At 71.2% G+C, this 56,389-nt stretch carries 55 protein-coding genes (2 of these 55 cut by a window edge); 26 read left to right on the top strand and 29 right to left on the bottom strand.

Features of this window, described 5'->3' with window-relative positions; all coding sequences use genetic code 11:
* Positions 1-16 carry the start of a BMP family protein gene (locus DIZ27_RS09160; RefSeq protein ID WP_109377821.1) on the bottom strand. 1,043 nt of this gene lie to the left of the window's left edge, so the window shows 16 of its 1,059 coding nt (coding positions 1-16); it begins with the start codon at positions 14-16; its stop codon lies beyond the left edge, outside the window.
* Between the two features lie 205 nt (positions 17-221).
* Positions 222-1,493, bottom strand: a complete 1,272-nt coding sequence (locus tag DIZ27_RS09155) for a M20 family metallopeptidase (RefSeq protein WP_109377820.1) — start codon at positions 1,491-1,493, stop codon at positions 222-224.
* 472 nt (positions 1,494-1,965) lie between these two features.
* Here DIZ27_RS09155 and DIZ27_RS09150 point away from each other — a divergent pair, with 472 nt between their 5' ends.
* Together DIZ27_RS09150 and DIZ27_RS09145 are read left to right on the top strand one after the other, a co-directional pair.
* Positions 1,966-2,184 (top strand): type II toxin-antitoxin system HicB family antitoxin, encoded by a 219-nt coding sequence (locus DIZ27_RS09150; RefSeq protein WP_109377819.1) that lies wholly within the window; start codon positions 1,966-1,968, stop codon positions 2,182-2,184.
* Positions 2,181-2,405: a type II toxin-antitoxin system HicA family toxin gene (locus DIZ27_RS09145; protein ID WP_109377818.1), complete on the top strand. Its 225-nt coding sequence runs from the start codon at positions 2,181-2,183 to the stop codon at positions 2,403-2,405. Before DIZ27_RS09150 ends, DIZ27_RS09145 begins: the two co-directional genes overlap by 4 nt.
* A 305-nt stretch (positions 2,406-2,710) precedes the next feature.
* Here DIZ27_RS09145 and DIZ27_RS09140 read toward each other — a convergent pair whose 3' ends face one another.
* Positions 2,711-3,340, bottom strand: coding sequence for an MBL fold metallo-hydrolase (locus tag DIZ27_RS09140; protein ID WP_109377817.1), 630 nt, complete (start codon positions 3,338-3,340; stop codon positions 2,711-2,713).
* Positions 3,337-4,422 (bottom strand): S-(hydroxymethyl)mycothiol dehydrogenase, encoded by a 1,086-nt coding sequence (locus DIZ27_RS09135; protein WP_109377816.1) that lies wholly within the window; start codon positions 4,420-4,422, stop codon positions 3,337-3,339. The genes DIZ27_RS09140 and DIZ27_RS09135 overlap by 4 nt, the downstream gene beginning before the upstream one ends.
* A gap of 164 nt (positions 4,423-4,586) precedes the next feature.
* On the opposite strand from DIZ27_RS09135, the gene DIZ27_RS48405 reads away from it, so the two are divergent.
* On the top strand, positions 4,587-5,876 hold the full coding sequence (locus DIZ27_RS48405) for a helix-turn-helix transcriptional regulator (protein ID WP_109377815.1): 1,290 nt from the start codon (positions 4,587-4,589) through the stop codon (positions 5,874-5,876).
* Positions 5,877-5,972: 96 nt separating this feature from the next.
* Here DIZ27_RS48405 and DIZ27_RS09125 read toward each other — a convergent pair whose 3' ends face one another.
* Genes DIZ27_RS09125 through DIZ27_RS09110 form a run of 4 tightly spaced genes read right to left on the bottom strand, consistent with a single transcriptional unit; the run spans position 5,973 to position 10,670 of the window.
* Entirely contained in the window at positions 5,973-7,037 is a 1,065-nt protein-coding gene (locus tag DIZ27_RS09125; protein WP_109377814.1) for a hypothetical protein, read from the bottom strand.
* A gap of 49 nt (positions 7,038-7,086) precedes the next feature.
* Positions 7,087-8,025 carry an N-acetylneuraminate synthase family protein gene (locus tag DIZ27_RS09120; protein ID WP_109377868.1) on the bottom strand — a complete coding sequence of 313 codons (939 nt, stop codon included), beginning with the start codon at positions 8,023-8,025 and terminating at the stop codon, positions 7,087-7,089.
* Positions 8,026-8,046: 21 nt separating this feature from the next.
* Positions 8,047-9,306 (bottom strand): acylneuraminate cytidylyltransferase, encoded by a 1,260-nt coding sequence (locus DIZ27_RS09115; RefSeq protein ID WP_109377813.1) that lies wholly within the window; start codon positions 9,304-9,306, stop codon positions 8,047-8,049.
* A gap of 32 nt (positions 9,307-9,338) precedes the next feature.
* Positions 9,339-10,670, bottom strand: a complete 1,332-nt coding sequence (locus DIZ27_RS09110) for a DUF6716 putative glycosyltransferase (protein WP_109377812.1) — start codon at positions 10,668-10,670, stop codon at positions 9,339-9,341.
* Between the two features lie 198 nt (positions 10,671-10,868).
* Here DIZ27_RS09110 and DIZ27_RS09105 point away from each other — a divergent pair, with 198 nt between their 5' ends.
* From DIZ27_RS09105 to DIZ27_RS09065, 9 genes are all read left to right on the top strand, one after another.
* Positions 10,869-11,849: a glycosyltransferase family 2 protein gene (locus DIZ27_RS09105; protein ID WP_109377811.1), complete on the top strand. Its 981-nt coding sequence runs from the start codon at positions 10,869-10,871 to the stop codon at positions 11,847-11,849.
* On the top strand, positions 11,846-13,180 hold the full coding sequence (locus DIZ27_RS09100; RefSeq protein ID WP_109377810.1) for an alpha-2,8-polysialyltransferase family protein: 1,335 nt from the start codon (positions 11,846-11,848) through the stop codon (positions 13,178-13,180). The genes DIZ27_RS09105 and DIZ27_RS09100 overlap by 4 nt, the downstream gene beginning before the upstream one ends.
* Positions 13,181-13,316: 136 nt before the next feature.
* The gene (locus tag DIZ27_RS09095) at positions 13,317-14,579 is read left to right on the top strand and encodes a glycosyltransferase family 29 protein (protein WP_109377809.1); all 1,263 of its coding nucleotides are present in this window, start codon (positions 13,317-13,319) and stop codon (positions 14,577-14,579) included.
* On the top strand, positions 14,576-16,798 hold the full coding sequence (locus DIZ27_RS09090; protein WP_109377808.1) for a polysaccharide pyruvyl transferase family protein: 2,223 nt from the start codon (positions 14,576-14,578) through the stop codon (positions 16,796-16,798). The genes DIZ27_RS09095 and DIZ27_RS09090 overlap by 4 nt, the downstream gene beginning before the upstream one ends.
* 130 nt (positions 16,799-16,928) lie before the next feature.
* Positions 16,929-17,894, top strand: a complete 966-nt coding sequence (locus tag DIZ27_RS09085; protein WP_109377807.1) for a glycosyltransferase family 2 protein — start codon at positions 16,929-16,931, stop codon at positions 17,892-17,894.
* A 3-nt stretch (positions 17,895-17,897) separates the two neighbouring features.
* Entirely contained in the window at positions 17,898-19,253 is a 1,356-nt protein-coding gene (locus tag DIZ27_RS09080; protein ID WP_109377806.1) for a polysialyltransferase family glycosyltransferase, read from the top strand.
* 125 nt (positions 19,254-19,378) lie between these two features.
* Positions 19,379-20,464, top strand: coding sequence for an acyltransferase (locus DIZ27_RS09075; protein WP_109377805.1), 1,086 nt, complete (start codon positions 19,379-19,381; stop codon positions 20,462-20,464).
* A gap of 262 nt (positions 20,465-20,726) precedes the next feature.
* Complete coding sequence (locus DIZ27_RS09070; RefSeq protein ID WP_109377804.1) at positions 20,727-21,653, top strand: class I SAM-dependent methyltransferase; 927 nt, start codon at positions 20,727-20,729, stop codon at positions 21,651-21,653.
* Between the two features lie 63 nt (positions 21,654-21,716).
* Positions 21,717-22,904: an acyltransferase gene (locus tag DIZ27_RS09065; protein WP_109377803.1), complete on the top strand. Its 1,188-nt coding sequence runs from the start codon at positions 21,717-21,719 to the stop codon at positions 22,902-22,904.
* Positions 22,905-22,947: 43 nt separating this feature from the next.
* Here DIZ27_RS09065 and leuE read toward each other — a convergent pair whose 3' ends face one another.
* The 3 genes from leuE to DIZ27_RS09050 form a co-directional block, all read right to left on the bottom strand.
* Positions 22,948-23,598 carry a leucine efflux protein LeuE gene (gene leuE, locus DIZ27_RS09060; RefSeq protein ID WP_109377802.1) on the bottom strand — a complete coding sequence of 217 codons (651 nt, stop codon included), beginning with the start codon at positions 23,596-23,598 and terminating at the stop codon, positions 22,948-22,950.
* A 43-nt stretch (positions 23,599-23,641) separates the two neighbouring features.
* Positions 23,642-24,217 carry a Uma2 family endonuclease gene (locus DIZ27_RS09055; RefSeq protein ID WP_109377801.1) on the bottom strand — a complete coding sequence of 192 codons (576 nt, stop codon included), beginning with the start codon at positions 24,215-24,217 and terminating at the stop codon, positions 23,642-23,644.
* 92 nt (positions 24,218-24,309) lie between these two features.
* Positions 24,310-25,908 carry a methylmalonyl-CoA mutase gene (locus DIZ27_RS09050; protein WP_109377800.1) on the bottom strand — a complete coding sequence of 533 codons (1,599 nt, stop codon included), beginning with the start codon at positions 25,906-25,908 and terminating at the stop codon, positions 24,310-24,312.
* Between the two features lie 322 nt (positions 25,909-26,230).
* Between DIZ27_RS09050 and DIZ27_RS09045 the strand changes: the two genes are divergently transcribed.
* The gene (locus tag DIZ27_RS09045) at positions 26,231-27,100 is read left to right on the top strand and encodes a L,D-transpeptidase family protein (protein WP_109377799.1); all 870 of its coding nucleotides are present in this window, start codon (positions 26,231-26,233) and stop codon (positions 27,098-27,100) included.
* 213 nt (positions 27,101-27,313) lie between these two features.
* Here the strand turns inward: DIZ27_RS09045 and DIZ27_RS09040 are convergent, their stop codons facing one another.
* The 4 genes from DIZ27_RS09040 to DIZ27_RS09025 all read right to left on the bottom strand — a co-directional run bounded on the left by DIZ27_RS09040 (position 27,314) and on the right by DIZ27_RS09025 (position 31,331).
* Complete coding sequence (locus tag DIZ27_RS09040) at positions 27,314-28,435, bottom strand: hypothetical protein (protein ID WP_109377798.1); 1,122 nt, start codon at positions 28,433-28,435, stop codon at positions 27,314-27,316.
* Positions 28,435-29,109, bottom strand: coding sequence for an RNA polymerase sigma factor (locus DIZ27_RS09035; protein ID WP_109377797.1), 675 nt, complete (start codon positions 29,107-29,109; stop codon positions 28,435-28,437). Before DIZ27_RS09035 ends, DIZ27_RS09040 begins: the two co-directional genes overlap by 1 nt.
* Positions 29,110-29,543: 434 nt before the next feature.
* Positions 29,544-30,476: a hypothetical protein gene (locus DIZ27_RS09030; RefSeq protein ID WP_109377796.1), complete on the bottom strand. Its 933-nt coding sequence runs from the start codon at positions 30,474-30,476 to the stop codon at positions 29,544-29,546.
* A 237-nt stretch (positions 30,477-30,713) separates the two neighbouring features.
* Entirely contained in the window at positions 30,714-31,331 is a 618-nt protein-coding gene (locus DIZ27_RS09025; protein WP_109377795.1) for an RNA polymerase sigma factor, read from the bottom strand.
* A gap of 385 nt (positions 31,332-31,716) precedes the next feature.
* Between DIZ27_RS09025 and DIZ27_RS09020 the strand changes: the two genes are divergently transcribed.
* The gene (locus DIZ27_RS09020) at positions 31,717-34,332 is read left to right on the top strand and encodes an FG-GAP-like repeat-containing protein (RefSeq protein ID WP_181383454.1); all 2,616 of its coding nucleotides are present in this window, start codon (positions 31,717-31,719) and stop codon (positions 34,330-34,332) included.
* Positions 34,333-34,402: 70 nt separating this feature from the next.
* On the opposite strand, the gene DIZ27_RS09015 is transcribed toward DIZ27_RS09020, so the two are convergent.
* A complete protein-coding gene (locus tag DIZ27_RS09015; protein WP_181383453.1) occupies positions 34,403-34,786 on the bottom strand; it encodes a hypothetical protein in 384 nt (127 codons plus the stop codon).
* Positions 34,787-34,976: 190 nt separating this feature from the next.
* On the opposite strand from DIZ27_RS09015, the gene DIZ27_RS09010 reads away from it, so the two are divergent.
* The gene (locus tag DIZ27_RS09010; RefSeq protein ID WP_109377793.1) at positions 34,977-35,471 is read left to right on the top strand and encodes a DUF1877 family protein; all 495 of its coding nucleotides are present in this window, start codon (positions 34,977-34,979) and stop codon (positions 35,469-35,471) included.
* 57 nt (positions 35,472-35,528) lie between these two features.
* On the opposite strand, the gene DIZ27_RS09005 is transcribed toward DIZ27_RS09010, so the two are convergent.
* From DIZ27_RS09005 to DIZ27_RS08995, 3 genes are all read right to left on the bottom strand, one after another.
* Positions 35,529-36,101, bottom strand: coding sequence for a hypothetical protein (locus tag DIZ27_RS09005; RefSeq protein WP_109377792.1), 573 nt, complete (start codon positions 36,099-36,101; stop codon positions 35,529-35,531).
* A 108-nt stretch (positions 36,102-36,209) separates the two neighbouring features.
* Positions 36,210-36,749, bottom strand: coding sequence for a hypothetical protein (locus tag DIZ27_RS09000; RefSeq protein WP_109377791.1), 540 nt, complete (start codon positions 36,747-36,749; stop codon positions 36,210-36,212).
* Positions 36,750-36,865: 116 nt separating this feature from the next.
* A complete protein-coding gene (locus DIZ27_RS08995; RefSeq protein WP_109377790.1) occupies positions 36,866-38,446 on the bottom strand; it encodes a glycoside hydrolase family 20 protein in 1,581 nt (526 codons plus the stop codon).
* Between the two features lie 307 nt (positions 38,447-38,753).
* On the opposite strand from DIZ27_RS08995, the gene DIZ27_RS08990 reads away from it, so the two are divergent.
* The 5 genes from DIZ27_RS08990 to DIZ27_RS08970 all read left to right on the top strand — a co-directional run bounded on the left by DIZ27_RS08990 (position 38,754) and on the right by DIZ27_RS08970 (position 42,986).
* A complete protein-coding gene (locus DIZ27_RS08990) occupies positions 38,754-39,326 on the top strand; it encodes a 2-oxo-4-hydroxy-4-carboxy-5-ureidoimidazoline decarboxylase (RefSeq protein ID WP_375231945.1) in 573 nt (190 codons plus the stop codon).
* 238 nt (positions 39,327-39,564) lie between these two features.
* Positions 39,565-39,945, top strand: a complete 381-nt coding sequence (gene sdhC / locus DIZ27_RS08985) for a succinate dehydrogenase, cytochrome b556 subunit (RefSeq protein ID WP_109377789.1) — start codon at positions 39,565-39,567, stop codon at positions 39,943-39,945.
* 5 nt (positions 39,946-39,950) lie between these two features.
* Entirely contained in the window at positions 39,951-40,433 is a 483-nt protein-coding gene (locus DIZ27_RS08980) for a succinate dehydrogenase hydrophobic membrane anchor subunit (RefSeq protein ID WP_109377788.1), read from the top strand.
* A 19-nt stretch (positions 40,434-40,452) separates the two neighbouring features.
* A complete protein-coding gene (gene sdhA / locus DIZ27_RS08975; protein WP_109377787.1) occupies positions 40,453-42,207 on the top strand; it encodes a succinate dehydrogenase flavoprotein subunit in 1,755 nt (584 codons plus the stop codon).
* Positions 42,207-42,986 carry a succinate dehydrogenase iron-sulfur subunit gene (locus DIZ27_RS08970; protein WP_109377786.1) on the top strand — a complete coding sequence of 260 codons (780 nt, stop codon included), beginning with the start codon at positions 42,207-42,209 and terminating at the stop codon, positions 42,984-42,986. The genes sdhA and DIZ27_RS08970 overlap by 1 nt, the downstream gene beginning before the upstream one ends.
* A gap of 119 nt (positions 42,987-43,105) precedes the next feature.
* On the opposite strand, the gene DIZ27_RS08965 is transcribed toward DIZ27_RS08970, so the two are convergent.
* From DIZ27_RS08965 to DIZ27_RS08955, 3 genes are all read right to left on the bottom strand, one after another.
* A complete protein-coding gene (locus DIZ27_RS08965; protein WP_109377785.1) occupies positions 43,106-43,372 on the bottom strand; it encodes a TM2 domain-containing protein in 267 nt (88 codons plus the stop codon).
* A gap of 218 nt (positions 43,373-43,590) precedes the next feature.
* Positions 43,591-44,010, bottom strand: a complete 420-nt coding sequence (locus DIZ27_RS08960; RefSeq protein WP_109377784.1) for a DUF2752 domain-containing protein — start codon at positions 44,008-44,010, stop codon at positions 43,591-43,593.
* On the bottom strand, positions 44,003-44,464 hold the full coding sequence (locus tag DIZ27_RS08955; protein ID WP_109377783.1) for a TM2 domain-containing protein: 462 nt from the start codon (positions 44,462-44,464) through the stop codon (positions 44,003-44,005). Before DIZ27_RS08955 ends, DIZ27_RS08960 begins: the two co-directional genes overlap by 8 nt.
* Before the next feature lie 166 nt (positions 44,465-44,630).
* On the opposite strand from DIZ27_RS08955, the gene DIZ27_RS08950 reads away from it, so the two are divergent.
* Positions 44,631-45,041: a VOC family protein gene (locus DIZ27_RS08950; protein WP_109377782.1), complete on the top strand. Its 411-nt coding sequence runs from the start codon at positions 44,631-44,633 to the stop codon at positions 45,039-45,041.
* 104 nt (positions 45,042-45,145) lie between these two features.
* The gene (locus DIZ27_RS08945; protein ID WP_109377781.1) at positions 45,146-45,919 is read left to right on the top strand and encodes a TetR/AcrR family transcriptional regulator; all 774 of its coding nucleotides are present in this window, start codon (positions 45,146-45,148) and stop codon (positions 45,917-45,919) included.
* Between the two features lie 33 nt (positions 45,920-45,952).
* On the opposite strand, the gene DIZ27_RS08940 is transcribed toward DIZ27_RS08945, so the two are convergent.
* Both DIZ27_RS08940 and DIZ27_RS46480 read right to left on the bottom strand, forming a co-directional pair.
* Complete coding sequence (locus DIZ27_RS08940) at positions 45,953-47,260, bottom strand: metallophosphoesterase (RefSeq protein WP_109377780.1); 1,308 nt, start codon at positions 47,258-47,260, stop codon at positions 45,953-45,955.
* 24 nt (positions 47,261-47,284) lie between these two features.
* Positions 47,285-47,533 carry an SCO4848 family membrane protein gene (locus DIZ27_RS46480; RefSeq protein ID WP_219933601.1) on the bottom strand — a complete coding sequence of 83 codons (249 nt, stop codon included), beginning with the start codon at positions 47,531-47,533 and terminating at the stop codon, positions 47,285-47,287.
* Positions 47,534-47,705: 172 nt separating this feature from the next.
* On the opposite strand from DIZ27_RS46480, the gene DIZ27_RS08935 reads away from it, so the two are divergent.
* Entirely contained in the window at positions 47,706-48,998 is a 1,293-nt protein-coding gene (locus DIZ27_RS08935) for a D-alanyl-D-alanine carboxypeptidase (protein WP_219933600.1), read from the top strand.
* On the opposite strand, the gene DIZ27_RS08930 is transcribed toward DIZ27_RS08935, so the two are convergent.
* From DIZ27_RS08930 to trpS, 3 genes are all read right to left on the bottom strand, one after another.
* Positions 48,946-49,857, bottom strand: coding sequence for a YihY/virulence factor BrkB family protein (locus DIZ27_RS08930; RefSeq protein WP_109377778.1), 912 nt, complete (start codon positions 49,855-49,857; stop codon positions 48,946-48,948). The two genes, DIZ27_RS08935 and DIZ27_RS08930, sit on opposite strands and share 53 nt — an antisense overlap.
* 40 nt (positions 49,858-49,897) lie before the next feature.
* The gene (locus DIZ27_RS08925) at positions 49,898-50,476 is read right to left on the bottom strand and encodes a 2'-5' RNA ligase family protein (protein ID WP_109377777.1); all 579 of its coding nucleotides are present in this window, start codon (positions 50,474-50,476) and stop codon (positions 49,898-49,900) included.
* Positions 50,477-50,663: 187 nt separating this feature from the next.
* Positions 50,664-51,671: a tryptophan--tRNA ligase gene (gene trpS, locus DIZ27_RS08920; protein ID WP_109377776.1), complete on the bottom strand. Its 1,008-nt coding sequence runs from the start codon at positions 51,669-51,671 to the stop codon at positions 50,664-50,666.
* A gap of 131 nt (positions 51,672-51,802) precedes the next feature.
* Between trpS and DIZ27_RS08915 the strand changes: the two genes are divergently transcribed.
* The 3 genes from DIZ27_RS08915 (at position 51,803) to DIZ27_RS08905 (ending at position 54,122) form a co-directional block, all read left to right on the top strand.
* Positions 51,803-52,360 carry an RNA polymerase sigma factor gene (locus DIZ27_RS08915; protein WP_109377775.1) on the top strand — a complete coding sequence of 186 codons (558 nt, stop codon included), beginning with the start codon at positions 51,803-51,805 and terminating at the stop codon, positions 52,358-52,360.
* Entirely contained in the window at positions 52,357-53,232 is an 876-nt protein-coding gene (locus tag DIZ27_RS08910) for a hypothetical protein (protein ID WP_109377774.1), read from the top strand. Before DIZ27_RS08915 ends, DIZ27_RS08910 begins: the two co-directional genes overlap by 4 nt.
* Positions 53,233-53,366: 134 nt before the next feature.
* A complete protein-coding gene (locus DIZ27_RS08905) occupies positions 53,367-54,122 on the top strand; it encodes a hypothetical protein (RefSeq protein ID WP_109377865.1) in 756 nt (251 codons plus the stop codon).
* Positions 54,123-54,195: 73 nt separating this feature from the next.
* Here DIZ27_RS08905 and DIZ27_RS08900 read toward each other — a convergent pair whose 3' ends face one another.
* Both DIZ27_RS08900 and DIZ27_RS08895 read right to left on the bottom strand, forming a co-directional pair.
* On the bottom strand, positions 54,196-55,644 hold the full coding sequence (locus DIZ27_RS08900; RefSeq protein WP_109377773.1) for a glycine hydroxymethyltransferase: 1,449 nt from the start codon (positions 55,642-55,644) through the stop codon (positions 54,196-54,198).
* A gap of 298 nt (positions 55,645-55,942) precedes the next feature.
* Positions 55,943-56,389, bottom strand: partial view of a glutathionylspermidine synthase family protein gene (locus DIZ27_RS08895; RefSeq protein ID WP_109377772.1) — the final stretch only. It continues 777 nt past the right edge of the window; the window shows 447 of its 1,224 coding nt (coding positions 778-1,224); the start codon falls outside the window, past its right edge; its stop codon occupies positions 55,943-55,945.

Here is a 56,389-nt window from a genome sequence, read left to right as displayed (position 1 = left end):
TGGATATCCGACGCATCTGAAGTTCCCCATTCCGCAAAGCCCCCCATCGGGTGCTCGGTTCGGCGCAGATTAACGCGCGTAGACACTCCTGGGAACGGGGGACCGCGGGGCTGTTATCCATTCGTGCCGCCAATGCGACAAGCGCACCACGCCGCCCCTCCCCCGACGCACGCACGAGCGGAGCGCAAGGGGGAGCTCAAGTGGAGGGAAAACAGGGGCAGTTACCGCAGGGCGTCCAGCAGGGCGGCGGCGGTGAAGAGTTCGACGCCGACGGTGATGGCGTGCTCGTCGACATCGAAGTCGCCCTGGTGCAGATCGCGCACGGTGCGCTCGCCCGGGGGACGGACCCCGAGACGGGCCATGGCACCGGGGACCCGCTCCAGGTACCAGGAGAAGTCCTCGCCGCCGAGGCTCTGTTCGGTGTTCTCCACGGACTCCGAGCCGCGCCGGGCGATCATGGCGTCCCGCAGGAGCTCGGTGACGCCGTCCTCGTTGACCACCGGGGGGACCCCGCGCACGTAGTTGATCTCCGACTTGGCGCCGTGCAGGTTGGCCACCTCGTCGATCGCGGCGACCACGAGGTCGGGGGCCAGTCGCCAGGTGTCCAGGTCGAGGCAGCGCACGGTGCCGGAGAGTTCGGCGTGCTGCGGGATGACGTTGGGCGCGTGGCCCGACTCGATCCTGCCCCAGGTCACGGCGAGCCCGCTGCGGCTGTCGACCCGTCGGCCCACCAGGGCGGGCACGTCGGTGACGACCCGGGCGGCGGCGGTGACCAGGTCGGTGGTCAGATGCGGCCGTGCGGTGTGGCCGCCGGGGCCGTCGAGGGCGATCTCCAGACGGTCGCAGGCGGAGGTGATGGGGCCCTGGCGCAGCCCGACCCGCCCGGCGTCGACCCGGGGGTCGCAGTGCACGGCGATGATCCGCCCGACCCCGTCGAGCGCGCCGTCCACGATGGCCTCGGAGGCGCCGCCGGGCAGCACCTCCTCCGCGGGCTGGAAGATCAGCCGCACCGGCCGGGGCAGCAGGCCCTGACGGTGCAGTTCGGCGAGGACCAGCCCGGCGCCCAGCACCACGGTGGTGTGCACGTCGTGGCCGCAGGCGTGCGCGCGGTCGGGCACGGTGGAGCGGTACGGGCACTCGGTCTTCGTGTCGGGGATGGGCAAGCCGTCGATGTCGGCGCGCATGGCGAGTATGCCCGTGTCCGTACCGATGTCCGTGCCGATGTCCGCGGGCGCGTCGGCGGCGATGCCGGTGTCGTCCGTCACCCCGATGTCACAGATGACACCGGTTCCGCTGGAAAGTACGCGGGGTGCGAGGCCGGCCCGCTCGAGCCGCTCCTTGATCGCCGCGGTGGTGCGGAACTCCTGGTTGCCGAGCTCGGGGTGCATGTGCAGGTCGCGCCGGAACGCGATGAGCTCGGTGCGCAGCATCTCGGGGAGGGCGCCCGGGAGCACCGCCCCTCCGGGCAGATCGACCTCGGACTCCAGTGACATCAGTTGCTTCACCCTTTGAAGGGTAGGACGCCGGGACGGTCCGCTGCTCCCCGATCAAGAAAAATCAGCCCGTCAGGGGAAGAAAAACTGGCGGCCCTGCGCATAACCGTGCGTCGGGACGGGTAAACTCGCCGCTCTTTCAGGGGAGTGCGAGGCTGCCCGGCCACCGGTGCGTGATGTCTGTCACAGCGGCTGTTCCGCTGTGGTCCCGTCCGCGTTCCGCCGTTCTCCGGCACCCGTTTCACCGCACTTCACCTCTCCTCGGTGTACCACGCATCGCCCGACGTACGCGGGCCGGTTCAGGTGACGGACACGGAGCCCGCGTCACCGCCGTCGTCCACGCGTACGGGTGAAAGCGTCTTCGGGGCCCCCGGTTCCGCCGATAGGGTGCGGGACCATGCGTGTCGACCCGGTGGGTGATGTCGCGCGAAAGCCGCCGGTTTCACCGGGCGGTGCGTGCCAGACTGGCGACATGACCACTGAAGCACTGCACCTGACCGCAGCGATCACCCACGAGGGCGAGTGGTACGTGGCACGTTGCCTCCAGGTCGAGGTCACCTCGCAGGGAGAGACCATCGAGGAGTCCCTGGAGAACCTCCGCGAGGCACTGGAGCTGTACTTCGAGGACGCACCTGCCCCCGAGGTCACCGACGTGATCACCGCCCCCGTCGAAGTCCGGCGTGTCGCGTGAGCCCAGCCGTCCCCACCGGCCTCTCCGGCACTGCTGTCGCGAAGGCCTTCGAGCGAGGCGGGTTCGAGCACATCTCCACCCGTGGCAGCCACGCCAAATATCGCAGCGGCGAGCGGACCGTCATCGTCCCCCTCCACCGCTGCCTCGCACCCGGTACCCTCCGCTCCGTCCTCCGCCAGGCCGACTGGACCGTCGAAGATCTTGAGGAGCACCTGAAGTAGTTCACTCACCGGGCCTGAGCAGCCGCGCTGAGCTGATCGAGGATCACGAGATCGTGGCCGAGTGCGTCCAGGTTCGGGGCCTGCTCCGGGCCTCCGCCATTCACCGCACCGGGTACGGGTTCTGACTCAGCAGGAAGCAACCAAGTACGAGAAGCACAGGCAGCGTTGGGGGCCCGCACAGGCGCCCCACACCTGTTTCCATGCCGAGCGGCTTCCGCTCGGCGGTATGCCGGACGATGCTGCCGGGCGGGCCGGGGAAGCAGGCGAAAGCACTGTCGCCGGTCGTTCCCCGGCCCGGGGTCGGCTCAGTGGCCGCGTGCGATCCATTCGGCCAGGTACGGCGCCTCGGCGCCGATCGTGGTGCCGTCGCCGTGTCCGGTGTGGACCCGGGTTTCTTCCGGCAGTGTGAACAGCCTGTCGCGGATGGACCCGATGATGGTGGGGAAGTCGGAGAACGAACGACCCGTGGCTCCGGGGCCGCCCGAGAACAGCGTGTCCCCGGTGAACAGCACCTTGGCTTCGGGCAGGTGCAGGCAGACGGACCCGGGAGAGTGTCCCGGAGTGTGGATCACCTCGAGTGCCGTGCCCGCCACGTCGACGCGTTGCGTGTCGCTCGCGTGCCCGAAGGCCTGGCCGGGGTGGGTCATCTCCCACAACTCCCGGTCGCCGGGATGCAGCAGGACCGGCGCCTGGAGCTCACGGGACAGTTGCGGCGCGACGGTGACGTGGTCGTTGTGGCCGTGCGTGCACACGACGGCCACCACGTTCCGGTCTCCCACCGCCTTGATGATCGCTTGCTCGTCGTGCGCCGCGTCGATGATCACCACCTCGTCGTCGTCGCCGACGAGCCAGACGTTGTTGTCGACGTCCCATGTGCCGCCGTCGAGGGCGAAGACACCGGAGGTGACCACGCGTTCGACACGCAGGCCGCTCACAGGACCACCACCGAACGCAGCACCTCGCCGGCGTGCATGGTGTGAAAGGCCTTCTCGACCTCGTCGAGCGCGATGCGCTCGGAGACGAACTTCTCCAGCGGCAGCCTGCCTTGCAGGTGCAGGTCGACGAGCATCGGAAAGTCGCGCTCCGGCAGGCAGTCGCCGTACCAGGACGACTTCAGGGAGCCGCCGCGGCCGAACACGTCGAGCAGGGGCAGTTCGAGCTTCATCTCCGGGGTGGGCACGCCGACGAGGACGACCGTGCCGGCCAGGTCGCGGGCGTAGAACGCCTGCTTCCACGTCTCGGGTCGGCCGACCGCGTCGATGACGACATCGGCGCCGAACCCACCCGTCAGTTCGGCGATCGCGGTGACGACGTCGGTCTCGCCGGCGTTGACCGTGTGGGTGGCGCCCAGGTCGGCCGCCCAGGTCAGCTTCTTCTCGTCCCGGTCCACCGCGATGATCTTCGATGCGCCCGCCAGCCGCGCCCCGACGACGGCTGCGTCGCCCACGCCGCCGCAGCCGATGACGGCCACCGAGTCCCCGCGGCTCACCCCGCCGGTGTTGACGGCGGCGCCCAGGCCGGCCATGACACCGCAGCCGAGCAGGCCCGCGACGGCGGGGTCCGCGGACGGGTCCACCTTGGTGCACTGTCCGGCGTGGACCAGGGTCTTGTCCGCGAAAGCGCCGATGCCGAGCGCCGGGGTGAGTTCCGTCCCGTCGGTCAGAGTCATCTTCTGGCTCGCGTTGAACGTGTCGAAGCAGTACTGGGAGCGCCCGCGCTTGCAGGCCCGGCACCGCCCGCACACGGCACGCCAGTTCAGGACGACGAAGTCGCCGGGCTGCACCGACTCGACACCTTCGCCGACACTCTCCACGGTGCCGGCGGCCTCGTGTCCGAGGAGGAACGGGAAATCGTCGTTGATACCGCCTTCGCGGTAGGTCAGATCGGTGTGGCACACGCCGCACGCGGCGACCGCGACGACGACCTCACCCGGTCCCGGATCGGGAATCACGATGTCGGTGAGCTCGACCGGAGCTCCCTTGGAACGGGCGATCACACCGCGGACCTGCTGGGGCATCTGAGCTGGTTCCTTCGTCAGTCGGTTGTCAGTCGTCAGAAACGCATGCGCACCGGCGCATGTCCTCCACGACGTTAGCTCCGGGCCGAGGACGGGCGACCTGTGCGACGGACCAGTAGAACCTCGACCTCCGGCCAGCGGCCGGACCGGCTATGGTGCGTGGAATGCTCGACACGAAGGCACCGCCGGAGACGGACCTTCTCGCACTGCGAGAGGTCATCGAGGGCCCGCTGCACGAGATCGCGCGCCGGTTCTCCCGCTTCCTGTCGGACCGGTGGCCGCACACCGCGCTCATCATCTTCACCAGGGAGTGCACCGGCCGGCCACGAAAGGTCACCGGCGCGACCGAAATGACCGACAAGGTCACGATCGACGAACTCGAGCAGCTGAAGGCCCTCCTCGAGCCCGGCCGACCGCTCAGCACCACGGCGGCGATCGGCGGAGCCACCCGCACCGTCTGGGCCGTCCGTGACCCGGTCGGCACGCTGCTCGTCCTCGTGCCGCGCGCCTCCCGCAAGGGGCTCCCGCAGCCCGCCGCGCTGTCGGCCCTCTTCGGGATCGTCGCAACCTCGATCAGCCAACAGGTCGCGCAGGCGAGCCCGGACTACCTCGCCGAGTCGCGCGCGGCCTCCAGTGAGCGGGCCCGCACCATCACCGAGATGGCGACGGCGCATGAGAGTGCGCTGGTGGCCATCCTGAACACGCTGCGCGCCACCGCACTCGACGATCACCGTGCCCGTGTGGCCGCGACCGAGTCCGCTTCCCTCGCGCTGGTGGCGTTGCGCTCCGCCCAGAAGTCCGATCTGGCCCTGAGCGAGGAACCGGCCCCGGCCGCGTTCACGAAGCTGCGCAGGGACATCCGGCACATGCTCAAGCATCACGAAGTACGCGTCGAATTCGTGCCGCCGACCAAGGCGGCGCGGCCGTTGCCCGGAGAAGTCGCCTACGCCGCCCGCGCGATGACGCGGACCGCGGTGCTGGCCTTCACCGCGCAACCGGGTCCGTCGCGCCTGCGCATCGCTTGGACCTGTGACGGCACGTCACTGCGGATCGACGTGCGGGAGCAGGAATCCGGGAGCGTGGACGTGCGCGCGCTGTCACTCCAGCTCGAGGGCCGCGCACGCACGCTCGGCGCCACGGTCAGCCTCGACGCCGTGCCGGGCTGGGGAAGCCGGGCCGGCATCACCCTTCCCTTCGACCCACCGGCCGTTCGAACAGGGGAGACCAGGCTGTCGAGCCTCAACGCACGGGAACAGGAGGTTCTGCACCTTCTTGCGCAAGGCAAGCGGAACAAGGCCATCGCGGACGAACTCGGAATCACCGAGAGCACTGTCAAGTTCCACGTCACCGGAGTGCTGAGGAAACTCGAAGTCAGCTCACGGGGTGAGGCCGCGGCACTGGCCCTGAACGGGTACGAGCAAGGTTCGGTGGCCGGGGGCCGGGAGGGGCAGTGACCGTTGCCGGTCGGCCGGGCTCCCGGAGAGTCACCGTGCGCTCCGCGGGCGGTGGCGCCGTCGCCCACTTCCAGGTGGGCGGTCACCGGCATCCGTTCACGCCGTCGCCACCGCCGACAGGCGGTGGACGTCGCGGGCGGTGCCGGTGACGCCGGAGAGGAAGCCCTGGGCGCGGGGGGAGGCGTTCTCGGTGAGCCAGGCGGGGTTGATGTCGCAGACCGCGATGCGCACCTCCGTGCCGGACAGGGCGAGGGGGAGGGTGTGGACGACGGTCGACGGGAAGCTGAGGACGGTGCCGCCGATGGGGCCCCGGCGGGCGATCAGCTCCAGGGGGAGTTCGGGGCGGACGATCTCGAGGCCCGTCTCTACCGCGAGCCGGTGGAGTTTCTCGGTGCTCTCGCGGCGGTGGGCGAAGTAGCGGGTCGCGCCGTGGGTCTTGGCGAGGGAGCGGACGGCCTCCAGGTAGGCGTCGGCGTCCACCACGCCGGTCTCCACCAGGGATGTGCCCACCATGTCGGCGGTCCTGGTGATGCGGGGCGGGCCGAACCGGGCCCGGGTCCAGGCGAAGGCGTTGGCGCTGACGGTGACTCCGGGCGGGATGTCCGTCACCGGCATCGAGGAGAAGACCTCCACCCGGCGCCGGCCGCCCGGGGTGAGCCTGCGCCGGGCGACGCCGGACACCGGGGCGAGGAGCAGGTCCCGGGGGCCGCGCCGGCCGCCCTTGCGGTGCCAGCGCACCAGGCGTTCGCCGCGCGCGAGTTGACCGACGAACTCCATGGTCGCCGTGCCGTCGTCGACGACGACGAGGTCGCGGGCCCGGGTGATCGTCAGCAGGAGCTGTACGTACCGGGAGAAGGGGTCCCCGAGGAGGACGCGGTCGGCCCGGCGCAGCGGGCCGGCCAGTCCGGCGATGGTCTGGAAGGGTGCGGCGGCTCCGCCGCGCGCCTCCTCCCAGCGGACCTCGTGGCCCTCCTCGCGGGCCAGTTCGGACATGCGGCGCAACTGGCCGCGGGTCATGGGGTCGACGGGGGACAGCACCACGAGGGTGAGCCCCGCGCCGGGCGCATGCGCGTGCGCCCACTCCAGCACGTTCAGCAGCTGTACCGGGCTCTCGACGAAGGCGAGAGTGTGGGAGCCGGCGTTCCCGGCGCGGGGGCTCATCGACGTACGACCGTTCCCGTCGTCAAGGGGATGGTGGGTGGAGGGAAGGTCAGACGGTCAGCGGCTCGCCCGCGGCCGCGGCGATCTCCGCCTCGGCGACGACGCCGGGGACCCGGCGGAGCTTCTTCATCGGGCCCAGCTCGGACTCGTAGACCTTCTTGACGCCGTCGCCGAGGGAGGCCTCGATGGTGCGGATGTCGCGGACGAGGCGGCTCAGGCCCTGCGGCTCGACGGACGCGGCCTGGTCGGAGCCCCACATGGCGCGGTCCAGGGTGATGTGGCGCTCGACGAAGGTGGCGCCGAGGGCGACCGCGGCCAGGGTGGTCTGCAGGCCGGTCTCGTGGCCGGAGTAGCCGATCGGGACGTTCGGGAACTCCTGCTGGAGGGTGTTGATCATCCGCAGGTTCAGCTCCTCCGCCTTCGCCGGGTAGGTGGAGGTGGCGTGGCAGAGCAGGATGTTCTCGCTGCCCAGGACCTCGACCGCGTGGCGGATCTGCTTCGGGGTGGACATGCCGGTGGAGAGGATGACCGTGCGGCCGGTGGCGCGCAGGGCGCGCAGCAGCTCGTCGTCGGTGAGGGAGGCCGAGGCGACCTTGTGGGCGGGGACGTCGAACTTCTCCAGGAAGGCGACGGCCTCGGTGTCCCACGGGGAGGCGAACCAGTCGATGCCCTTCTTCTTGCAGTAGGCGTCGATCTGGCCGTACTCCTCCTCGCCGAACTCCACGCGGTGGCGGTAGTCGATGTACGTCATCCGGCCCCAGGGGGTGTCGCGCTCGATGTCCCACTGGTCGCGCGGGGTGCAGATCTCGGGCGTGCGCTTCTGGAACTTGACGGCGTCGCAGCCGGCTTCGGCGGCGGCGTCGATCAGCTTGAACGCGTTCTCGATGTCGCCGTTGTGGTTGATGCCGATCTCACCGGTGACGTACACGGGGCGGCCGGGACCGGCCTCGCGGGTACCGAAGCGGCGGATGCGGGAGCTGGGGTTCACGGTGCTCATGACGGTGTTTCCTTACTTGGGGAGGGAATCGAGAGAGGGGCCGAGGATCCAGCTGGCGATCTCCCGGATCGCGCCGTCGCCACCGGGGAGGGTGGTGACCGCGCGTGCGGCGCCGCGCACGACGTCGTGGGCGCTCGCGACCGCCACGGGCCAGCCCACGAGGGCGAAGCACGGGAGGTCATTGACGTCGTTGCCGACGTAGAGCACGCGCTCGGGCGCGATGCCCTGTTCCTCGCACCACTGCTTCAGTGCGAGGTCCTTGCGGTCGATGCCGTGCAGCACGGGGAGCTTGAGCTTGCGTGCGCGGGCGGCGACGACCGGGTTCTGTTCCGTGGACAGGATCAGCATCTTCAGGCCCGACCTGCGCAGGGCTCCGATGCCGAGTCCGTCGCCGCGGTGCACGGCGACGAATTCCTGTCCGCCGGCGTCGATCAGCACCCTGTCGTCGGTCTGGGTGCCGTCGAAGTCGAGGACGACCGCGTCGATGTCTTCCGCGGTCGGGAGGGCGTCCGGCCGGCCCGCGTCGAAGAGCGGGGCGAGGGCGCGGGCGCGGGCGAGGTCGTGCGGGTCGTCGATCTCCAGGACCCGCGCGGGGTCGGTGCGGACGAGTTCGGTCCGGCCGAAGAAGCGGTGCTTGTGCTCGCGGAAGCCCACCGCGTCCATCGCGTAGGCGGCGCCGGTCTCCAGGAGGTCCTGGGGCCGGTCCTGGCGGCGGGGGCGGAACGACTTGTCGTGGTTGACGCCGAAGCCTCCGCTGCCACCGTCCGGCTGAGTGTCCGCCGTCGTCGCATCCGTCGCGTCCCGCCAGACGAAGCCGTGGAAGGGAGCCACGGTCACCGCCGTGTCGGCGCCCTGCTCGGCGACCGCGCCGGCCACCCCGTCGATGTCCTCGCGGACCAGGAAGGGGCTGGTGCACTGGACGAGCAGGACGACGTCCACCGGGGCGCCGTGCAGGGCCTCGTGGACGTCCATGGCGTGCAGGACGGCGGCCTCGGAGGTGGCGAGGTCGCCCGCGATGGCGGCGGGGCGCAGCACGATCTCGGCGCCGGCCTGCCGGGCGGCGGCGGCGATGGCCTGGTCGTCGGTGGAGACGACGACGTCCGTGACGTGGCGCGCGGCCCGGCACTCGCGGACGGCGCGGGTCACCAGGGGTACGCCGCCGACCGGCGCGAGGTTCTTCGCGGGCACGCCCTTGGAGCCGCCGCGTGCGGGGATCACGGCGAGTACTCGTCTCACCGGCGCACCGCCCCGGTCCACTTGCGGTTCGGTCATGGGATCAGCTCCTCGAGCAGGAAGGGAGGCGGTCACAGTTCGCCCATCCGACGGACCACCGGGGCCACCCGCTGGACGCCGTGCCGGTAGGCACCGCGCGCCGCGCGGCGCACGATCTGCCGGACCGGTCCGGGCTCCTTGTCGGCGGCGGGGGCGCCGGGCAGCGGGGTGCCGTCCGGGCCGAGGTGGTGGCGGGCGAGCAGGCCGGGCAGGTAGCCGGGCGCGGTGACGGGCGTGTAGTACGGGGCCAGCGGCGGCAGGCCGCCGGGGCGGTCGAGCAGCTCGGCGACGCGTGCGCGGGCGGCGTCGAAGGCGGTGGCATACGAACCGTCCGTGGCCACGCCCTGCCGGGACACCCACTCCTCGTCCGGCACGGGCCGGTGCCCGGCGTCGAGCTGGTCCCAGGAGGCCAGGCAGCCGGAGCCGACGAAGTGGTGGTTGCCGAGCGCCTCGCGCACCCCGAGGTCGGTGAGGACGACGGTCGGGATGCGCCGGTGCAGGGACTCCAGGGCGGCCGTGGAGCTGATCGTGACCAGCAGGTCGGTGCGGTCCAGCACCTCGCCCATGTGCCCGTACACCAGACGGAAGTTGGACGGCGGGTCGAACCGCTGGACCAGCTTCTGGTACGGCAGTTCCTCGATGTGCGTGGTGTGCTCGCCCGGCTTGGAGCGCAGCTTGAGCAGCACCTCGCGCTCGGGGTGCCGGCGGGCGTGCTCGATCAGCCGGTTCAGCAGGTAGGTGCGGTCCTTGCGGCTCTCCGGGACGGAGGGCTGGGCGGCGAAGACGACCGTGTAGGGGTCGCGCTCCCCCTCCCCGGTGTGGGCGGCGCCGCCGAGGAAGGGCAGCGCGACCTCGGTCACCGAGCCGGCGTCGGCGCCCACTCCTTCGTACACGGCGCGGAAACGGTCCGCGTCCTGACGGGAGTTGGCGAGGACGAGGTCGGCGCCGTGGCGCAGCAGCAGGCCGTCGGCGAGCTTCTCGTAGACGACGCCCACGTATCCGGTGACCACGACGGGCCGCTTCGGCCGGCCGGCGGGGCCGTCCCCCCAGACGCGCCCGAGTCCGTGCAGCATCGCCTGGACCCCGCCGCCGACCAGGGCGAGGACCAGGACGTCGTACGGCTCCTCCCGCATGGCACGCAGGAACTGGACCGCGGTCACCTCGTGGAGGGCGTCCGCCTGGACGCCGACCTCTTCGAGCTGACGGGCGGTGGGAGTCGCACGGCCCCGCAGGAGATAACCGTCCAGCCGGATGTCCGAATCCTCCGGGGCGATGCGGTTCGCGGTGAGCGCGCCCCATTTCCACCGGGTGTCGGAATCCGCGAGGACGGCGACTCGCAGGGTCTTCGTTGCACTTACTGGCACGGCGGAGACGCTAGGAAGCAATTTCTAGTAGCGGCCCAACCCGAATCCAACAAATGGTTAACAGAAGATCGCCGAATGCCGAATCGGCCCGTCCGGCGTCCGGAAAAACGTTCGCTTCACTGCTTCGACACGCGTCGTTCATCACGTATCAAGGTGTGGGTAAAGACGGATGACGGGCCGCCGCCTAGCGTCGCCGACGTGCCCAAGCTCTCCGTCATCGTGCCGTTCTACAACGTGCTCCCCTACGTCCCCGATGCCCTGCGGAGTCTGCGCGCCAACGCGCGGGACGACTTCGAATTCATTCTCGTCGACGACTGCTCGACCGACGGGACCGCGGATCTCCTCGCGCGCGCGGAGCGTGAACTGCCGGGGGCGGTGCTGGTGAGACATGAACGGAACGGCGGGCTCGCGACCGCCCGCAACACCGGCATCGACCGGGCCCGCGGCGAGTACCTGACCTTCCTGGACGGGGACGACTGGCTGGCGCCGGGCCACTACGCCCGGCTGGTCTCCGCGATCGAGAAGCTGGACTGCGACTTCGTCCGCACCGACCATGTGCAGTGCACGGCGCGGGCCCGTACCGTGCACCGCGTCCCGCACGGCCGGCGCAACGTGCCTCTCGATCCGCGCGACGCGATCCTCCCCGCCCACCGGACCACCTCCGTCGACTACGCCTACGCCTGGGCGGGCGTCTACCACCGCAGGCTCGTCGAACGGGGCCTGCTGCACTTCACCGACGGACTGCGCACCGCCGAGGACCGGCCCTGGATCTGGAAGCTGCACCGGGAGGCGGAGTCCTTCGCGGTGACCAGCCTGCTCGGGGTGTTCTACCGGCGCGGTGTCTCCTCGTCGCTGACCCAGATCGGCGACGCCCGGCAGCTCGATTTCATTCGCGCGTTCGACCAGGTGGTCGAGGAGACCGCGCGGGATTCCGAGGCGGCGACGCTGCTGCCGAAGGCCGTGCGCACCTACTGCGCCATCATTTCCCACCATCTGGGATCCATCGAAAGGTTCGAGCCGTCCGTGGCCCGGAAACTGAAGGACATGGGCACCGCCGCGCTGCGGCGCATGCCGCAGGACGTGCTCGACGACGCACTCGACTCGATGGACACCGAGCGCGCCACCCGGCTGCGCCGGCTGCGCCGCCGTCCGGTGCCGGCCGCGGAGGTCGCCGCGTGACCACCCAGATCTTCATGGCGTCGACCCTCTACGGAGCGGCCACCCTCGCCGCCGCCCTGGACTCGGGCTGCCTCGCCCCGGCCGGCCGGCGGATCCTGCTGGTCTCCAACAACGCGACGACGCCCGAGACGACGCCCGCCGTGGACGAGATGCCCGGGTTCGAGCGCCTGCGGTCCCGGTTCGACGACGTGCTGTCGTGGAACGAGACCGTCTTCCCGTTCCACCCCGGCAGCTGGGCGCCGCGCCTCGAGGACGTGCCCCTGTGGGAGCGCCATCTGCGGCTGCTGTGGAACCTGGGGGACGACGACGTGGCGCTCGTCGTGGAGTCCATCCAGGTCAACCCGGCGCTCGGGGTGGCGCAGATCTTCATCGACGCGCCCGTCACCGTCTACGCGGACGGTCTGATGAGCTACGGCCCCACCCGCAACAAGATCGACCCGCTGGTCGGCACCCGGGTGGAGCGGTTGCTCCACCTCGACCTGGTGCCGGGGCTCGAGCCGCTGCTGCTCACCGAGTTCGGGGTGGCGCCAGAGGTGGTGGCGACCCCGGCGTTCACCAAGGTGCTGGCCGAACTGTCCGACACCGACGCCGAGTTGCCCGACGTGGCGGAGCCCGCGCTACTCCTGGGCCAGTACCTCTCCGCGCTGGACATCCTCTCCGCCGAGGAGGAGGAGAACCTGCATGTGCGGATGCTGAAGGGCGCGGTGCACCTCGGTCACGGCCGGGTGGTGTTCAAGCCGCACCCCACGGCCCCGGCGCGCTTCACCCGCACCCTGGAGGAGGAGGCCGAGCGGCTCGGCGTCGACCTCACGGTGGTGGACACCCCGGTCCTGGCCGAGGTTCTGTACCAGCGGATGCGCCCGGCACTGGTCGTCGGCTGCTTCTCCACGGCCCTGCTGACCGCGTCCGCCCTGTACGGCCTGCCGGTCGCCCGGGTCGGCACGGACACCCTGCTGGACCGGCTGACGCCCTACGAGAACAGCAACCGGATCCCGGTCACCATCGCCGACGCGCTGCTGCCGGCTCCGACGGACGCGGCGGCGGTCGCCGAGCGGCGCGGGGTCATGGACACCGACGCGCTCGGCGACCTGGTCCGCGCCGTCGGCTTCGCGATGCAGCCGAAGATCCTCTGGGAACTGCGGCCGCAGGCCGAGCGCTACCTGTCCACACGGCTGGACGGCGGCACCCGGCGGTACTTCAAGAAGAGGCGGCTCACCTCCCTGGGCCTGCCCGGCGGCGTTCCGCAGCGGCTGGCGTTCCTGCGGCACAACGCGACGGCGCGCAGAGTGGTGCGGCGCGCGCGGGCCGTCCGGCGCGCGGTCAAGCGGTGAAGGACGACGCGCGGCCGAGCGGCGAGGACCGGTCGGCTGTTCGAAGGGAAGTGTTCATCGTCCATCCGCCCGGAAGCCACCCGCGGCTCGTGGCAGTGGGACACATTCGGCCTCCGATCCGAGAACGGTGGAACGTATGACGAATCCCCTGGCGGGACTGTTCAGGGCACGGCAGAAGGAAGCCGCCAGGCCGGCCCTGTTCGCCCGGAGCACGCGCCTGTGCGGCGAGTACCTCGCGGCACAGGGCGCCACGCCCGCTCCCGCCCGGCTGACGCAGGCGATCGGCGCCTTCGCCGTCTCCCTCGAGACCCCGTCCGCCGACCCCTTCGACGCCCTGCTCCAGGTCGGTGAGCGTGCGCTCGAGGCCGGTGGGGACGGCGCGTTGCGCCTCGCCCTGGGCGTCGCCGAGACGGCGACCCTGATCCGGCAGCGGTCCAAGGGCGCCTGGCGGCTGCACGGCCTGGCCCTGGACGGGCTCGGTCGTGGCGAGGAGGCTCTGGAGAGCTACGAGCGCCACCTCTCGCTGCGGCAGAACGGCGCCGGAGCACCTGAGATCGCCCGCAGGGTCGACACCCTGCGCCGCCGGAAGGCGTGCCTGGACGCAGCCATCGCCCTCTCCCCCGGGGCCGACTCCCCCCTGCACGGCCTGCACGGACGGCCCACCGCGAGCGCGGCGCCCGAATTCGCCGCCCACGTACGGGCGCGGGTGGCCGAGCACGGCATCGCCGACCCCGGCGTACGGCGCCTGCTGAAGGCGTACAGCACGTACCGACGGCTCGTCGAGCGGACCGGAACACCCGACCCGCTGCTCGGCGGAAGCACTCCGATCGGCGTCAGTGGTCTGCGTCGCCTGGTCGCGGGGCGGACGGTGTGCCTGGTCTCGCACGGCGGGAACGCGGCCGGGAACACAGCCGGGAACGGGCTGGGCGCCGAGATCGACGGCTACGACCTGGTGGTGCGCTGCGACTCGTTCCGCATCCGCGCCGAGGACACCGGTGAGCGCACCGACCTGCACGCCGTCTCGTTGCGGGGCGAGACCCCGTGGAACGGGCCCGTCTGGACCGAGCCGGCCGGCATCCGGCTGGTGTTCGGCGACCCGGCCGCGGGATGGCGCCGCGCCACCCGGCAGCGGCTCGTGCCCGGGGCGCAGGAGCACATCGGTGACGCCTCCCTGCGCCGGCCCCTGACCGACCCCGCGCTGCTGGGCGAGGACAGCTGGGAAACGGCGACCACCACCGCTTTCACCGTCCTGAGGCTGCTGGACTTCCTGGATGTCAGCCCCCGTCTGGACCTCATCGGTTTCGGCCTGCCGGGCCGGCTGCGGCCGAGGGAAGCCGAGTGGGTCATGGACCGTGCGACGCGCGTCGACGACAGCAAGATGAGGATCGCCCTGAGATGACCCACTCCTCCGCGGACGACCGGAGCACCGTCACCGGCAGACGCCGGATGGCCTTCGCCGTCCACACCGACTCCGACCGCCTGTCCGGTCTCCCCACGCTGATACGCAGCCTGGCACTGACCAACCCGGGCGTGTGCGAGGACTTCGTGGTCCTGCACCCGGGGCTGCCCGACGCCGCGTTCGACGCGCTGCGCCGCCTGCACCCGCGGATCGTCACGCGCCGGGCGGACAGCCGCGCGGACCTCTTCCGGCTGGAGGGCTACGACACCGTCATCGCCCTCGGTCCGGCCATGGTTGTCCTCGGGGACATCGGTGAGCTGCTGCGGATGCGTCACGGTGTGGGTGCCGTACCGCAGTTGCTGTGCGACGCGGAGGGCGGTGCGCGGCGCGCCGTCCTGCCCGACGGCCTCCTGGTCGTCCAGCGCGCCGACGTGGACGACGCCGTGGCGGTCCGGTTCGCCGACGTCCTCGAGGAGAGCGGTCCGGACACGCCGGCGGACGTCCTGGTTCCGCTGGACGCGCGCTACGACTTCCTCTCCCGGCGGCTGTACGACGACACGCCGGTGCCCCCGAACGTCGCCGTCCTCCACTTCACCGAGCCGTCCGACGCGCCCGGGTACGGTCCGGCCGCCGAGGCGCGGCGCCGCTTCGAGATGAGCGACGACGACTTCCGGGCCGCCTACTGCGCCCTGCCCGGTGGCAAGCACCCCGACCTCCTGGCACACTGCGCGCCGCCCCTGCTCGAGGCGCGCCCCTCCCTCGACCTCGCCCGTACGGTGGCCGACGTGTACCGCAGGCAGGGCCGCCACGACGAGGCCGTCGACGTCCTGGCGCCCGTGGTGGCGGACCGGCTGGACGCGCCGCGGTGCCACGAGACGCTCGGCCTGTCGCTGATGGCGCTGTCGCGCTACGACGAGGCCGAGGCCCACCTGCTGCTGGCGGCGGCGTCACCCGATGTCGCCCCGCGCGCCTTCGCCCAGCTCGCCCGCCTGGCGTGGCTGTGCGGGCGGGAGGAGGACGCGCACGCGTACGCCCGGGACGGCCTGGAGGCCGACCCCACCGACGCCGGGTGCCACGGCTGGTACGTCCGTACCCGCGCGAAGGGTCCGGAACCGCGGCGGCCGGCCGCCGCCGCGGACCAGCTGGCGCACGTGGCGTTGTTCGCCGAGGGCCAGGAGAACGCCGGGGACAAGGTCCTGCCCGAGGCCGTGCGCATGTGCTTCGACGCCGACACCGGGCCGCGCCGCTGGTACCGGCAGCCGGTGCACCACCTGGTCGACGAGGCGGCGCTGGAGCAGCTGAACGCCCGGCGCGGGGTGATCGTGGGCGGTGGCGGGCTCTTCCTCCCGGACACCTCCCCCAACGGCAACAGCCACTGGCAGTGGAACGTCCCGGACGGGATCCTGGCCCGGATCACCGCTCCCCTGGCGGTGTTCGCGGTCGGTTACAACGTGTTCGACGGGCAGCTCTACCGCCGGGCCCGGTTCGCCGAGAGTCTGCGGGTCCTCGTCGAGCGGTCGGCGTTCTTCGGGTTGCGCAACCACGGCTCGATCGAGCGGGTCCGCGATCTGCTGCCCGAGGAGTTGCGCGACCGGGTGCGCTACCAGCCCTGCCCGACCACGGTGGCCCGGTACCTCGTCCCGGGCCTGCTCGACCCGGCGGAGCGGTCCGACACCGTCCTGGTCAACTGCGCGTACGACCGCGCGGGACTGCGGTTCGGCCACGACTACGGCCACTTCCTCGCCCAGATGGCCACCGCGCTGCGGGCACTGCGGGAGAGGACCGACGTGCGGTACGCGGCCCACATGCCCGCCGACGAGAAGTTCGTGCACGACCTGCGCCGGGAGCACGGCCTCAGCCTGCCCGTGGAGCAGCTGTACGACATGTCGAACGACGGCATCCGCGATCTGTACGGCCGGTCGCGACTGGTGATCGGCATGCGCGGGCACGCGGGCATGATCCCCTTCGGCTGCGGCACCCCGATCCTCAGCCTGGTCTCCCACCCGAAACTCGCCTACTTCCTGTCCGACATCGGCCGCGCGGAGTGGGGGCTGTCCGTGCACGACCGGGAACTCGGCACGCGACTCACGGAGCGGGCCGCGGCGATCCTCGACGACCACGCGGCGGCCGTGGCGGACGTGCACGACGCACAGAAGTTCCTGTGGGAGACCACCCGGTCGAACATCGACGAACTCCGGGAAACCTTCGGCCGAGCGTGAGACACCGAGAATTCACCTGCGAAGCGTACGGAATTCACCCCTCCGTCTCGGACCGCATCTTCCCTTTCGAAAAAGTCGACAGACTGTTCTGCATCTCCGTATCTCCCTCCTTCAAGCGTGAGAGGCCCCCGTGCCGAGATTGTCCGTCGTCGTCCCCATGCACAATGTGGGAGCGTTTGCCGAGAGCACGCTGCGAAGCCTCGCCAACAACGCGGGCCCCGATGTCGAGTTCCTGCTCGTGGACGACTGTTCCACGGACTCCACTTCCTCGGTGATCGACCGATGGGCGGAACGGCGGCCCCGCGCCAGGGTGATCCGGCACGAGAAGAACATGGGGATAGCCCAGGCGCGCAACAGCGGTATCGACGCGGCGGACGGCGAGTTCGTCACGTTCCTCGACGGTGACGACTGGTACGGGCCCGGCCACCTCGCCGAACTGGTGCGTGCCATGGACGAGCTGGGCTGCGACTTCGCCCGTACCGATCACGTCCAGGCCACCGGCACCGAGCGGGTGATCCGGCGGCCCTCGGCACCGGCGCGCAACATCGTGATGGATCCGCGTGAGGGAATAGCGCCGGCCGACATGGAGACCATGGTCGACTACCCCTTCGTCTGGGCGGGGATCTACCGCCGGCGTCTCTTCGACGACGGCGGCATGCGCTTCGCGACCGAACTCCGCACGGCGGAGGATCGGTTGTGGATCTGGCAGCTGCACCTGAAGGCCAGGACGTACGCGTCCCTCGGTGTGCACGGTGTGTTCTACCGGCGGGGCGTCGCGACCTCGCTCACCCAGATCAAGGACTCCCGTCAGCTGGACTTCATCCCGTCGTACGACACGCTGCTGCGGGAGCTGCAGCAGGACCCGGAGGCAGAACGTTTCCTCCTCAAGGCCGTACGGACCTACTGCGCCATGATCGCCTTCCACATCGGCAAGGCGAACGAGTACGAGCCCTCGGCGGCGCAGCGGTTGCGGCAGGAGACGCGAGCCGCGCTGCACCGCATGCCCCAGCATGCGCTCGAGGAGACCCTCAGAACCATCGACAGCACTCGAAGCAGGTTGCTCAGCCGCCTGCGTGACGGGCGGAAGGCTGCCTGATCCATGTCCCGCAAGACCCAGATCTTCCAGGTCTCGACCCTCTACGGAGCGGCCACCCTCGCCGCGGCGCTCGACGCGGGCCTGTTCGGACCGCGTGACGGGGCCCGGCGCATCCTGCTGGTCTCCAACAACGCCGCCATACCGGAGACCGCCCTGCGGCTCGACGAGATGCACGGCTACGCGCGCATAGCGGGCCGGTTCGACTCGGTGGTCAGCTGGAACGAGGCGATCAGCCCCCACCATCCCAGCGCCTGGGGCCCGCGGGGCAACGACACGGTGATGTGGCAGAAGGCGTTCCGTCTGCAGTGGGGCATCGGCGAGCGGGACCTGATCGAACTCGCCGTCGAGTCGATCCAGGTCAACCCTGCCCGCGCGCTGGCGGCGATCTTCTCCGAGAGCACCGTCCACGTGTACGCCGACGGCCTCATGAGCTACGGCCCGACCCGGGACAAGCTGCCGCTGACCATCGCCCGCCGCATCCGGCGGCTGCTCCACCTCGACCTGATCCCCGGTCTGAAGCCCTTGCTGCTGTCCGAGTACGGCGTCGGGCCCGAGGTCGTCCCGGACGAGGCGTTCCGCGAGGTGCTCGACGAGATCTCCCAGGACGCGGCGGACGACCCGCGGTTGGCGCCCGTCCTGGAGGAGGCGCCGACGGCCGTGCTGCTCGGCCAGTACCTGGCGGCGATCAACATCCTGAGCGCGCAGGAGGAGGAGGACCTCCATGTCCGCATGCTCACCGGGGCCGTGCGGGCCGGCCACCGGTCCGTGGTCTTCAAGCCCCATCCGACGGCACCCGCCGGCTACTCGGCGGCGCTGAGCAAAGCGGCGGCGGACGCCGGGGTCCGGCTCACCGTGCTGGACGCGCCGCTGCTGGCCGAGACGCTGTACCACCACTGCCGTCCCGCACTCGTCGTCGGCTGTTTCTCGACGGCGATGGTGACCGCCTCCGCCTACTACGACGTGCCCGTCGCACGGGTGGGGACCGGACTGGTGATGGGGCGCCTCAAGCCCTATCCGAACAGCAACCGCGTGCCCCTGGCCGTGGTCGACCATCTGGTACCCGACCTGGAGCGCGACCAGGACCCGGCGCTCGTCGGCACGGCCCCCGAGACGTTGTCACCGCTGGTGAACGCGATGGGTTTCTGCATGCAGCCCAAGACGTACCCACAACTGCGGGAGTCGACGGCCGACTGGCTGCGACGCAACCTGGCCGGCAGCCCCGGCCACTACTTCCCCGAACCTCGGCTGGCCGAGCTCCGCCTTCCCGGCAGCAAGTCCCGATCGCGCGCCAGGCTCCAAGTGAGCCGGGCGAAGCGCGTGGTGCGCAGGACGGTACGGCGCGGCGTCCGGAAGGGGTGACGCAACTCCGGCCACCGGAAGACCAGTCCTCTCACCCGCCCCGGATCGCCAACCGAGACCCACCGGTCACAGTGGAGCCATTCACTCGTCAACTCCCGTACACCGGGCACACGGAGAGTGGCCCGGTGCCGAACGACACCGCAGTGCTCCTGCCGCAGCAGCAGAGCAGCGCTCCTTCCGGACAGACCGCCGCACCGCGCGAACACCGCTTCGACATCGACCTGATGCGGCTGGTCTGTTCCGCCACCATCATGCTGGGACACGTGGGTGCCCAGTTCATCCGCTCCACCGGCAACGATCCGGAGAACGGCTCCGGATCGTACTGGGCGGGACACGTGGCGGAGGCGATCAACCCGTTCGCCGTTCCCATGTACTTCGCCATCGCCGGCTGGGCCGTGCTGGTCGGCGCGCCCCCGCGGGACAGCGCGCGGATGTGGCAGCGGATCGTCCGCAACCTCGTTCCGCTCTTCGTGTGGACGGCGATCTACCTCGTCTGGGCCTGGCTGCGCGACCGCAACGACCGGCCCGTGGCCGAGCTGGCCACGGACTCCCTCTTCGGCTCCGTGCAGCCCGCCTACCACCTGTGGTTCATGTACGCCTACATCCCGATCATCATGCTGCTCGCCTTCGCGGTGCTGCTCAAGGCCGGCAAGCGGCCCTGGGGGCTCGGGGCGGCCCTGCTCGGCATCGCGGTCCTCCCCAGCGTGCTGACCACGCTCGCCGAGGTGACGGATCACGAGATGCCGTCCTCGGCCTGGGGCTTCGGCACCTACTCACTGGTGTACGCGGTCGGCGGCGCGCTGCTGTTCTCCCTCCCGGCCGGCGCCGTACGGTCGCGTTGGCCGCTGTTCCTCCTGCTGCCGCTCACCATGGTCGGGGCCCTCTGGTACAACACGCAGATCCATTACGTGATGCCCAACGCGCACCTGTTCGTCGCCCTCATGAGCATCTGCGTGCTGCTTCTGATCAGCAGGGTCAGGGTTCCCGAGAAGCGGCGGCCCCTGCTGCGGAAGCTGGCCAATGCCGCGCTCGGCGCGTACATGGTGCACGTGCTGTTCGTCGAGGAGATCGTCGCCCCGCTGGTGTCGCCGGACTTGAGCGGACCGGTGGCGGGGCTGCTCCTGGTGGGCCTGCTGATCACCGTCATCGCCCTGTCGTTCGCCACCAGCCTGCTGTGGGGGAGGCTGAACCTGCGGCGCCTGCTCGGGTGAGCCGGCCGGAGCGCGTACGCACGGAGAGGCCCCACCCCGCCGGAACGACCGGACCCGCGGGGGCGGGGCCTTCGGCGTTCCCGCGTCCACCGGCCTCCGGCGCACCCGGATCCCGTGAGGGCTCCATACGGAGTTCGCCACTTGTTCGCCTGCCGATCGACTTCGTATTCCTCCCCCACCGCGGCCCCGCCCCTAGCCTGTCCCCAGTCCACGAGCCGCATCACTCCTGCTCGACTCCCGACGGATTGAGGCATTCGGTTCCATGAACAGCCGTTCCCTGCTGACCAGCTCGGCTTCCCGGCGCCTGCTGCGCCCGGTGGCCGACCTCATCGACCGACGCATCGAGCGGCGCATCCGCTCGGCGGCCGCCGCGGACACGGTGGAGAGAGCTCGACTCCGCGATGCCGTCGAGGAGACGAAACGCGGGCAACTCACCCTCGACCTGCTGCTCGGCTCTCGTGGTCGAGGTCTTTCACGCGTGGTGAGCCCCGGCCCGCTGGGCCGCCTGCACTCCGAGGTGGCCGAGCTGGCGGGGGACCGGGCCGCCGCCGAGCGCAACGTCGCCACCGCGTTCCGGCTGCTGGTCTCACTGGAGTCGCTCGGGGTCGGCCGGATCGCCGGCGGCACCATGAACATCTGCGGCAAGCTCGGCACCATCCCCCTGCTCGACCCGCCGAACGACGAGATCCTCGAGATCGGCACGCTCTACGGCATGTTCTCCACCGGGCTGATCCGGATGCTGGAGCGCGACGGCCGCAGCCCGAGCGTGACGATCGTCGATCCGTTCGCCGGCGTGCAGCTCCAGCCCGGCACGCCACGGCGCGACGACCCCTCCGGCACCCCGGTCGACGAGCACGCCGTCCGCACCAACCTCGCCCTGGCCGGGCCGGCGGGCCTGGCCGCCCGGATCCAGCGCGGCTTCTCCGAGGACCCCGACACCCGCGCCGCCGTCTCGGACCGCCGCTACGGCGTGATCGTCGTCGACGGCGACCACTCGGCCGAGGGTGTCGCCAGGGACCTCGAATGGGCGGAGGAGATCGCCGCCCCGGGCGCGATCGTCGTCCTCGACGACTTCGGCGACCCCAAGTGGCCGGGCATCAAGGAGGCGCTGGACAAGCACCTCACGAGCGACACCCGTTTCACCTACCTCGGCAAGGCGTCCCACTCCGCGTTCCTACGGGCTTCCTGACACCCGGACGGGGGGCAGGGGCGCGGACGGCGCGGACAGTACGAAGCACGGAGGACCACCAGCGTGACCGAGACGGCCGTCAGCCCGGCGCCGCAGCCCCGGCCCACCGCCACGGCGCCCCGGTCCAGGACCTCCGGCGGCCGTCTGCGCGCCCTGGACGGACTGCGGCTGCTGGCCGCGCTGATGGTCGCGGCCTACCACTACGGTGGGCGGGGCGGCGATGTCAGCACGGCCTGGGGCAGCTCGCCGAAGGAGCAGTTCCCCACCCTGCACGAGTACTTCTCGTACGGCTGCCTCGGCGTCCAGGTCTTCTTCGTGATCAGTGGATTCGTCATCTGCATGAGCGGCTGGGGCCGACCGCTGCGGTCGTTCTTCTCCTCCCGCGCCTCCCGGCTGCTGCCCGCCTACTGGGTGGCGGTCCTGCTCGTGACGGCGGTGTTCGCCCTGCCGGTGGTCGTCTATGACGCGGTTTCACCGAGCGACGCGCTGGTGAACATGACGATGCTCCAGCAGCCGCTCGGCGTGGACCGGGTGCTGGGCGTGTGCTGGACGCTGTGGGTCGAGGTCCGTTTCTACGCGCTGTTCGCCCTGTTCGTGGTGATGCCCGGGGCGAGCCGGCGGCGGGTGATCCTGTTCTGCGCCGTGTGGACCGTGGCCGCCGCGATCGCCGACGCCGCGAACGAGCCGCTGCTGGACCTCGTCCTCATGCCCGAGTACGCACCGTTCTTCATCGGCGGCATCGGCCTGTACCTCGTCCACCGCGACCGCGAGGACGCTTCCCCAAGCTCTCGGCTTCGCTCGAGCAGGGGAGACCCCACTGCCTGGGGCATCGTCGGGGTGAGCTGGCTGATCGGCCAGCACTACGCGGTCCAGGACCTGTGGCACGCACCGAGCGCGGACGCCTTCTCCCACCGGACCTCGGTCGGCATCATCCTGGTCGTCACGCTCGGTTTCGCCGCGGTCGCCGCCGTCGCGCTGGGCCTGCTGAACTGGGCGAACTGGCGCTGGCTGACCGTCGCGGGCGCCCTCACCTACCCGTTCTACCTGGTCCACGAGCACCTGGGCTGGGTGGTCATCCACTCCCTGCACCGCGGCCTGGGCATCGGCTCGGCGGAGACCTTCGCCCTGACGATCGCCGCGATGCTGCTGCTGGCCCGGCTGCTGAACCGGTACGTGGAGGACACCCTGACCCCGAAGATCCGGACCCGACTGTCCCGGCCCTCCCCCAAGCCGCTGTCCGAGGCGGCCTGAGCCCAGGACAGCCGTCTGCCCGCCGACCGTGGCAGGCCCGGCCCTACGCGCTCGCCAGCGAAAGCTTCACCGCGAAGCCCAGGAACAGGGCGCCCGCCGCCGAGGTCGCCCCCGCCGACAGGCTCCGGCGGCGGCGGAAGGCGTCGGCGAGCCGGGTGCCGCCGAATATCAGTGCGCTGAGGTAGAGACCGCTGGCGAGCTGGAGCATGGCTCCGAGGATCACGAAGGACAGTGCGGGATAGGCGTAGCCCGGGTCGACGAACTGCACGAAGAAGGCGACGACGAACAGGATCGCCTTCGGGTTGAAGAGGCTGATGACGAACGCCTGGCGGAAGGGCCGCTCCGCGGTGGTGGCGGCGGCCGGGGCCCCGGCCGGGTCGCTCTCCCGGCGCGTGCGCCACATCTTCCAGGCGGCGCGGAGCATGCCGATGGCGAGCCAGGTCAGATATCCGGCGCCCAGCAGCTTCACGATCCCGAACAGGAAGGCGTTCGTCTGGAGCAGTGAGGCGGCTCCGGCGGCCGACAGCGTCATCAGCACGGCGTCCCCGCACCAGACCCCGGCTGCGGCGGTGTACCCGGCCCGCACGCCCCGGCGGGCGGCGACGGACAGCACGTACAGGGAGTTGGGGCCGGGCAGCAGCACGATGAGGACGAGCCCTGCCAGGTAGGTGGGGAGGTCTGTGACGCCGAACATGGAGGGAGTGTCGCACGAGGTCGCGACACTCCGCGCCGGTATTTCAGCCGTCGAGAAGCGTGTCCACGGAGAGCTCCACGCGCACGCCGACCGACTCCGGGACAGCCACGTCCTGGCCGCGCTTGAAGCGCTGTGGGTCGGGATACTTGCCCTCGGCCGGTTCCGTGTAGAGCAGGACCTCGTCGTGCTTGCGGTCCACGACCAGGTAGGCCGGGATGCCCGCCTGGGCGTAGCACTCGACCTTGGGACCGAGGTCGTCCGACCAGTTCGACGACGTGATCTCTACGACCAGACGGAAGACGTTCGGCGCGTAGTAGTTCTTGGTGACGTAGGCGTCGCGGAAGTCCTCGTCGACAACGGAGAAGTCCGGGATCGCGAAGTCCGCCGGCAGTGTCGGCAACCAGAGCCCGACACCCTGGACGTATTCCAGTCCGGTCTCGGTGATCCCAGCACGGTCGAACGCCCTACCGATTTTGGTCAGCGCAAGCTGATGCGAGCCATCCGGCGGCGGTGTCACAGTGAGCCTCCCCTGGAGAATCTCCACGCGGTGGCCAGGCAGTGCACGGGCAAGCTGGTCGGCAGCCTCGCCCAGGGTCAGCTCCTGCTGCAGTACGGCCATGGCGTCCTCCTTTTCGGGGCCCACTCCCCACGAGAGTAACCGGGGCGGGTCGAATACCGCCCATGATCACCCGTACGGATTAACAGCCCAGGTCAGAACGCGTCGCTGGGCACGTACGTCCCCCAGATCTCCCGCAGCGCGTTGCACACCTCGCCCACCGTCGCCCGCGCCCGCAGGGCCTCGCGCATCGGGTAGAGGACGTTGTCCTCACCCTCCGCCGCCTTCTTCAGGGCGGCGAGTGCCGAGTCCACGGCGCCCTGGTCGCGCTCCGCGCGGAGCTTGGCCAGGCGTTCGGCCTGCTGGGCCTCGATCGCCGGGTCGACGCGCAGCGGCTCGTACGGCTCCTCCGCGTCGAGCTGGTAGCGGTTGACGCCGACCACGACCCGTTCACCGGAGTCGGTCTCCTGGGCGATGCGGTAGGCGCTGCGCTCGATCTCGCTCTTCTGGAAGCCGTGCTCGATGGCGTTGACCGCGCCGCCGAGGTCCTCGACCTTCCGCATCAGCTCCAGCGCCGCGGCCTCCACCTCGTCGGTCATCTTCTCGATGACGTAGGAGCCCGCGAAGGGGTCGACGGTCGCCGTCACGTCCGTCTCGTAGGCCAGGACCTGCTGGGTGCGCAGGGCGAGGCGGGCGGACTTGTCGGTGGGCAGCGCGATGGCCTCGTCGAAGGAGTTGGTGTGCAGGGACTGGGTGCCGCCGAGGACCGCCGCGAGGCCCTGGACGGCGACGCGAACCAGGTTGACCTCGGGCTGCTGGGCCGTCAGCTGCACACCGGCCGTCTGCGTGTGGAAACGCAGCATCAGGGACTTCGGGTTCTTCGCCCCGAACTCCTCCTTCATCACCCGCGCCCAGATCCGGCGGGCCGCCCGGAACTTGGCGACCTCCTCCAGGATCGTCGTCCGGGAGACGAAGAAGAACGACAGGCGCGGGGCGAAGTCGTCGACGTCCATCCCGGCCGCGACCGCCGTGCGGACGTACTCGATGCCGTCGGCCAGCGTGAACGCGATCTCCTGCGCGGGGGACGCCCCCGCCTCCGCCATGTGGTAGCCGGAGATCGAGATCGTGTTCCACTTCGGGATCTCGGCCCTGCAGTACTTGAAGATGTCGGCGATCAGCCGGAGGGACGGCTTCGGCGGGAAGATGTAGGTCCCGCGCGCGATGTACTCCTTCAGCACGTCGTTCTGGATCGTGCCGGTGAGCTTGTCGGCCGGTACGCCCTGCTCCTCGGCGACCAGTTGGTACAGGAGCAGCAGGAGGGCGGCGGGCGCGTTGATCGTCATCGACGTCGAGACCTGGTCCAGCGGGATGCCGCCGAACAGCACCCGCATGTCGTCGATCGAGTCGATGGCGACGCCCACCTTGCCGACCTCGCCGGAGGCGATCGGGGCGTCCGAGTCGTGGCCCATCTGGGTGGGCAGGTCGAAGGCGACCGACAGGCCCATCGTGCCGTTGGCGATCAGCTGCTTGTACCGCGCGTTGGACTCGGTCGCCGTGCCGAAACCGGCGTACTGGCGCATCGTCCAGGGGCGGCCGGTGTACATCGTCGGGTACACGCCCCGGGTGAACGGGTACGCCCCCGGGGCACCCAGCTGCTCGGCCGGGTCCCAACCCTCGAGGGACTCCGGTCCGTAGACCGGTTCGATGGGCAGTCCGCTCTCGGTGGACCGGGCACTGTCCGACTCGCGCGCCATGGTGTGATGCCTCCCGCTGAGCGGTGCTGCTGGGACCGCTCGCCTGTTACCCGTCAGTTACCCGCCAGTAAAGACCCGACGCCTCGACGGACTGTAGCCGTGCGGGTGCGGCCCGGTGCAGAGGCGCACGCTGGGACCTTGCTCACAGGGCCGGTGGGACCGCGCTCACAGCACACGCCGCCCCGGCCGTCTTCCCGTCACACACCACCATGCCCCGTGGTTCGGAAGCGGTCACGTCCGGGGAACATCTCAGGGAAAAATCCTGGATGACGACCGACCGCGACCGGTGAGACGACGGGGGGGCCGCGTGCGTAGTACGGGCATGGGGACGGGGAGAGCGGTGGCCGCGCTTCTGGCGCTGGCCGCCCTGACCGGCGGTGTCGTGGGGTGCACGGTGCAGCCCGTCGACGCGGACGGCAAGCGGCGTTCACCGATACGCATCGAGAGACCGAGCGGGACGCCGTCCGCGTACCGGCCCCCGGATTCCGGGTCCGGTTCGGACGGCGGAGGAAAAGGCGGCCGTGGCGGCGCGGAGACCGCCGCGCCGCCACGGCCGCCCGCGCGGGTGCTCTGGTCGCCCGGCGACTCGGGGCGTGACGTCCGCGAGCTCCAGGCCCGGCTGCGTCAGGTCGCCTGGCTGTTCGACGGCCCCACCGGGACGTACGACGGCCGGACGAGGGAGGCGGTCGAGGGTTTCCAGGGCAAGCGCGGGCTGCCGCGGACCGGGAGGACCGACACCGTCACCTGGCAGCGGCTGCTCGGCATGACGCACGAACCGGGCAAGTGGGAGCTGTACCTGATGGGCGGCCAGCCGGCCGCCGCACCCGACGCGCGGTGCCGGACGGGCCGGGTGCTGTGCATCAGCAAGTCCACCCGCACCCTGCGCTGGATGATCGACGGGCGGACCGTGACGACGCTGCCCGTCCGTTTCGGCGCCGACCCGACACCGACCCGCGACGGCGTCTTCCAGGTCTACTGGAAGTCCCGCGACCACTGGTCGACGCTCTACGACTCGCCGATGCCGTACGCCATGTTCTTCAGCGGCGGCCAAGCCGTGCACTTCTCGGCGGACTTCGCCGCGCGGGGCTACGCCGGTTCCTCGCACGGCTGCGTCAACGTGCGGGACGAGGCCGCCATCGCCCGGCTGTACGGGCAGGTGCGCACCGGCGACAAGGTCGTCGTCCACGGGTGAGCGCCACGCGGGCACGGAGGGGCGAGAAAGGGCGCGGGCAGGACCGGGGGAACGTGTCCCGCCCGCGCCGAGAGGCACGAGCCACAGGTACGGGGGGAACCCTGGCTCAGTGCCGAAGCCGATGACCAGTCGGCTCACTCATTACTGCGCCCCGGCGGCCAAAAACGTCACACCTGGCGGCCAAGAAGCGACCAAAGCCCGCAAAGCCACAGGTCAGCCGGGTTTTTTGGCACCCTTGCCGTTGTTGCCGCCGTTGGCGTTGCCGCCGCCGTTGGCGTTGCCGCCGCCGTTGGCGTTGCCGCCGCCGTTGACGTTGCCGTTGCCCGCGCCCTGGTTGCCGTTGTTGCCGTTATTGCCCTTGTTTCCGTCGTTTCCGTTGTTTCCGTTGCCCCTGCCCTTGTTGCGGGGGCCGGAGTCGCCGTTGTTCTGCGCCGAGGAGCCGGAACCGGAGCTGCTGCCGGAGCTCGTGCCGCCGCCTGAGCCGGTTCCCCCGGCCCGGGCGGCCAGGACGTTCTCGCAGTACGGCCCGACCTGGGAGGGGCCGCCCGCGGCATTCTCCAGGACTCGCTTGCGGTTGCCCTGGAGCTTCCTGCCGTCGCGCAGCGCGCGGCAGGCCGAGGCGATCTGCCCGCGACCGGCACCGGCCGCCGGGTCGCCCGGCCGCGTCGCCATACCGCCGTCCTCGTCCTCGTCGGCGTCCTCGTCGGCGCCTGCCCCGTCCCCTCGTCCCGCAGCCGCTTCGCCGTCCCCGGACCGCTTGCCCGGGTCGCCCTCCGGTGTGTCCCCGCCCCGCGGGTCCCCCTGTGGCGGGGGCGGCTGGAGGCGTTCGGGGGTGGCGGTGGCGGAGGCCGCGGGGTCGGAGCCCGAGGACCCCGCGGACAACGCCGGCAGGACGCCGGTCGCGGTCACGACCGCTGCTCCACCGAGCATGCCCACGGTCAGCGCGGCCGCCAGCCCGTAGCGCACGGGGCGCGCCCAGCGGGGCCCCCGCCGGGCTCCGGAACCGTCCGCACGCGGGGCGCCGATACGGATCAGCCCGGCGTCGACGGCCCGCGTTCCGACCCGGCGCGCGGCGGATGGGTCGGACCGGTCGGACGGGTCGACGTGCAGCTGTCCCGCGCGTTCCTCGCGCACCTTGCGGAAGGCGGCCAACGCGGCGGCCTCCCCGGGGAGTTCCTCGTCGGCCGACGGGGGTGGGGAGGAGAGCGCGCCGAGCGTTCGGGCGAGGTGTTCTGCCTGGTCACGGGTGGCCGGGTCGGCAGCTTCGAGTGGCTCTCCGTTCAGCAGTCGCTCCGCGGTTTCGCGGTTCAGCCACCTGTACTGCTCGTCGGCCATCACATGTCCTTCTGCGTCCGCGCTCGCATCTGCGTCACACTCGCGGACGTCACCGCGGGGCGGCGCGGTTCTCTCTGGAGGGGGAGGGCATCGAGCACCCCGGTGGATTCCGGATGCGCCTCCGGATCGCCGTCGAGCATCTCGGCCAGCCGTTTCAGGCCCCGGTGCGCGGCCGTACGGACGGCGCCCGGCCGTTTGCCCAGCGTCTCGGCGGCGGTCTTCGCGTCGAGGCCCACGACCACCCGGAGGACGACGGCCTCGGCCTGGTCCTGCGGCAGTCGGGCGATGAGGGCGAGGGCGCCGTCGGTGGCCATCGCCTCGATGGCCCGGTCCGCGGTGTCGAACGCCGCGGCCCGCCCGGTCAGTTCGGTCTCGTCGCCGCCGATCGCGGGGCGGCGCCCGCGCATGCGTATGTGGTCGAGTGCGCGGTTGCGGGCGATCCGGGCGGCCCAGCCGCGGAACCGGTCCGCGTCACCGCTGAACCGCTGCAGGTCCCGGGCGATCTGCAGCCATGCCTCGGACGTCACGTCCTCTGCGTCGAGCTCGCCGACCAGTGTGCGCACGTATCCCAGCAACCGCGGATGCACGGCTCGGTACACAGTGCGGAACGCGGTCTCGTCCCCGTCCTGTGCCGCCCCCACCGCGGCGGTCAACTCCGCGTCGTCCCCCAACACCGCGCGCGCCCTTCTGCGCCTCAGCCGGCACCGCTTCCGCGGACCGGGTACTCGCCGTCGTGGTTGCTCGATCGATTACGGACTCTAGGGCCTGCCCCGGGGCCCGTGACGGTCGTGGTCGTTCGTCCTTCACGGCCTGGCGCGAAAGGCACGTTACGACCTTAAACCTCTCCCCGTCCATGCCCGTCCACGATTTCGTGCATGGTTCAACAAACCTGTGACCAGGCGGTGTGCGGGTGGTGTGACAGAAAACGCACACAGGACGCTGTAGGAGTTACGGGCCGCCGCGCGGCCCGTGCCGCGCGACGGCCGGGGCCTCTCCTGTGGGGGGTGGCGGCCTCGGCCGTTGCCTTGGCGGCGAGATCTCGCGGGACGCCACGGAGGGCGTCCCGCGACCGCTGAGCGCCCTGTTCTTGTCGGCCGACGGAACCGGACTACGGATTCTTCTCTCCACCCGACTGAGCAGGATTGCCCTGGGTACCGCTCACGCCGTTGCCCGAGTTGCCCGAGTCGTTGCCGGAGTTACCCGGCCCGCTGCCGGAGTTGCCGGAGCTGCCCGGCCCGCTGCCGGAGGAGCTGTTTCCAGCCTCGCTGTTCGGCACACCGGCCTCGCCGTTCGGTACACCGGTGCCGTCGGGGCCCGCCTGGGCCGTCGCCGACCGCAGATGCCCGGCGCAGTACGCCTCGACGTTCGCCGCGCCGCCCGCAGCCTCGACGAGCCGCTTCCATGCGACCGAGTCCAGCGCCTTTCCGCGCCCCTTGACCCGCTCGTACGCCCGGCAGTGGGCTTCGGTGTCCCGGGCCTGCGCGGGGCGCTCCGACACCGCGGGGTCGGAGCCGGGGCCGGAGTCCGAAGCCGCGCCGGAGGGCCGGCCGGCGGACGAGCCCCCGGACTGGTCCCGGGGCGGTGCGGAGGTGCTGGCCGGAGCCGTGGTACGGCTGTCCCGGCTCCCGTCGTCCCCGGGGCCGTCCACCGCCGAGCCGGCCGCGCCGATCCCGGCGACGGCGACCCCGCCCAGACTGAGACCGGCGATCAGGACGGAGAGGGTGGCCTTCATCGAGAAGCGGCCGAGGCGCCGCTCCCGCGGCCGCCAGTCGTCCCGGCGCCGGGTGCGGGCGCCGGTGCGATGCGCGTCCGTCTCCCTCGCCTCCCGGAACGCGGCCACGGCCCGCTGCTCGGCCCCGTCGTCGACACCGTCCCGGACCAGCGTCCGGACGAGCAGCGCCTCGAGGCCCGCGGCGCCACGGACACCGTTCGGTCCGGAGCCGGGACGGTCCTGTCCGGCCGGGCGGTGGCCCTGCGGCGCGCCCTCGGGGTGCCCACGCCGACGGCCGGACGGCGCGCCGTCGTTCCTCCGCTCACCCATGTCCGTTTCCGTCCCTGCTCGATCCACTCGGTTCACTCCCGGTCCCGCCCGGCACGGCCGGTCCACACGGCCCGCGCGCCCCGCTCACTCGGGCGGTACGGCCCGACCGTCGCATACGTTCCGCGCGTCCGGCCTGTTCAGACCGCCCGGCGGGCCGGGGGCCGCGGGTCCCCGGGGCCGGCCGGTCCGGTCGGGGCGCCGCCCCCGTCCGCCGTCACGCGCCGTCCCGGTCACGGGTCACTTCGACTCACCCAGCGTCCGGGAGGCCTCATCCGTCACACTTTCGACGCCCAGTTGTGCGGCCAGGCGTTTCAGCCCCCGGTACGCGGCCGTCCGTACCGCGCCCGGACGCTTTCCGAGGACGCGGGCGGCGGCGGGGCCGTCGAGGCCCACGACCACCCGCAGCAGTACGGCCTCGGCCTGGTCCCGGGGCAGTCCCGCGACCAGCGCCAGGGCGTGCTCCGTGGAAATGGCCTCCAGCGCCATCTCGTACGTGCTCTGCCGGCCGGGGAGGTCCAGCACGTCCTGTTCCAGCGTCGAGAGGCGGGGCCGCACCCGTTGCCGGCGCAGGTGGTCCAGCGCCCGGTGCCGGGCGATGGTCGCCGTCCAGCCCCGGAACCCCGCTCCGTCGCCCTTGAACCTGCCCAGGTCGCGGGCTATCTCCAGCCAGGCGTCCGACGTCACGTCCTCGGCGTCGTCACCGACCAGCCCGCGCACATACCCGAGCAGTCCGGGCTGGACGAGCCGGTAGGCCACGGCGAAGGCGGCCTCGTCCCCGTCCTGGGCCCGCGCGACAGCCGCGCCCAGCTCCCCGTCGTGCGCCTTCGCGCGGCGGGGTTTCCCTCCCTTGCCCAAGAACCTTCCTCGTCCGTACCGGGTTCGTAGGGTGACCGCTTGGCGCGACACGTCGGGCCGTAGCCCGCCCCCACGGTCATCAGCGTCCGGCGCCACGAAAGTGTCACAGCTCGTCAACCGCCCCGTACGGCACTTGAGTTGCTAGAGGTCCACGGGCCTGCCGGGCAACGTGGGCCGGTGAGAACGCGCGAGTGACGTTTGGCCGCGCCTGAGCGCTTAGTTAATGCCACCTGTGTGACAGGTGATGAATTCGTGACATTTTCTAGGGGTGGGGTAGTTGAGTGCTCGTAAGAGCCGCGCGTACAGACCGCTCAGTCTGAAGCGGCGTGCGTGGCTGACCGTCGGTGCTGTCGTCCTGAGCGGGGCGGGCATCGCCACATACGCGATGGCCGATCCGCCGTCCAAGCCCGTCGGCGCCAGGGAGAAGCCCCGCAAGCCGAGTGTGGACACGGTGAAGCTGGAGAACCGCGGTGCCGGCCGCCGCGGGCTGGAGCGGCGGGAGACGGACCGCTTCAGCGCCGTACTCGTGACCTGGGACGACCCGGATGCCGAGGCCAAGGGCACACCCGAGGTGCGTACCCGGGACCTGGAGACCGGGAAGTGGTCCGGCTGGCAGAAGTTGGCGGACGACCCGAACCAGGCCGACGGCGCGGAGGGCGCGCGGGCGGCCACGCGCGGCGGTACGGCCTCGGTGTGGACCGGTGCCTCCGACGGCGTCGAGGTGCGTGTGGTGAAGGCCGACGGCACCCAGGCGGGCGGCCAGCCGGCCGGCATGGACGTCAAGCTGCTCGACCCGGGCACCGACCCGAAGGGCGCCCCGGACGTGGCCGCCCTGGATCCGGTGGCGTTCGCGGCGGAGACCACGGCCCCGGAGACGGAGGAGCCGACGGAGGAACCGACCACCACCCCGCCGCCCACGCCCCCTTCGACCACGGAGACCGGGCCGGAGACGGCAACAGCGACGGAGACGGAGACCGGGACGCCCACCGGCACCGTGTCGGAGACGCCCCCGGAGTCCGCGTCCCCGACGACGTCCCCCGAGCCCTCCCCGACCGTGCCCGAGGCCCGCCCCTCGACGGTCGTGAAGCCGCCGGTCATCACGCAGGCCGAGTGGGGCGCGTCCACGGACTACGACGGCACGCCGAGCTACGGCACCGAGATCAAGGCCGCCGTCATCCACCACACCGGCGTGGACGGCGACAACAAGCTGTCCTGCGCCGAGTCGCGGGCCCGGATGCGCTCCATCCAGCAGGAGCACTTCGCACGCGGCTACTACGACATCGGCTACAACTTCGTCGTCGACCGCTGCGGACAGATCTTCGAGGGCCGCAGCGGCGGCATGGACCTGCCGGTGGTCGGCGCGCACGACGTCGGCTTCAACACCGACACGCTCGGCATCTCGTACATCGGCAACTACGAGAGCGTTCAGCCGAACCGTGCCGCGATGGACGCGATGGCGCGGATCATCGCCTGGAAGTTCGGGATGTACGGCATCGACCCGACCGGCCAGGTCACGCTGACCTCCGGTGTGGACGCGGGCGTCAGCGGCAACAAGATCGCCAAGGGCAAGTCGGTCACCCTGCCGCGGGTCTTCGGCCACCGGGACACCAACTACACGGCCTGCCCCGGCAAGAACCTGTACCCGAAGCTGTCCCTCATCGCCACGCTCGCCAAGACGCCGGGCATCTCGCACGCCCTGGCCACCTCGGACTACAACCGTGACGGCCTCGCCGACCTGGTCGCCGGTGTGCCCAAGGCGAACGCCGTGCGGGTGGTCCCCGGCGGCATGAACGGCCCGGTGACCTCGGCGAAGCTGTCGCTCACCCAGAGCAGCCCCGGGGTGCCCGGCTCCTCTGAGTCCGGTGACGCCTTCGGTTCCTCCACCGCGTGGGGCGACGTCAACGGCGACGGCCACGCCGACCTGGCGATCGGGGTCCCCGGCGAGGACGACACCAGCGGCCACGCCGACCGCGGCGCGGTCACGGTGATGTACGGACCCGCCCTGAACACCGGCTTCTCGTACACCACGACGGGCGTGACACAGACCGGCGCCAAGCTCGGCACCACCGTCGCCGTCGGTGACTTCAACGGTGACGGCAAGGCGGACGTCTTCGCGGCCGGCACCGGCCGGGGCGGCAACTGGAACGCCCGGCACACCGGCGGCGCCACCAAGTACGGCACGCTGACCTCCGCCACGGGTTCGGTGTCCTACCTGGACGCCGCGAGCGGCGACTTCAACCGGGACGGCTACGCGGACATCGCCGTCAACTACCGCGACACCGGCGGCACCGGCCGCGTGATGCGCTTCGCGGGCTCCGCGTCCGGGCTGACCAAGGTGGGGGTCATCTCCGTCAAGGGCGGCCGCTCCATCGCCGCGGGCGACATCAACGGCAACGGTTACGACGACATCGTCATCGGCCAGCCGGTCGCGGCCGAGTCCGGCGGTACGACGCCGGGCGGGCAGATCACCATGGTCCTGGGTACAACGGCCGGGTTCACCACCACCGGCATGAAGACGCTCCACCAGAACACGGCGTCCGTGCCCGGCGGCAACGAGTCCGGTGATGCCCTCGGCACCTCGGTCTCCATCGGCGACTACAACGCCGACGGCTACGCGGACGTCCTGGCCGGCGCCCCCGGCGAGGACCTCACCCGCAGCGGCGTCAACCGCTCCAATGCGGGCAACGCGATCCTGTTCCGGGGCACCTCGTCCGGCCTCACCGGTTCCGGTTCGGTCGCCGTCTCCCAGGACACCGCCGGCGTTCCCGGCTCCACGGAGTCGGGCGACAGTTTCGGCTCCTCCGTGTCCCTGGCCGACCTTTCGGGCTACGGCCGCGCGGACCTCACGTTCGGCGCCGCGGGTGAGGACAGCGGCAACGGGGTCATCACGTACGTGCCGAGCAACAGCTCGGGGCTCGGCTTCAGTGGCTCGTACGTGTTCGGCAAGGGCACCCTGGGCACCCCGACGGGCGCCCGGCTGGGGCACACACTGACGCCGTAGCCGCACGCCACGGCCGGGGTTCCACGTCTCGCACGGAACCCCGGCCGTGGCGCGTGTGCGGCGCCGCACGTCACCTCCGCGAGGCGTCCCGGCACAGCAGGCGCAGTGATCCGTCACCCGTGTAGCAGCGGCGGGCCTCGTCCACGGGGGCCCAGAAGCGGCCGTCGGGGGTGCGGACCCAGTGGTCGCCGCCCGAGGCCCACCACTCTCCGCCGGACTGACGCACGATCACCTCACCGGCATAGGCGCCGAATCCGCGCAGCACCGTCTCCACGGCCGCGTACGGGGCCGCCTCTCGGCGTATGTCCTCGATCGTGCGGTCGACGCTCCACAGACTGCGCACCGAGTAGTCGAGTCGCAGCCGTGCCCCTTCACGCATCGCCGTCACGATGTCCGCCGCCCACCGCGCGGGCTTGGTCGCGGCCGAAGGCCTGGTCTCCTGCTGTGCCGTCACAGTCGTCGCAGTCGTCACACTCAGTAGAGCGCTCGGGCCGACGGATTCGTCACCGCGATTCCGCCCCCGTCCCGCAACCGGCGCAGAACCGCCCCAGGGCCACCGCACCGCGCTCACAGAACGTGCTCGTTCGGGCGGGGTCGTCGACACGGGAGTGACGGATCGGGGGCCTGCTGCGCTCTTGTCTTCGATGAGTACGTACTTCCATCTACGCGCCGTACCGCCCCCGGCCCTGCGCAACAGCCCCGCCTGGCTGCTGCGGCTGTTCGAGGACGACTGGGAGGCCGTGCGCGAACGCATCGGCCGGCATCGCGAGGAGGTCCTGGACAAGGGGTATCTCGACCAGGAGTTCCTCTACACCGGTGCGGCCCCGCGGCACACCCCGGACGGCCCGCCGGCCCACGTGGTCCTCGGCGGCCGTCCGGTCACCCCGCCCGGCCCGGACCGGCCGCCCTTCCTGCTGCTGACCTCGGCCCAGGCCGGCCGCGTCGCCGGCTTCCTGAAGACCGCCGACTTCGACACGCTGTGGCGACGGGCCCGTGACCGGATCCTTCCGCGCTACGGCGGCCCGGACGTGGAGCCGCAGGCGCGCGACGCCTTCGCGGCGGCCCACCGCGACCTGACCACGTTCTACACGCGCACGGCACGGCAGCAGGAGGCCGTGGTGAAGTGGCTCCTGCCCTGACCCGGAACGACCGTCCCTGCCGGTCACCGACCCCTGCCGGTCGCCGGTGCCCGGCGGTCAGCCGTCCCTGCGGCTCCGGCGGGACAGTGCGGCGACCAGTACGCGGCGGCCCTCCGTCGACACCTCGAGCGCGCGGCGCAGTCCGGCCGGACCGTGGCCGGCCAGGACCTCCAGGACCGTGATCTGGCGGCGCAGCTCGGCGGCGACGAGCGGCGACATGCCCTCCGTACGGCCTTCGCGGGGTGCGTCGACCGTGTCCGTGGCGTCCTCGGCGGGATCGGCGCCGTCCAGGATCCGGTGGATCCGCAGCGCGGCGACGGAGCAGGCGTGGGCCCACTCCCGCAGTGCGGGGGCGGAGCGCTCGGCGGGGGCGGTGGTGAGCATCCGGTGCGCGAGCGCCACGGCGTCACCGTCGGCGGCCCCGCCGGCCGCCCCGTCGAGCTTGCCCCGCGTCTGCTCCAGCCGCTGCGTCCAGTCGTCGTCGGCGGCGTCCTCGGCGAGGCTCGCCCACAGGGGGCGCAGCGTCTCGTCGTCGCCGCCCAGCAGCGGTACGCACCGATCCAAACAAGCCAACCCGCTCACGGCCAGCCCGCGCTCGTCCGCCTGCGCGATCAGTTCCACCAGACTCATCCACGTCTCCCTCAGCGGGTCTTCGCAGGCCCCTGACAAGGCCACTTTCACGGACCTCACGGGGCGGAGGCCGCATTTCCCCTTACTGCGTGCGACGGCCCGGGAGTGTCACAGAGGCACCACTCCGAGCCGGTCGAGTAAGCGGAAGAAGAGGTTTTCAGCCACGGTCCCGGGGCCGGGCTCGGCGGTCAGGACCTCGACCAGCGCCTCGGCGGACACGGTGTGGCCGGCCTCGGCGGCCCATTCGACGGCACGGTCCGCGGCGTCCCGGGGCTCGAGGAAGTAGTCCTCCAGCGTGAGCCCCTCCCGCTCCACACCTTCCTGCTCCCCGCCGCCCGTTCCCGCGCCGAGGTAGCCCGCCGTCGCGGCGCGTGCCAGGCAGGTCGTCCACGCGCCGCTCTCGGGCGCCGCCGCCTCCACCACCACGCAGGCACTGTCCATCACGTAGCCGAACAGCGCGGGCGCGCCCGTCTGTCCGGCGAGGTCGTTCATGTTCCCGATGCCGCCGTCGCCGCTCGGGTACTCCCAGATCTGCCAGCCACCCGGTGCCGACGTGCGCAGGGTCATGCCCCGGGCGCCGGCCAGCGCGTCCAGTTCGGCGAGCGGCCGCTCCCCACGGCCCACGACGAAATACCCCCAGTAGCCCATGTGCCGGTATTCCCCCCGTGTCGGTCTCGGCTCGACAGAAGACCACCACAGTCGCACGGGGGTTCGCAGGAATACGCCGCGATCCGTCCGTTCGTGACCTTGTCGCAACCGCCGGCTCAGTCCAGCTTGTCCGCCAGGGCCCGGAACTCCGCCCAGGACAGTTCCGGTTCACCGTCCGGGTGCCAGAGTTTCTGCACCGTCGCCCGCAGCGGCATCCGTATCCCGGCCGCGACCTGCTCCTGGGTCTGGGAGTTCGCCAGGTCGCACCAGACGGCGAAGGACCCGCCGAGGATCTGTCCGTCGTACTTGGCGGGCACCGCGGTGGTGCCGCGCAGCACCAGCGGCGTCCACTGCTCGTAGATCCGCTCGCCCGTCGGGTAGACGAAGGTCTGCGGCTCCCCGAGCACGTAGTAGAGGAACTCGTCGTTGTAGTTGATGACGTCGCGGCCCTCGCTCAGGTACTCCGCCGGCTGGCGGGCACCGATCTCCTTGCCGGTCCAGTAGGCGATCTGGATGTCCTCGGCGGCCCGCACCGAGCCGCCCTTGAAGAAGCCGTCGTTCCAGGCGCGGGGCGTGCGGTCGTGGGCGCGGACGGTGTCGGCCCGGTCGTTGAGCCAGCCGGTGGCCAGGTCCTCGACGGTGGCGCCGGAGCCGTACTTCTCCCGCGCGGCGGCGGCCAGGTTCGGGAACGACGCCTCGGGGTCGGAGACCACCAGCGCCTGGTACTCGTCGGCGCCGAGGTGCCACTGCCCGCCGGGGAAGAGCCCGGCGTACTCGTTCAGCAGGTCGTCGACGATCTCGGCGGACGCGCTCTTGGAGATGTCGATCGCGCCGCGCACCACGCCGCCGTTCACGTTGCGCAGCTGGAGGTCGGGGTGGGCGGCGATGACCGCGCCGAGGTGGCCGGGCGAGTCGATCTCGGGCACGACGGTGATGTGCCGGCTCGCCGCGAGGTCGACGATCCGCTTGACCTGCGCCTTGGTCAGGTGCTGGTCGGACACGATCTCCGGGTGCGAGTCGGACTCGATACGGAAGCCCTGGTCGTCGGAGAAGTGCAGACCCAGCTCGTTGAACTTCAGGTCGCCGAGCTCGCGGACCCGGTCCTCGATCCAGTCGGCGGTGAAATGCTTGCGCGCGATGTCCAGCATCATCCCGCGCCGCTGCTTGGCGGGCTCGTCGCGCACGACGCCCTCGGGGGCGGTCTCGGCGCCGCGTATCTGCTGCTTGAGGGTGCGGGTGCCGTAGAAGACGCCCGCCTCGGCGGGGGCGCTGACGGTCACCCGGCCGCCCCGCACGGTCATGGTGTACGACTCGGGGTTCGCGCCCTTGTCCTTGTTCAGCACCAGGCGCAGGTCCCCGGCGCGCTCGTCGTCCTTCTCCCCCGCGTACGTCAGGCCCAGCTCACCGGCTATGAGGCGGCCCTCGTCGGCCAGCGCCGGATCGCCGACGACCACCCGGTGACCACGCTCGGGACGCCAGCCGGGGCCGCGCTCGGCGCTGTGGTCGCGGACGGCGGGTATGGTCCGGGGCGCCTCGGACAGGGGGTAGGAGCGGGTGGGGCTCGGCTCCGGCGGCGAGCCCGCGGAGTCCTCGGACCGGGAGGCGGCGGAACCGGCGTCGTCCGAGGTCGCCCAGAGCCCGACGCCCACCCCGGACGCCGCGATCACCGCGCCCGCGGCCAGGGACACGACCAGCATCCGCCGCTGCTTCTTCTTCCGAACCGATGCCCGACGCGCCCGACGACTGCCCTGCCTGTGCTGACTCACACGGCCAACCTACGACTCGTACGGGTGAAGGGCATCGACGAGCTGTTCTGAAACTCTCCCGTCCGGGTGAATTTCGGATATCGATCGGACACGTCATGGACTCACTCGATAACGTGACGGCACAACTCTCGCACCATCCGCTACCTGATCCCTCACCACCTCGTCACCCCGCCACCTCACCCACCGGCACACCCACCCACCGACACACCCGTGACACCCCCGAGGACCCACGCTGCCTGTGCACCGTCTCCCGCATCGCCCCGGCCGTGTCGCCATACCCGGACAGTCGCGCGGCACCCCCACGCCCGACACGCCCGGCTCGACCGACACGCCCGGCGGCGTCCCGTCCCCGCTGGAGCGCTTCAACACCGCGTCCACCGAGGACGCCGAGCGCGCCCTCCTGGCCTGTCTGCACAGCCCCGGCTGGGCGGTGCGCGTCGCGTCCCACCGCCCGTACCCGGACCTGGACTCCCTCCTGGCGGCAGCGGACGAGGCGGCCTACGACCTACCCCGCGCGGAGCGCCTCGCGGCCCTGACCGCGGAGGCCCTCCCCGGCCTCCCGGAGGACGCGTACTCCGCCGCCCACACGGCGCTGAACGCCGCCAACGCGGCCTACGAGAGCCGGTTCGGGCACCCGTTCGTCATCTACGTCGACGACCTGAAACCGGACGAGGTCCTGGACCACGTACTCGAAGCCATCCGGTCACGATTGGCCAACGATCCGGAGGAGGAGCGTCTGGTCGCGGGGGAGGAACTCCGGCGCCTGGCACGGGGCCGCCTGACCGCTCTCCTCTCGGACGGGGACCGCTGACAGGCCGCGGCATCCGCCCCGTCGGCACCCTCCCCCGGAACATCACCGGACATTCCACCTCGGAAGCCGTCTCTCTAGCCCGTAAGCGTGCCAGTTCGATCACAGCGGCAGGGCCCCTGTCCGCCTCACGGCGACACGTGGCTACGATGCTGGGGGCCGGTGGACCGTACCCGGCCGGGCCCGACCGACACGGAGAAAGCCGGCGCGGCCCCGACCCCCGCTCCCGGAGGAAATTTCCGTGCCGGCTGGAACGCTGTACCGCGGCCGGGAAGGAATGTGGTCCTGGGTGGCTCATCGAGTCACCGGCGTCCTCATCTTCTTCTTCCTGTTCGTTCACGTGCTGGACACCGCCCTCGTGCGGGTGTCCCCTGAGGCCTACGACACCGTCGTGGCCACGTACAAGACGCCGATCGTCGCGCTGCTGGAGTACGGCCTCGTGGCCGCCATCCTCTTCCACGCGCTCAACGGCCTGCGTGTCATCGCCGTCGACTTCTGGATCCAGGGCGCCCGGTACCAGAAGCAGATGCTCTGGACCGTCGTCGCCGTGTGGGTCGTGCTGATGCTCGGGGCGATCTACCCCGTGCTCGGCCACGCCGCTCGTGAACTGTTCGGGAGCTGACGCCAATGTCCACGACTGAATCCACCGCTTCGGGCATCGGCCCCGTCGAGGGCGCCTCGCTCTACTCGGTCGACAACCCGGCCCCCGTCATCGAGCCGCCCCGCGCGCGCACCAAGAAGACCCCGAAGACCACCCGGGGCAACTTCGAGATGGCCGCCTGGCTGTTCATGCGCCTGTCCGGCGTCGTCCTGGTCGTCCTGGTCATCGGGCACCTGCTGATCCAGCTCGTCCTGGACGGCGGCGTCTCCAAGATCGGCTTCGCCTTCGTGGCGGGCCGCTGGGCCTCGCCGTTCTGGCAGGTCTGGGACCTGCTGATGCTGTGGCTCGCGATGCTGCACGGAGCGAACGGCCTGCGCACGGTCATCAACGACTACGCGGAACGCACGAACACCCGGCTGTGGCTCAAGGGCCTGCTCTACACCGCCACGGTGTTCACCATCCTGCTGGGCACGCTGGTGATCTTCACCTTCGACCCGAACATCCGCTAGGCACGGGGTTGCGAGAAACATGAAGATCCACAAGTACGACACCGTCATCGTCGGCGCCGGCGGCGCGGGCATGCGCGCGGCCATCGAGTCGACCAAGCGCAGCCGCACCGCCGTCCTGACCAAGCTCTACCCCACCCGCTCCCACACGGGCGCCGCGCAGGGCGGCATGGCCGCCGCGCTGGCCAACGTGGAGGAGGACAACTGGGAGTGGCACACCTTCGACACGGTCAAGGGCGGTGACTACCTGGTCGACCAGGACGCCGCCGAGATCCTGGCGAAGGAGGCCATCGACTCCGTCCTCGACCTGGAGAAGATGGGCCTGCCGTTCAACCGCACCCCGGACGGCACCATCGACCAGCGCCGCTTCGGCGGCCACAGCCGCAACCACGGCGAGGCCCCGGTCCGCCGCTCCTGCTACGCGGCCGACCGCACCGGTCACATGATCCTCCAGACGCTGTACCAGAACTGCGTCAAGGAGGGCGTGGAGTTCTTCAACGAGTTCTACGTCCTGGACCAGCTGATCACCGAGGTCGACGGCGTCAAGAAGTCGGCCGGTGTGGTGGCGTACGAGCTGGCCACCGGTGAGCTCCACGTCTTCCAGGCGAAGTCCGTGGTCTACGCCTCCGGCGGCAACGGCAAGTTCTTCAAGGTGACGTCCAACGCGCACACCCTGACCGGTGACGGCCAAGCGGCCGTGTACCGGCGCGGGCTGCCGCTGGAGGACATGGAGTTCTTCCAGTTCCACCCGACCGGCATCTGGCGCATGGGCATCCTGCTGACGGAGGGCGCCCGCGGTGAGGGCGGCATCCTGCGCAACAAGGACGGCGAGCGCTTCATGGAGAAGTACGCGCCGGTCATGAAGGACCTCGCCTCCCGTGACGTCGTGTCCCGGTCCATCTACACGGAGATCCGCGAGGGCCGCGGCTGCGGCCCCGAGGGCGACCACGTCTACCTGGACCTGACCCACCTCCCGCCGGAGCAGCTGGACGCCAAGCTGCCCGACATCACGGAGTTCGCGCGCACCTACCTGGGCATCGAGCCGTACACGGACCCGATCCCGATCCAGCCGACCGCGCACTACGCCATGGGCGGCATCCCGACGAACGTCCAGGGCGAGGTCCTGGCGGACAACACCACCGTCGTGCCGGGCCTGTACGCGGCCGGCGAGGTCGCGTGCGTGTCGGTGCACGGTGCCAACCGTCTGGGCACCAACTCGCTGCTGGACATCAACGTGTTCGGCAAGCGGGCGGGCATCGCGGCGGCCGAGTACGCGCACACGACCGACTTCGTCGAGCTGCCGGAGAACCCGGAGTCGTTCGTCACCGAGCAGATCGAGCGGCTGCGGTCCTCCACCGGCACCGAGCGGGTGGCCGAGATCCGCCGCGAGCTGCAGGAGACCATGGACGCCAACGTCATGGTGTTCCGCACCGAGCAGACGATCAAGACGGCGGTCGAGAAGATCGGGGAGCTGCGCGAGCGCTACAAGAACGTCGCCATCCAGGACAAGGGCAAGCGGTTCAACACCGACCTGCTGGAGGCCATCGAGCTGGGCAACCTGCTCGAGCTGGCCGAGGTCATGGCCGTCTCCGCGCTGGCCCGCAAGGAGTCCCGCGGCGGTCACTACCGCGAGGACTACCCGAACCGCGACGACGTCAACTTCATGCGCCACACCATGGCGTACCGCGAGGTGGGCGACGACGGCACCGAGTCCATCCGTCTCGACTACAAGCCGGTCGTCCAGACCCGCTACCAGCCGATGGAGCGTAAGTACTGATGGCTACCCCTGTTCTGGACAAGGCGGACGCGGCCGGATCGCCCGAGCCCGGTTTCGCCGACTCCCCCTACATCACCGTCACCGTCCGGGTCCGCCGTTTCAACCCGGAGGTCTCCGCCGAGGCGACCTGGGAAGACTTCCAGCTGGAGATCGACCCCAAGGAGCGTGTCCTCGACGCGCTGCACAAGATCAAGTGGGACCTGGACGGCACCCTGACCTTCCGCCGTTCCTGCGCCCACGGCATCTGCGGCTCCGACGCCATGCGGATCAACGGCACCAACCGCCTGGCGTGCAAGACGCTGATCAAGGACCTCAACCCCGAGAAGCCGATCACGGTCGAGCCCATCAAGGGCCTCACGGTCCTCAAGGACCTGGTCGTGGACATGGAGCCGTTCTTCCAGGCGTACCGGGACGTGATGCCCTTCCTGATCACGAAGGAGACCAACGAGCCGACGCGTGAGCGGCTGCAGTCCGCCGAGGACCGCGAGCGCTTCGACGACACGACGAAGTGCATCCTGTGCGCCGCCTGCACGTCCTCGTGCCCGGTCTTCTGGAACGACGGCCAGTACTTCGGTCCGGCCGCGATCGTCAACGCGCACCGTTTCATCTTCGACTCGCGTGACGAGGCCGGCGAGCAGCGCCTGGAGATCCTCAACGACCGTGACGGCGTCTGGCGCTGCCGGACGACCTTCAACTGCACGGACGCGTGCCCGCGCGGCATCGAGGTCACCAAGGCGATCGCGGAGGTGAAGCGGGCGCTCATCACGCGCCGCTTCTGACGTTCTTCCGACGCTCTGCGCCGTGACGACCGAGGGCCCCGATCCAGTGGATCGGGGCCCTCGGTCCGTTCGTGCCGCCGGGTGGGACGAAGCCGCCGGGCAGGGCCCGGACGACGACGTCAGCCGCGCAGCACGCGGCCCTGCTTGTCGGTGCGGTCGTTGCTGACCAGGAAGATGATGCCGTCGATCAGTGCCCAGAAGCCGAGGCCGCCGCAGGTGAGCAGCTGGGCGATGCCCACACCGACGGAGCCGACGTAGAACCGGCCGATGCCCAGGGTCCCCAGGAAGAGCTGAAGGATGCCGGCGACGATCTTCGACTTGTCCGAGTACGGACGGCCCTGCGGGTCGAAGCCGAAGGGGGCCTGGGGGTTGGGGGGGACGGTCATAGCGGTGCTCCTGGGAAAGACGGAGAAAGAAAGCGGTGGGTACCGGGCGACTCTGCCCGGACGGCCCAGGAGGGAGCATCCGACGACCGCATGCACGACCACGCGCGACAGCCCACGGTTCGCCGACTGTCCCCCCCTGCGCGTGAGGAGCGTAAACGGCCGGGTCGGCCGGGAGGGAGAGGGAAGGAGCAAACGTTCCCGTACCGTGATCACGGGTGTCATCGGACGATGTTGCGGGCCACCGTCCAGGCCACGGCCGTCAGCAGGATCAGCACCTGGACCCAGGGAGCGAGCCGGGGAGCCCAGAAGCGGCCCCGCAGGCCCTCGATCGTCCAGCGCCCCCACAGCACCAGCGCGAACGGCGCGGCGAGCAGCAGGGCCCGGTTGTCCAGCCAGGCCGCGGCGAAGTGACCGTGCATCAGGTCGTACGCCATGCGGGTACCACCGCAGGCCGGGCACAGCAGGCCGGTGACGGCCCGGAACGGGCACTGGGGCAGGACATGGCCGGGCTCGTGCGGGTCGGTGCCCCACAGGTAGGCGGCGCCCGCGACGCCCGCGACCAGCAGCGCGACGGGGGGCACCGCGGGGTGCCACCGCGGTCGCCCCCCGGTCGGCGCGGAACGAGCCGCGTCAGCCACGCAGGATCCGCCCCTGCTCGTCCGTGCGGTCGTTGCTGACCAGGTACATGATGCCGTCGATCAGCGACCAGATGCCGAGGCCGCCGCAGGTGAGCAGCTGGGCGATGCCGATGCCGACCGAACCGACGTAGAAGCGGCCGATGCCCAGGGAGCCGATGAAGAGCTGGAGGACACCGGCGACGATCTTCGACTTGTCGGAGTAGGGGCGGCCGTAGGGGTCGTACCCGTAGGGCGCGTGAGGGTCGCCCTGAGGGAACCCCGGGGGCTGCTGGTAACCGGGCTGCTGGTAAACGGGCGGCGGGTAGCCGCCGGGGGGTTGCTGGGGGTAGCCGTAACCGGGCTGGCCGGGCTGGCCGGCCTGCGGGTAGCCGTAGGGGCCGGACTGGCCGGCCGCGCCGGGGTTCGGGGGGCCGAAACCAGGCGGCTGGGACGGCTGCTGCGGCTGCTCGCTCACGGTGGTGTCTCTCCTGGAGGATGCGGAAACTGCCAGTCATCTTGCAGGACGCGGACGGCAAAGAGAAGCCGGGCCCCCGCCTCGGCCGCCCCTCCGAAAGAGTGGCCCTCCACCGCTCTGCCCCCTCATCTGCTCACTTCGGACGGAAAGCACCTAATGTGACGTCATGTCAGGTGACGAGTCCTACGAACTGCTCGGGTTCGATCATGTTCTGCTGCCCGTCGGGGACCTCGACGAGGCCGTCGGGTTCTACGGCCGGGCCGGGTTTCCCGTCGGCTTCCGGCTGGACGAGGCCGGGATCGTGCAGCTGAAGGTGGGCGGCGAGACGCCCGGCGTGGTGCTGCGGCTCGAGGAGGGGCTGGGGTGCCGGCCGCCGGTGTGGCCCTCCGTGCGGGTGTGGCTGGAGGTGCCCGACGCCCGGGTCGCCGCCGAGGCATTGAGCGGTGCCGGGATCGGTCTGCTCGACGGGCCCTTCTCGGGCGCCACCGGCTGGACCGTCGAGTTCGCCGACCCCTGGGGGAACGTGGTCGGCCTGACCGACTACACCAAGCGCCCTCAGCTCGGGCGCCGGCCGTGACCACCGGCCGTACCCGCGACGGGAGTCAGGACGGTTCCCGCGCCGCCCTGCGGGGTCTTCCTCCCGGCCGGGGGCCCTCCGGCATGCCGTTAGGCTCTCCTCCCGTGCCCGCGAAGAACGACGGCCCCGGCAACGGCGCCGCACCCAGCAAGTCCGAGCAGACCCGCGCCCTGATCCTGGAGACGGCCATGCGGCTGTTCCAGGAGCGCGGGTACGACAGGACGACCATGCGGGCCATCGCCACGGAGGCCGGGGTCTCCGTCGGCAACGCGTACTACTACTTCGAGGGCAAGGAACACCTGATCCAGGGGTTCTACGACCGGATCGCCGCCGAGCACCGGCAGGTGGTCCGGGAGATCCTGGACCGGGAGACCGAGCTGGAGGCCCGGCTCACGGGCGTGCTGAAGGCGTGGCTGGACATCGCCACGCCGTACCACGAGTTCGCGGTGCAGTTCTTCAAGAACGCCGCCGACCCGGACAGCCCGCTCAGCCCCTTCTCCCCCGAGTCGGAGCACGCGCGCGTGCTGGCGATCGGTGTCCACCAGGAGGTGCTGGCCGGGTCGGGGGCCAAGGTCGCACCGGAACTGCGGGAGGTGCTGCCCGAGTTGATGTGGCTGGCCCAGATGGGCCTCGTCCTGTACTGGATCTTCGACCGCACCGAGGACCGCGAGCGCAGTCACCGCCTCGCCGAGCGCGGCGCCCGCATCACCGCGCGGGGTGTCGCCCTGGCCCGTTTCCGCGTGCTGCGCCCCCTGGTCCGCGAGGTCCACGAACTGTTCACGGACTTCCTGCCGGGCCTGACCAGGGCCCTGCCCGACCCGGCGAAACCCCGCGGCACGGCATCCGCCGAGCACGGCCGCCCCGCACCGCTCGGCTGACCCCGCCCCGCGCGCGGGCGCGCGGGGCCGCCGTCAGGTCTGCTTCGACGCCAGTTCGATCACCGTGATGTCCGACGGCGCGCCGATCCGGGTCGGCGGGCCCCAGGCACCGGCGCCGCGGCTGACGTACAGCTGGGTGTCGCCGTACCGGTCCAGGCCCGCGAGGGTCGGGTTGGCGGCGACGGCGAGGTAGCTGGCGGGCCAGAGCTGGCCGCCGTGGGTGTGACCGGAGAGCTGGAGGTCGACGCCGTGGTCGACGGCCTCGTGGACCATCACCGGCTGGTGGGCGAGGAGCACGCACGCGCGTGCCCGGTCCCGGTCGCCGAGCGCCCGCGCGTAGTCGGGGCCCTGGCCGTAGTTCTCACCGGCCAGGTCGTTCACTCCGGCGAGGTCGAAGTGCGGGAGTTCCGTGCGGGCGTTCTCCAGGGGACGCAGACCGAGCCGGCGCACCTCCTCGACCCACTCCTCGGCACCGGAGAAGTACTCGTGGTTCCCGGTGACGAAGAAGGAGCCGTGCCGTGCCGTCAGCTGCGCCAAGGGGGCCGCGGCCGGGCCGAGTTCCTTCACGTTGCCGTCCACCAGATCGCCGACGACGGCGATCAGGTCGGGCTGGGTCGAGTTGATCGTGTCGACGACCTTCTGCGCGAAGCCCCGGCCGAGAACGGGCCCCAGGTGGATGTCGCTGACCACCGCGATCCGGTAACCGTGCGCCGCGCGGGGCAGCTTGGCGAGCGGCACGGTGACCCGCTTCACCCGCGGTCCGCGCACCACGCCGTGCGTGCCGTACCCGACCGTCCCGACGGCCGCCGCGGCGGCGGCCCCGGCGACCACCCGGGAGACGAAGAGACGACGGGAGGGGCCGACGAGGCTCGAAGAAGGAGAAGAAAGGGAAGGGGCGGGGTCGGCGCCGGGGGCGGGGGTGTCCGGGGCCGCCGACTGCGCCGATCCCGGTGCGGCGGCCGTCGCCCCCGCGGGTATCGGCGCCGGTTCCTCGTGCGGCGGTGCCGTCCGCCGCGCCGCCCGGCGCTCCAGGGCCAGGCGCAGTACCGGGCGTACGACCTCACCCGCGAGCACCGCCAGCAGCAGGTAGAGGCACAGGGCCAGCCAGAGGTAGCCCGGCCAGGCCAGGACCTGCTTGAGCCAGAACGGGGCACCGCTGCGCGTGGCGAAGAAGGCCGCGAAGGTCAGCGCCCAGCCTCCGGCGAACACCAGGACGCCCCAGCGGCGCACGGCACCCGGTCCCCGGGTCGTGTCGCGGAACAGGCGGCGCCACATGTACCAGTTGCCCGTCACCAGAACGGCGAGGACCAGCAGTGCGACGAGTACGAAGACGATGGGCACGGTGCGGTGTTCCCCAGTTTTCCGTTACGACGTGCGTGACATCCGGCTCAGTGCGCGCAGACCACGCAACCCGATGGCTCCGACGGCCGTCCCCAATACGAAGGAGACGACGGCCAGCAGCAGATGGACCCAGAAGTACGCCGTCGGCTCGCCGTCGTCGAACGCGAGCCCGCTGCCGTCCTTGACCAGGTTCTTGACGAAAGTGATCCAGATGATCCAGCTCCACACCCCGAAGGCGAGCAGGAACCAGGAGACGGGGCGGCTGAGCTTCACCAGATCGAACCTTTCATCGCAACGCCGGGCACCCGGAGTCGGCCAGGGGGCCGGGGGTTGTCCCCCGGACGGGCACGGCATGGATCCAGTATCGCCGGACGGTGTCCGGTTCCGTTCGCGGGGTGGGGACGGAAAGGGGACTTCCATGGGCAGGGCATGTACGTTTCCGTCCGTGCCCGCACCCAAAAACTCCATCCGGCGATCGCTGCTGGTCACTTCCGCCATTCTGTTGTCCACCGCGCTGACCGCTCCCGTCGCACTCGCGGCGCCGAGCCCTTCGAGCAGTCCTTCGGCCACTCCCCCGGCGACCATGTCGTCGGTGGGCGGCGCCCGGCTCGGGCAGCCGGGAACGCAGGTCAACCTCGCGAGCGGGGTACCGGTGCTGCCGAAGGAACTGTCGGCCCGTTCCTGGATCGTCGCCGACGCCGAGTCCGGCGAGGTGCTCGCCGCGCACAACGCGCACTGGCGGCTGGCCCCGGCGAGCACTCTGAAGATGCTGTTCGCCGACACGCTGCTGCCGAAGTGGCCCGGATCCGCCGAGCACAAGGTCGCCCCCTCCGACCTCGCCGGTATCGGCCCCGGCTCCAGCATGGTCGGGATCAAGGAGGAGGAGACCTACACCGTCCACGACCTGTGGCTCGGTGTCTTCCTTCGCTCCGGCAACGACGCCGTGCGCGTGCTGGCGGCGATGAACGACGGCGTCGAGAACACCGTCCAGGAGATGAACGAGCACGCCGAGGAGCTCCAGGCCCTCGACACGCACGTGGTCAGCCCCGACGGCTACGACGCCGAGGGGCAGGTGTCCTCCGCGTACGACCTGACGCTGATCGCCCGCTCCGGGCTGCAGAAGAAGGACTTCCGGGAGTACGCCTCGACGGTCCGCGCCGACTTCCCGGGCGAGACGAAGAAGAACAAGAAGGGCAAGGAGGTCCGCAAGTCCTTCGAGATCCAGAACACCAACCGGCTGCTGTCCGGCGACTCCGACGTGCCCGTCTACGAGGGCATCGCGGGTGTGAAGAACGGCAACACCACCAACGCGGGCGCGACCTTCACCGGGGTCGCCGAGCAGGACGGCACCGTGCTGCTCGTCACCGTGATGAACCCGCAGGAGGACGGGAGCAACACGGTCTACAAGGAGACCGCGAAGCTCTTCGACTGGGGTTTCAAGGCGGCCGGCAAGGTCGATCCGGTGGGTGAGCTGGTGCCGCCGAAGAGCGCCGTGCGGGCGGGCGCCCAGGCGGACGCCTCCGCCTCCCCCGGCGAGGCGGGCGGCGCCGGTGACGCCACGCCCGGCGCCGCGGGCGCCGAGCCGGTGGCGAGCGCCCCGGCCGGGGGCGGCGCCAACGGCATGGGGACCGCGCTCGCCGTCACGGGCGGGGTGCTGGTGCTGCTCGCGGGCGGGGCGTTCCTGGTCAACCGCCGTTGGCCACTGCCGGACCTGGTGCGCCGCCGCTCGCGTCCGTGAGCCCGGTCTCCTCGTTCTGCGTCGTCGCGGTCCAGGCGGCGCAGAACAACACCAGTTTCGCGGTGAAGTTGATCCACAGCAGCAGGGCCACCGGGACGCCGAACGCGCCGTACATGCTCTTCGCGGCCACCCCCTGGATGTAGCCGCTGAGCAGCAGTTTCAGCAGTTCGAAACCGACCGCGCCGGTGAGCGCGGCCACCACCAGACGGCGGCGGGCGGGTTCGACGCCGGGCAGCAGGGTCAGGACGTACAGCAGGAGCAGGAAATCGGCTCCCACGGCGACGGCGAAGGCCGCGACGTGCAGCACGATCCCGCCCCAGCCGCCCTCCTCCAGCCCGATGCCCCTGCTGATCCGGCCGACCATCGCGGAGGCGACGGCGGACGCGCCCAGGGTGATCAGGACCGCGCCGCCGAGCCCGATGAGGATGCCCGCGTCCTTGGCCTTGCGCAGGGCGGGGTTCTCCTCCTCGTCGGGCAGCTCCCACACCGCGCGCAGGCACTCGCGCATGGATCCGGCCCAGCTGATGCCGGTGAACAGCAGGACGGCACCGGCGATGAGGCCCACGGTGCCGGCGTTCTCCACCAGGCCCCCGAGGTCCAGCTGGTCGGAGATGCCGGGCACCTGCTGGGTGATCTTCTCCTGGAGGGTGTCCTGCTGCTCCTGGCCGAGCGTGGCGGCGCCGATCGCGGCGGCGACCGTGAGCAGCGGGAACAGCGCGACGAAGCTGGTGAACGTCATCGCGGCGGCCAGCCGCGTCCAGTGCACGCGGTCCATCCGCTCGTACGACCGCCACGCGTGCGTGCGCATCAGTCTTGCCGCCCACGGGCCGACGACCGGGATCTTCTTCAGCCAGTCCATGAACCGCCTCTGCCCCCGTCCCGCCGGGCCGGAACCCCTGTCAGCGCGCGGAGACGGAGTCGCAGTCCGCGCGCCCGGCCTGCGGCGGCACCACCAGCGAGCCGAACGGGAACTGCCGCAGCTTGCGCCACACCGCGTCGGCGCCCTGTTCGTAGAGCGCGAAGCCGGTGCAGGGCCAGTGCGCCTCGTAGTCGGCGAGTTCCTCGAAGGCGCGGTCCATCGCCGCCTCGTCGATCCCGTGCGCCACGGTGACGTGCGGGTGGTACGGGAACTGCAGCTCACGGGCGACGGGACCGGACGCGTCGCGGACCTGCTTCTGCAGCCAGGTGCAGGCCTCGGCGCCCTCCACGATCCGGACGAACACGACCGGCGACAGCGGCCGGAAGGTGCCGGTGCCCGACAGCCGCATGGGGAACGGCCGACCGGTCGCGGCGACCTCGCTCAGATGCGCCTCGACGGCCGTCAGGTCGCCCTCGTCGACCTCCGTCGGCGGCAGCAGGGTGACATGCGTGGGGATACCGTGAGCAGCGGCGTCGCCGAAGCCCGCGCGCAGCTGCTGAAGCCGGCTGCCGTGGGGCTCCGGGACCGCGATCGACACACCGATCGTTACGGTCCCCACGTCGTCTCCTTCGTTGTGATGGTGATTCCGCTGAGCACCTGGTGACCGCCGAAGCGGTCACCCTCTACCTGACTGTACGACCACGGTCCCGTCCCGGGCAGGCGCAGCCGACGTGATGTACGGCGCTCGCCCGGTGGTACGGATCGGTGCCCGGGTCGCGTTCAGCACGGCCGGCGACCCGGTCCGTTCAGTGCTTGACGCCCAGGAAGCCCACCCGGTCGTAGGCCCGGGCGAGGGTCTCCGCGGCGACGGCACGTGCCTTCTCCGCGCCCTTGGCCAGGATCGAGTCGAGCGTCTCGGGGTCGTCCAGGTACTGCTGGGTGCGCTCCTTGAAGGGAGTCACGAACTCGACCACGATCTCCGCGAGGTCCGTCTTCAGCGCACCGTAGCCCTTGCCGGCGTACCGCTCCTCCAATTCGCTGATCCCCGCTCCGGTGAGGGTCGAGTAGATCGTCAGGAGGTTGCTGACACCGGGCTTGTGCTCGCGGTCGAAACGGATCACCGTGTCCGTGTCCGTGACCGCGCTCCTGACCTTCTTCGCGGTGGCCTTCGGCTCGTCGAGCAGGTTGATCAGGCCCTTCTGGGTGGCCGCCGACTTGCTCATCTTGGCGGTCGGGTCCTGAAGGTCGTAGATCTTCGCCGTCTCCTTGAGGATGTACGCGCTCGGGACGGTGAAGGTGTCGCCGTAGGTCTGGTTGAAGCGGTCCGCGAGGTCGCGGGTCAGCTCCAGGTGCTGGCGCTGGTCCTCACCGACCGGGACCTGGTCGGCCTGGTAGAGCAGGATGTCGGCGACCATCAGCATCGGGTACGTGAACAGGCCGACGGTGGCACGGTCGCTGCCCTGCTTGGCGGACTTGTCCTTGAACTGGGTCATCCGGGAGGCCTCGCCGAAGCCGGTGATGCAGTTCATCAGCCAGCCGAGCTGCGCGTGCTCGGGGACGTGGCTCTGGACGAACAACGTGCAGCGGTCCGGATCGAGGCCGGCCGCGAGGAGCTGGGCGGCGGCGACACGGGTGTTCTCCCGCAGTTGCTTCGGGTCCTGCGGGACCGTGATCGCGTGCAGGTCGACGACCATGTAGAACGCGTCGTGGGTGTTCTGCATGTCGACCCACTGGCGGACGGCACCGAGGTAGTTGCCGAGGTGGAACGAGCCGGAGGTCGGCTGGATACCGGAGAGCACGCGCGGAGAAGCCATGCTCCCCATTCTCTCAGGCCGCGGGGGGCGGTCCGGAACCGACCGGGAACAGGTGGGAACCGATCCGTGCCCGGCGGTGTAACAAGAGTGTGAGGACGCGGGAGGGGGGCCGCATCGTCGATGAGGCTGCGGTGATCGCACGCGTACGCGCCGGGGAGCCGGAGGCGTACGCGGAGCTGGTGCGGGCCCATACGGGCATCGCGCTCAGGGCGGCCGCCGCGCTCGGGGCGGGGGCGGACGCGGAGGACGTGGTGCAGCAGGCCTTCGTGAAGGCGTACTGCGCGCTGGGCCGGTTCCGGGACGGCATGGCGTTCCGGCCGTGGCTGCTGTCGATCGTGGCCAATGAGACGAGGAACACAGTACGTGCGGCGGTGCGCCGGAACACCCTCGCCGACCGTGAGGCGGCGTTCGCGGAAGCACGACCGGTGATACCGGAGTCGGCCGATCCGGCGGTGGCGACGCTGGAGACGGAGCGCCGCGGGGCGCTGGCGGCCGCCCTGGAGAAGCTGAGCGAGGAGCACCGACTGGTCGTCACCTACCGCTATCTGCTGGAGATGGACGAGCGGGAGACCGCACAGGCCCTGGGCTGGCCCCGGGGCACGGTGAAGTCCCGCCTGAACCGCGCCCTGCGCAAGCTGGAGCGCCTGCTGCCCGACTTCCGGCCCCGGGAAGGGGGTGAGACGGCGTGAGTGAGCGGTACGACGGTGAGGCCGAGCGCCTGCGGGAGGAGCTGCGGGCCTTCGGCCGGTCCTTGGACGGGCCGGATGGGGCTGCGGAGTCCGAGTCGATGGTCGAGCGGGTGCTGGGGCGGATACTCGCCGAGCAGGTGCCGGTTCCGGCGGCCGAGCCGGCGGGTGCCGGGGAGCGGCTGCGGGCGGTGCGGCGCTGGACGCGGGCGCGGTGGCGGTCGTTGGTCGCGGCGGTGTGCGGGCTGCTGACGGTGCTGGCGCTGACGTCTCCGGTGCGGGCGGCGATGACCGACTGGTTCGGCTTCGGCGGGGTCGAGGTGCGGTACGACCCGTCGGCGGTTCCCTCACCGGGTGCGGAGGTGCGGGGCTGCGGGCGCTCGGTGTCGCTCGGTGAGGCGGAGCGGCGGGCGGGGTTCACGCCGCTGGTGCCCAAGACGCTGGGCGTCCCGGACGCGGTGACGGTGAGCGGGCTGCCGCGGGGGCGGTTCCTGGTGAGCCTGTGCTGGCGGGAGGAGGGGCGGACGATCCGGCTGGACGAGTTCCCGGCCCGCCTGGACAACACCTTCACCAAGACCGTGCGCGAGCAGCCGGAGTGGCTGCCGCTGGGCGAGGAGGGCGATGAGGACGGAGTCCCGGGGTCGGCCTATTGGTTCCCGCGGGCTCATCTGCTGAGCTTCTGGATGGTGGACACGGACGGTCACCGGTTCACCCGGGCGGAGCGCACGGCGGGGCCGACCCTGTTGTGGGCCCACGGGGGTGGGGTGGACGGTGAGGGTGCGGCCGGAGACGGTGTGACGCTGCGGCTGGAAGGGGTGGGGTCGAAGGCGCGGGCGCTGGAGATCGCGGAGGCGGTCGAGGAGGCGGGCCGGTAGCCGGGCCGCCTCCCGGAGTCGCGGAATGCGCGGGGGACCGATTGGGAACCCCGGCGGGTCGGGCGGTGTACCAGAAGTGACAGGCGGCCCGTGGGCGGGCCGCACGGGGATCGACCGGCCGAGTGGGGGTCCGGATGCGCGGATGGAAGGGCAGTATTCGACAACTGACGGCGGGCATGGGCGCGTTGGCAGCAGCACTGGCCCTGATGTTGTGGGGAGCGTCGCCCGCCTCCGCCGGGGGGCCGACGAGCGTGCTGGTGGTCTCTCCGGGGAGCGGGGAAACGGCATCGCTGTACAACTCCGACAAGGCGTACGGCATGCTGGAGCAACTGCTCGGCCCCGTCGGCAAGGGCACACGTGACATGCCGCCGGAGGCGGCCTCGGCCTCGGCCCGGCTGATCAATGTGACGTGGATGGTGCACGACGTGACGCCGTGGCGCGTGGACCGGGTCTTCCTGGCGGACATGGGCCAAGACGTGTGGATACACACGGCGGGGAACCTCGCGGAATCGCCGAACGGCCTCTGGCACCGCGCCGAGCACCCGTCGGATGTGCACAAGTTCCTGTTCGACCTGGGCGTGATGGGCAAGACGACAGGCACGGGATCGGCCCCCGACAACTACCCGGCACCGTGGCAGACGGAGCAGGCCGGGGCGGGGACGGAGCAGGCCGGCCCCGGGGCGGACCAGGATGCGACTGCGGCAGCCTCCGAAACCCGCGCCGCACCGGCGACGGACGACGGCACCGACTGGTGGTGGGCGATACCGGGCCTGGCGGCCGGAGCGGCGCTGGCCCTGGTGCTGCGCCCGTACGTGACGCGGTTGCCGCTGATCCGCCGACGGGAGGACCGGGAGGATCCGGGGCCGAGGCAGGAACTGCTGGACGCCTGACGACGGCGAACGGCGGCGAACGGCGGCCCGGCACATGGCCGGGCCGCCGCGGGACACGTCGAGAAGGAACTCCTCAGCCGAGGTCGATCTCCGGGTACAGCGGGAAGCCGGCCACCAGGTCGGTGGCGCGGCGGGAGATCTCGTCGGCGGTCTTCGCGTCGAGGACGTGGGCGGCCTTGGACGGGGCGCCGGACTTGGTGGTGCCGGGCTCCGCGGTGGTCAGCACGCGGTCGATGAGGGCGGCGACCTCGTCCATCTCGGCGGTGCCCAGACCGCGCGTGGTCAGTGCGGGGGTGCCGATGCGGATGCCGGAGGTGTACCAGGCGCCGTTGGGGTCGGCCGGGATGCTGTTGCGGTTGGTGACGATGCCCGACTCGAGCAGGGCGGCCTCGGCCTGGCGGCCGGTGAGGCCGTAGGAGGTGGTGACGTCGATCAGGTTGAGGTGGTTGTCGCTGCCGCCGGTGACCAGGGTGGCGCCGCGGCGCATCAGGCCGTCGGCGAGGGCGCGGGAGTTGTCCACGATGCGCTGGGCGTAGTCCTGGAAGGAGGGCTGCCGTGCCTCCGCCAGGGCGACCGCCTTGGCGGCCATGACGTGCGGGAGCGGACCGCCCAGGACCATCGGGCAGCCGCGGTCGACCTGGTCCTTGAGCGAGTCGTCGCACAGGACCATGCCGCCGCGCGGGCCGCGCAGCGACTTGTGGGTGGTGGTGGTGACGATCTGGGCGTGCGGGACCGGGTCGAAGTCGCCGGTGAGGACCTTGCCGGCGACGAGACCGGCGAAGTGGGCCATGTCGACCATGAGCGTGGCGCCGACCTCGTCGGCGATCTCGCGCATGATCCGGAAGTTCACCAGACGGGGGTAGGCGGAGTAGCCAGCGACGATGATCAGCGGCTTGAACTCGCGGGCGGAGGCGCGCAGCGCCTCGTAGTCGAGGAGGCCGGTGGCCGGGTCGGTGCCGTAGGAACGCTGGTCGAACATCTTTCCTGAGATGTTCGGGCGGAAGCCGTGGGTGAGGTGGCCGCCGGCGTCCAGGGACATGCCGAGCATGCGCTGGTTACCGAAGGCGCGGCGCAGTTCGGCCCAGTCGGCCTCGGAGAGGTCGTTGACCTGGCGGACGCCGGCCTTCTCCAGGGCGGGTGCCTCGACGCGCTGGGCGAGCACGGCCCAAAAGGCGACCAGGTTGGCGTCGATGCCCGAGTGCGGCTGGACGTAGGCGTGGCGGGCGCCGAACAGCTCCCTGGCGTGCTCGGCGGCCAGCGACTCGACGGTGTCGACGTTGCGGCAGCCGGCGTAGAAGCGGCGGCCGACGGTGCCCTCGGCGTACTTGTCGCTGAACCAGTTGCCCATCGCCAGGAGGGTGGCCGGGGAGGCGTAGTTCTCGGAGGCGATCAGCTTGAGCATCTCGCGCTGGTCGGCGACCTCCTGGCCGATGGCGTCGGCGACGCGCGGCTCGACGGCGCGGATCACGTCGAGGGCGGAACGAAAGGCGGTGGAAGCGGTGGAGAGGGGCTCGGCGGACATGAGGACCTCCGGACGTGGCGTTCGGCGTTCACGGCATGGCCCAGGCGCACGGCACTCGTACCGGGCACCCAGGGGTGATCCGGGGGCCGCTTCCCGATGGTCGGTCCCATCCCAGCACGCCAGTCACGGCCCGCCGGTCAGCCTACCCGGCGGCACGGAGTGCCGTGGCGAGGCGTCCGCCATGCGAGCGGGAGCGTCCGCCCGGCGGCTGCCGGTTGCCGTCCGCGGGTTCGCTGTGGCCGACCGCGCTCCCGCGACGGAGTCGCGTCTCGGCACCTTTCCGCGCACCTTCGGTGCGCTAGAGGATCACGTGGGGCAGAAAGCGGGCGTACTCGTCGGTGATGAGGCCCGAGGACTCGCGGATGCCGAGGCCGGCGGACTCGTCCCCGACGGTCCAGGCGCCGAGGACGACGTGGTTGCCGTCGAAGTCCGGCAGCGGGGCGAGTTGCTGGTAGCAGCAGGGCTCGTCGCGGACGACGGGGGCGCTGCCCGGGTGGTGGATCGTCACACCGGCGCCCTCGCGGCCGAGCAGCGGCTTGGCCACGTAGCCGGCGCCCGACGCCAGGTCGCGCGGGCCGTCGAGGTGGGCCGGGAGGAGGTTGGGGTGCTCCGGGTAGAGCTCCCAGAGGATCGCCAGCAGGGCCTTGTTGCTCAGCAGCATCTTCCAGGCCGGCTCGATCCACAGGGTGCTGCCGGTGCCGCCGCCGTTGTCGAGGGTGTCGAGGACGTGGTCGGCGAAGCGGTC

The organism is Streptomyces sp. NWU339 (assembly GCF_003143855.1).
GTDB lineage: Bacteria > Actinomycetota > Actinomycetes > Streptomycetales > Streptomycetaceae > Streptomyces.
The sequence above is the reverse complement of the archived record's forward strand: the minus strand, read 5'-3'. Positions and strand labels throughout refer to the sequence as shown.

Coding starts and splice junctions, on each gene's coding strand:
- DIZ27_RS09155 (WP_109377820.1), bottom strand. CDS start 1,493: ATGTCACTGGAGTCCGAGGTCGATCTGCCCGGAGGGGCGGTGCTCCCG.
- DIZ27_RS09150 (WP_109377819.1), top strand. CDS start 1,966: ATGACCACTGAAGCACTGCACCTGACCGCAGCGATCACCCACGAGGGC.
- DIZ27_RS09135 (WP_109377816.1), bottom strand. CDS start 4,422: ATGCCCCAGCAGGTCCGCGGTGTGATCGCCCGTTCCAAGGGAGCTCCG.
- DIZ27_RS48405 (WP_109377815.1), top strand. CDS start 4,587: ATGCTCGACACGAAGGCACCGCCGGAGACGGACCTTCTCGCACTGCGA.
- DIZ27_RS09125 (WP_109377814.1), bottom strand. CDS start 7,037: ATGAGCCCCCGCGCCGGGAACGCCGGCTCCCACACTCTCGCCTTCGTC.
- DIZ27_RS09115 (WP_109377813.1), bottom strand. CDS start 9,306: ATGACCGAACCGCAAGTGGACCGGGGCGGTGCGCCGGTGAGACGAGTA.
- DIZ27_RS09095 (WP_109377809.1), top strand. CDS start 13,317: ATGACGAATCCCCTGGCGGGACTGTTCAGGGCACGGCAGAAGGAAGCC.
- DIZ27_RS09090 (WP_109377808.1), top strand. CDS start 14,576: ATGACCCACTCCTCCGCGGACGACCGGAGCACCGTCACCGGCAGACGC.
- DIZ27_RS09080 (WP_109377806.1), top strand. CDS start 17,898: ATGTCCCGCAAGACCCAGATCTTCCAGGTCTCGACCCTCTACGGAGCG.
- DIZ27_RS09070 (WP_109377804.1), top strand. CDS start 20,727: ATGAACAGCCGTTCCCTGCTGACCAGCTCGGCTTCCCGGCGCCTGCTG.
- leuE (WP_109377802.1), bottom strand. CDS start 23,598: ATGTTCGGCGTCACAGACCTCCCCACCTACCTGGCAGGGCTCGTCCTC.
- DIZ27_RS09055 (WP_109377801.1), bottom strand. CDS start 24,217: ATGGCCGTACTGCAGCAGGAGCTGACCCTGGGCGAGGCTGCCGACCAG.
- DIZ27_RS09050 (WP_109377800.1), bottom strand. CDS start 25,908: ATGGCGCGCGAGTCGGACAGTGCCCGGTCCACCGAGAGCGGACTGCCC.
- DIZ27_RS09045 (WP_109377799.1), top strand. CDS start 26,231: ATGGGGACGGGGAGAGCGGTGGCCGCGCTTCTGGCGCTGGCCGCCCTG.
- DIZ27_RS09040 (WP_109377798.1), bottom strand. CDS start 28,435: ATGGCCGACGAGCAGTACAGGTGGCTGAACCGCGAAACCGCGGAGCGA.
- DIZ27_RS09030 (WP_109377796.1), bottom strand. CDS start 30,476: ATGGGTGAGCGGAGGAACGACGGCGCGCCGTCCGGCCGTCGGCGTGGG.
- DIZ27_RS09020 (WP_181383454.1), top strand. CDS start 31,717: ATGGCCGATCCGCCGTCCAAGCCCGTCGGCGCCAGGGAGAAGCCCCGC.
- DIZ27_RS09010 (WP_109377793.1), top strand. CDS start 34,977: ATGAGTACGTACTTCCATCTACGCGCCGTACCGCCCCCGGCCCTGCGC.
- DIZ27_RS09005 (WP_109377792.1), bottom strand. CDS start 36,101: ATGAGTCTGGTGGAACTGATCGCGCAGGCGGACGAGCGCGGGCTGGCC.
- DIZ27_RS09000 (WP_109377791.1), bottom strand. CDS start 36,749: ATGGGCTACTGGGGGTATTTCGTCGTGGGCCGTGGGGAGCGGCCGCTC.
- DIZ27_RS08995 (WP_109377790.1), bottom strand. CDS start 38,446: ATGCTGGTCGTGTCCCTGGCCGCGGGCGCGGTGATCGCGGCGTCCGGG.
- DIZ27_RS08980 (WP_109377788.1), top strand. CDS start 39,951: ATGTCCACGACTGAATCCACCGCTTCGGGCATCGGCCCCGTCGAGGGC.
- sdhA (WP_109377787.1), top strand. CDS start 40,453: ATGAAGATCCACAAGTACGACACCGTCATCGTCGGCGCCGGCGGCGCG.
- DIZ27_RS08970 (WP_109377786.1), top strand. CDS start 42,207: ATGGCTACCCCTGTTCTGGACAAGGCGGACGCGGCCGGATCGCCCGAG.
- DIZ27_RS08965 (WP_109377785.1), bottom strand. CDS start 43,372: ATGACCGTCCCCCCCAACCCCCAGGCCCCCTTCGGCTTCGACCCGCAG.
- DIZ27_RS08950 (WP_109377782.1), top strand. CDS start 44,631: ATGTCAGGTGACGAGTCCTACGAACTGCTCGGGTTCGATCATGTTCTG.
- DIZ27_RS08930 (WP_109377778.1), bottom strand. CDS start 49,857: ATGGACTGGCTGAAGAAGATCCCGGTCGTCGGCCCGTGGGCGGCAAGA.
- trpS (WP_109377776.1), bottom strand. CDS start 51,671: ATGGCTTCTCCGCGCGTGCTCTCCGGTATCCAGCCGACCTCCGGCTCG.
- DIZ27_RS08905 (WP_109377865.1), top strand. CDS start 53,367: ATGCGCGGATGGAAGGGCAGTATTCGACAACTGACGGCGGGCATGGGC.
- DIZ27_RS08900 (WP_109377773.1), bottom strand. CDS start 55,644: ATGTCCGCCGAGCCCCTCTCCACCGCTTCCACCGCCTTTCGTTCCGCC.